The 54917-nt window shown below is 72.0% G+C and carries 54 protein-coding genes and 6 pseudogenes (1 of these 60 running past the window's edge); 23 read left to right on the plus strand and 37 right to left on the minus strand.

Annotated features, from left to right (window positions below):
- The 5 genes and pseudogenes from ACZ7DL_RS25290 to ACZ7DL_RS25310 form a co-directional block, all read left to right on the plus strand.
- Positions 1-136 (plus strand): annotated as a pseudogene (locus ACZ7DL_RS25290) (IS701 family transposase); the annotation flags it as partial.
- Positions 103-711, plus strand: a complete 609-nt coding sequence (locus ACZ7DL_RS25295; RefSeq protein ID WP_470777288.1) for an alpha/beta hydrolase — start codon at positions 103-105, stop codon at positions 709-711. The pseudogene ACZ7DL_RS25290 and the gene ACZ7DL_RS25295, both read left to right, overlap by 34 nt.
- A gap of 534 nt (positions 712-1245) precedes the next feature.
- On the plus strand, positions 1246-1923 hold the full coding sequence (locus tag ACZ7DL_RS25300) for an ArsR/SmtB family transcription factor (protein WP_470777290.1): 678 nt from the start codon (positions 1246-1248) through the stop codon (positions 1921-1923).
- A 236-nt stretch (positions 1924-2159) separates the two neighbouring features.
- A complete protein-coding gene (locus ACZ7DL_RS25305) occupies positions 2160-3281 on the plus strand; it encodes a cysteine desulfurase family protein (RefSeq protein WP_470777602.1) in 1122 nt (373 codons plus the stop codon).
- Positions 3282-3433: 152 nt separating this feature from the next.
- On the plus strand, positions 3434-4699 hold the full coding sequence (locus ACZ7DL_RS25310; protein ID WP_470777292.1) for an MFS transporter: 1266 nt from the start codon (positions 3434-3436) through the stop codon (positions 4697-4699).
- A 167-nt stretch (positions 4700-4866) separates the two neighbouring features.
- Here the strand turns inward: ACZ7DL_RS25310 and ACZ7DL_RS25315 are convergent, their stop codons facing one another.
- The 9 genes from ACZ7DL_RS25315 to ACZ7DL_RS25355 form a co-directional block, all read right to left on the minus strand.
- Positions 4867-5439, minus strand: a complete 573-nt coding sequence (locus ACZ7DL_RS25315) for a hypothetical protein (protein ID WP_470777294.1) — start codon at positions 5437-5439, stop codon at positions 4867-4869.
- Between the two features lie 121 nt (positions 5440-5560).
- Entirely contained in the window at positions 5561-5818 is a 258-nt protein-coding gene (locus tag ACZ7DL_RS25320) for a hypothetical protein (protein ID WP_470777295.1), read from the minus strand.
- Positions 5805-6062, minus strand: a complete 258-nt coding sequence (locus tag ACZ7DL_RS25325; RefSeq protein ID WP_470777297.1) for a DUF6400 family protein — start codon at positions 6060-6062, stop codon at positions 5805-5807. The genes ACZ7DL_RS25320 and ACZ7DL_RS25325 overlap by 14 nt, the downstream gene beginning before the upstream one ends.
- 199 nt (positions 6063-6261) lie before the next feature.
- Positions 6262-7131, minus strand: coding sequence for an MBL fold metallo-hydrolase (locus tag ACZ7DL_RS25330; protein ID WP_470777299.1), 870 nt, complete (start codon positions 7129-7131; stop codon positions 6262-6264).
- 169 nt (positions 7132-7300) lie between these two features.
- Positions 7301-7762: an AAA family ATPase gene (locus tag ACZ7DL_RS25335; protein WP_470777301.1), complete on the minus strand. Its 462-nt coding sequence runs from the start codon at positions 7760-7762 to the stop codon at positions 7301-7303.
- 100 nt (positions 7763-7862) lie between these two features.
- A complete protein-coding gene (locus ACZ7DL_RS25340) occupies positions 7863-9290 on the minus strand; it encodes an MFS transporter (protein WP_470777302.1) in 1428 nt (475 codons plus the stop codon).
- 110 nt (positions 9291-9400) lie between these two features.
- A complete protein-coding gene (locus ACZ7DL_RS25345; protein WP_470777303.1) occupies positions 9401-10123 on the minus strand; it encodes an FAD binding domain-containing protein in 723 nt (240 codons plus the stop codon).
- Positions 10124-10513: 390 nt separating this feature from the next.
- Entirely contained in the window at positions 10514-10681 is a 168-nt protein-coding gene (locus tag ACZ7DL_RS25350) for a hypothetical protein (RefSeq protein ID WP_470777305.1), read from the minus strand.
- Between the two features lie 109 nt (positions 10682-10790).
- Complete coding sequence (locus ACZ7DL_RS25355) at positions 10791-12986, minus strand: MMPL family transporter (protein WP_470777307.1); 2196 nt, start codon at positions 12984-12986, stop codon at positions 10791-10793.
- Positions 12987-13346: 360 nt separating this feature from the next.
- On the opposite strand from ACZ7DL_RS25355, the gene ACZ7DL_RS25360 reads away from it, so the two are divergent.
- On the plus strand, positions 13347-14168 hold the full coding sequence (locus ACZ7DL_RS25360; protein WP_470777309.1) for a DUF1684 domain-containing protein: 822 nt from the start codon (positions 13347-13349) through the stop codon (positions 14166-14168).
- Between the two features lie 150 nt (positions 14169-14318).
- Here ACZ7DL_RS25360 and ACZ7DL_RS25365 read toward each other — a convergent pair.
- A pseudogene (locus tag ACZ7DL_RS25365) lies at positions 14319-14542 on the minus strand (SAM-dependent methyltransferase); the annotation flags it as partial.
- A 151-nt stretch (positions 14543-14693) separates the two neighbouring features.
- Positions 14694-15146, minus strand: a complete 453-nt coding sequence (locus ACZ7DL_RS25370) for a MarR family winged helix-turn-helix transcriptional regulator (RefSeq protein ID WP_470777311.1) — start codon at positions 15144-15146, stop codon at positions 14694-14696.
- A gap of 127 nt (positions 15147-15273) precedes the next feature.
- Between ACZ7DL_RS25370 and ACZ7DL_RS25375 the strand changes: the two genes are divergently transcribed.
- Positions 15274-15726, plus strand: coding sequence for an SgcJ/EcaC family oxidoreductase (locus tag ACZ7DL_RS25375; protein WP_470777313.1), 453 nt, complete (start codon positions 15274-15276; stop codon positions 15724-15726).
- 175 nt (positions 15727-15901) lie between these two features.
- Here ACZ7DL_RS25375 and ACZ7DL_RS25380 read toward each other — a convergent pair whose 3' ends face one another.
- On the minus strand, positions 15902-16564 hold the full coding sequence (locus ACZ7DL_RS25380; protein WP_470777315.1) for a ScbR family autoregulator-binding transcription factor: 663 nt from the start codon (positions 16562-16564) through the stop codon (positions 15902-15904).
- A gap of 287 nt (positions 16565-16851) precedes the next feature.
- Here ACZ7DL_RS25380 and ACZ7DL_RS25385 point away from each other — a divergent pair, with 287 nt between their 5' ends.
- The 3 genes from ACZ7DL_RS25385 (at position 16852) to ACZ7DL_RS25395 (ending at position 19150) form a co-directional block, all read left to right on the plus strand.
- Positions 16852-17121 (plus strand): hypothetical protein, encoded by a 270-nt coding sequence (locus ACZ7DL_RS25385; protein WP_470777316.1) that lies wholly within the window; start codon positions 16852-16854, stop codon positions 17119-17121.
- A 242-nt stretch (positions 17122-17363) separates the two neighbouring features.
- Positions 17364-17879: a GNAT family N-acetyltransferase gene (locus tag ACZ7DL_RS25390; RefSeq protein ID WP_470777318.1), complete on the plus strand. Its 516-nt coding sequence runs from the start codon at positions 17364-17366 to the stop codon at positions 17877-17879.
- Positions 17880-18304: 425 nt separating this feature from the next.
- Positions 18305-19150, plus strand: a complete 846-nt coding sequence (locus ACZ7DL_RS25395; RefSeq protein WP_470777319.1) for a DUF1206 domain-containing protein — start codon at positions 18305-18307, stop codon at positions 19148-19150.
- Positions 19151-19236: 86 nt separating this feature from the next.
- On the opposite strand, the gene ACZ7DL_RS25400 is transcribed toward ACZ7DL_RS25395, so the two are convergent.
- Positions 19237-20958 carry an LCP family protein gene (locus tag ACZ7DL_RS25400; RefSeq protein WP_470777321.1) on the minus strand — a complete coding sequence of 574 codons (1722 nt, stop codon included), beginning with the start codon at positions 20956-20958 and terminating at the stop codon, positions 19237-19239.
- Between the two features lie 174 nt (positions 20959-21132).
- Positions 21133-22065 (minus strand): urea transporter, encoded by a 933-nt coding sequence (locus ACZ7DL_RS25405; protein ID WP_470777322.1) that lies wholly within the window; start codon positions 22063-22065, stop codon positions 21133-21135.
- A gap of 296 nt (positions 22066-22361) precedes the next feature.
- Between ACZ7DL_RS25405 and ACZ7DL_RS25410 the strand changes: the two are divergent.
- Positions 22362-22610 (plus strand): annotated as a pseudogene (locus ACZ7DL_RS25410) (Gfo/Idh/MocA family oxidoreductase); the annotation flags it as partial.
- A 54-nt stretch (positions 22611-22664) separates the two neighbouring features.
- Here the strand turns inward: ACZ7DL_RS25410 and ACZ7DL_RS25415 are convergent.
- The 6 genes from ACZ7DL_RS25415 to ACZ7DL_RS25440 form a co-directional block, all read right to left on the minus strand.
- Positions 22665-23849 (minus strand): cytochrome P450 family protein, encoded by a 1185-nt coding sequence (locus ACZ7DL_RS25415; protein WP_470777324.1) that lies wholly within the window; start codon positions 23847-23849, stop codon positions 22665-22667.
- Between the two features lie 518 nt (positions 23850-24367).
- Complete coding sequence (locus ACZ7DL_RS25420; RefSeq protein WP_470777326.1) at positions 24368-24523, minus strand: hypothetical protein; 156 nt, start codon at positions 24521-24523, stop codon at positions 24368-24370.
- 360 nt (positions 24524-24883) lie between these two features.
- Positions 24884-25501, minus strand: a complete 618-nt coding sequence (locus ACZ7DL_RS25425; protein WP_470777328.1) for a hypothetical protein — start codon at positions 25499-25501, stop codon at positions 24884-24886.
- 300 nt (positions 25502-25801) lie between these two features.
- A complete protein-coding gene (locus ACZ7DL_RS25430) occupies positions 25802-26341 on the minus strand; it encodes a DUF3291 domain-containing protein (RefSeq protein WP_470777330.1) in 540 nt (179 codons plus the stop codon).
- A 31-nt stretch (positions 26342-26372) separates the two neighbouring features.
- Positions 26373-27080, minus strand: a complete 708-nt coding sequence (locus ACZ7DL_RS25435) for a helix-turn-helix transcriptional regulator (protein ID WP_470777332.1) — start codon at positions 27078-27080, stop codon at positions 26373-26375.
- A gap of 194 nt (positions 27081-27274) precedes the next feature.
- The gene (locus tag ACZ7DL_RS25440; RefSeq protein WP_470777334.1) at positions 27275-27727 is read right to left on the minus strand and encodes a hypothetical protein; all 453 of its coding nucleotides are present in this window, start codon (positions 27725-27727) and stop codon (positions 27275-27277) included.
- Positions 27728-28167: 440 nt separating this feature from the next.
- Between ACZ7DL_RS25440 and ACZ7DL_RS25445 the strand changes: the two genes are divergently transcribed.
- Positions 28168-28539, plus strand: coding sequence for an STAS domain-containing protein (locus tag ACZ7DL_RS25445; protein WP_470777336.1), 372 nt, complete (start codon positions 28168-28170; stop codon positions 28537-28539).
- A gap of 44 nt (positions 28540-28583) precedes the next feature.
- Here the strand turns inward: ACZ7DL_RS25445 and ACZ7DL_RS25450 are convergent, their stop codons facing one another.
- The gene (locus ACZ7DL_RS25450) at positions 28584-28661 is read right to left on the minus strand and encodes a hypothetical protein (RefSeq protein ID WP_465270406.1); all 78 of its coding nucleotides are present in this window, start codon (positions 28659-28661) and stop codon (positions 28584-28586) included.
- 182 nt (positions 28662-28843) lie between these two features.
- Between ACZ7DL_RS25450 and ACZ7DL_RS25455 the strand changes: the two genes are divergently transcribed.
- Positions 28844-29317, plus strand: a complete 474-nt coding sequence (locus ACZ7DL_RS25455; protein WP_470777338.1) for a GreA/GreB family elongation factor — start codon at positions 28844-28846, stop codon at positions 29315-29317.
- A gap of 19 nt (positions 29318-29336) precedes the next feature.
- Here the strand turns inward: ACZ7DL_RS25455 and ACZ7DL_RS25460 are convergent, their stop codons facing one another.
- Entirely contained in the window at positions 29337-31865 is a 2529-nt protein-coding gene (locus tag ACZ7DL_RS25460) for an ATP-dependent Clp protease ATP-binding subunit (protein ID WP_470777340.1), read from the minus strand.
- A gap of 299 nt (positions 31866-32164) precedes the next feature.
- On the opposite strand from ACZ7DL_RS25460, the gene ACZ7DL_RS25465 reads away from it, so the two are divergent.
- Entirely contained in the window at positions 32165-32536 is a 372-nt protein-coding gene (locus ACZ7DL_RS25465) for a thioesterase family protein (protein ID WP_470777343.1), read from the plus strand.
- A 117-nt stretch (positions 32537-32653) separates the two neighbouring features.
- Here ACZ7DL_RS25465 and ACZ7DL_RS25470 read toward each other — a convergent pair whose 3' ends face one another.
- The 3 genes from ACZ7DL_RS25470 to ACZ7DL_RS25480 all read right to left on the minus strand — a co-directional run bounded on the left by ACZ7DL_RS25470 (position 32654) and on the right by ACZ7DL_RS25480 (position 35666).
- The gene (locus ACZ7DL_RS25470) at positions 32654-33022 is read right to left on the minus strand and encodes an NUDIX domain-containing protein (RefSeq protein WP_470777344.1); all 369 of its coding nucleotides are present in this window, start codon (positions 33020-33022) and stop codon (positions 32654-32656) included.
- A gap of 132 nt (positions 33023-33154) precedes the next feature.
- Positions 33155-34036 (minus strand): YegS/Rv2252/BmrU family lipid kinase, encoded by an 882-nt coding sequence (locus tag ACZ7DL_RS25475; RefSeq protein WP_470777346.1) that lies wholly within the window; start codon positions 34034-34036, stop codon positions 33155-33157.
- Positions 34037-34073: 37 nt separating this feature from the next.
- Complete coding sequence (locus ACZ7DL_RS25480; protein ID WP_470777348.1) at positions 34074-35666, minus strand: FAD-binding oxidoreductase; 1593 nt, start codon at positions 35664-35666, stop codon at positions 34074-34076.
- Between the two features lie 117 nt (positions 35667-35783).
- On the opposite strand from ACZ7DL_RS25480, the gene ACZ7DL_RS25485 reads away from it, so the two are divergent.
- A complete protein-coding gene (locus tag ACZ7DL_RS25485; protein ID WP_470777350.1) occupies positions 35784-36395 on the plus strand; it encodes a TetR/AcrR family transcriptional regulator in 612 nt (203 codons plus the stop codon).
- Positions 36392-37963, plus strand: a complete 1572-nt coding sequence (locus ACZ7DL_RS25490; protein WP_470777351.1) for a glycerol-3-phosphate dehydrogenase/oxidase — start codon at positions 36392-36394, stop codon at positions 37961-37963. Before ACZ7DL_RS25485 ends, ACZ7DL_RS25490 begins: the two co-directional genes overlap by 4 nt.
- A gap of 211 nt (positions 37964-38174) precedes the next feature.
- Here the strand turns inward: ACZ7DL_RS25490 and ACZ7DL_RS25495 are convergent, their stop codons facing one another.
- Together ACZ7DL_RS25495 and ACZ7DL_RS25500 are read right to left on the minus strand one after the other, a co-directional pair.
- Complete coding sequence (locus ACZ7DL_RS25495) at positions 38175-39626, minus strand: WGR domain-containing protein (RefSeq protein ID WP_470777353.1); 1452 nt, start codon at positions 39624-39626, stop codon at positions 38175-38177.
- Between the two features lie 154 nt (positions 39627-39780).
- Complete coding sequence (locus ACZ7DL_RS25500; RefSeq protein ID WP_470777621.1) at positions 39781-40170, minus strand: hypothetical protein; 390 nt, start codon at positions 40168-40170, stop codon at positions 39781-39783.
- On the opposite strand from ACZ7DL_RS25500, the pseudogene ACZ7DL_RS25505 reads away from it, so the two are divergent.
- Positions 40166-40393: pseudogene (locus ACZ7DL_RS25505) on the plus strand (short-chain dehydrogenase); the annotation flags it as partial. The gene ACZ7DL_RS25500 and the pseudogene ACZ7DL_RS25505 sit on opposite strands and share 5 nt — an antisense overlap.
- A 97-nt stretch (positions 40394-40490) precedes the next feature.
- Here the strand turns inward: ACZ7DL_RS25505 and ACZ7DL_RS25510 are convergent.
- Together ACZ7DL_RS25510 and ACZ7DL_RS25515 are read right to left on the minus strand one after the other, a co-directional pair.
- Complete coding sequence (locus ACZ7DL_RS25510; protein WP_470777355.1) at positions 40491-42095, minus strand: ABC-F family ATP-binding cassette domain-containing protein; 1605 nt, start codon at positions 42093-42095, stop codon at positions 40491-40493.
- A 209-nt stretch (positions 42096-42304) separates the two neighbouring features.
- The gene (locus tag ACZ7DL_RS25515) at positions 42305-43009 is read right to left on the minus strand and encodes an SDR family oxidoreductase (protein WP_470777357.1); all 705 of its coding nucleotides are present in this window, start codon (positions 43007-43009) and stop codon (positions 42305-42307) included.
- A 542-nt stretch (positions 43010-43551) separates the two neighbouring features.
- On the opposite strand from ACZ7DL_RS25515, the gene ACZ7DL_RS25520 reads away from it, so the two are divergent.
- Positions 43552-44361 (plus strand): SAM-dependent methyltransferase, encoded by an 810-nt coding sequence (locus tag ACZ7DL_RS25520; RefSeq protein WP_470777359.1) that lies wholly within the window; start codon positions 43552-43554, stop codon positions 44359-44361.
- A 183-nt stretch (positions 44362-44544) separates the two neighbouring features.
- On the opposite strand, the pseudogene ACZ7DL_RS25525 reads toward ACZ7DL_RS25520, so the two are convergent.
- Positions 44545-44799, minus strand: a pseudogene (locus ACZ7DL_RS25525) (LacI family DNA-binding transcriptional regulator); the annotation flags it as partial.
- Positions 44800-45093: 294 nt separating this feature from the next.
- Here ACZ7DL_RS25525 and ACZ7DL_RS25530 point away from each other — a divergent pair.
- On the plus strand, positions 45094-46572 hold the full coding sequence (locus tag ACZ7DL_RS25530; protein WP_470777361.1) for a glutamate-cysteine ligase family protein: 1479 nt from the start codon (positions 45094-45096) through the stop codon (positions 46570-46572).
- A gap of 6 nt (positions 46573-46578) precedes the next feature.
- On the opposite strand, the gene ACZ7DL_RS25535 is transcribed toward ACZ7DL_RS25530, so the two are convergent.
- Together ACZ7DL_RS25535 and ACZ7DL_RS25540 are read right to left on the minus strand one after the other, a co-directional pair.
- A complete protein-coding gene (locus tag ACZ7DL_RS25535) occupies positions 46579-47952 on the minus strand; it encodes a S41 family peptidase (protein ID WP_470777362.1) in 1374 nt (457 codons plus the stop codon).
- 118 nt (positions 47953-48070) lie between these two features.
- On the minus strand, positions 48071-48460 hold the full coding sequence (locus ACZ7DL_RS25540) for a winged helix-turn-helix transcriptional regulator (protein ID WP_470777364.1): 390 nt from the start codon (positions 48458-48460) through the stop codon (positions 48071-48073).
- 132 nt (positions 48461-48592) lie between these two features.
- On the opposite strand from ACZ7DL_RS25540, the gene ACZ7DL_RS25545 reads away from it, so the two are divergent.
- Positions 48593-49243, plus strand: a complete 651-nt coding sequence (locus tag ACZ7DL_RS25545) for an FMN-dependent NADH-azoreductase (RefSeq protein ID WP_470777366.1) — start codon at positions 48593-48595, stop codon at positions 49241-49243.
- Positions 49244-49386: 143 nt separating this feature from the next.
- Here the strand turns inward: ACZ7DL_RS25545 and ACZ7DL_RS25550 are convergent.
- From ACZ7DL_RS25550 to ACZ7DL_RS25570, 5 genes and pseudogenes are all read right to left on the minus strand, one after another.
- Positions 49387-49493 (minus strand): annotated as a pseudogene (locus tag ACZ7DL_RS25550) (IS982 family transposase); the annotation flags it as partial.
- 51 nt (positions 49494-49544) lie between these two features.
- The gene (locus ACZ7DL_RS25555; protein ID WP_470777367.1) at positions 49545-50054 is read right to left on the minus strand and encodes a DinB family protein; all 510 of its coding nucleotides are present in this window, start codon (positions 50052-50054) and stop codon (positions 49545-49547) included.
- A gap of 48 nt (positions 50055-50102) precedes the next feature.
- Entirely contained in the window at positions 50103-50690 is a 588-nt protein-coding gene (locus ACZ7DL_RS25560) for a GNAT family N-acetyltransferase (RefSeq protein ID WP_470777368.1), read from the minus strand.
- A gap of 53 nt (positions 50691-50743) precedes the next feature.
- A complete protein-coding gene (locus ACZ7DL_RS25565) occupies positions 50744-51505 on the minus strand; it encodes a PDC sensor domain-containing protein (protein WP_470777369.1) in 762 nt (253 codons plus the stop codon).
- Between the two features lie 37 nt (positions 51506-51542).
- Entirely contained in the window at positions 51543-52283 is a 741-nt protein-coding gene (locus tag ACZ7DL_RS25570) for a FadR/GntR family transcriptional regulator (protein WP_470777371.1), read from the minus strand.
- Between the two features lie 110 nt (positions 52284-52393).
- Here ACZ7DL_RS25570 and ACZ7DL_RS25575 point away from each other — a divergent pair, with 110 nt between their 5' ends.
- The 3 genes in view from ACZ7DL_RS25575 to ACZ7DL_RS25585 are tightly spaced (at most 35 nt apart) and all read left to right on the plus strand, a layout consistent with a single transcriptional unit that may run on beyond the window.
- Entirely contained in the window at positions 52394-53425 is a 1032-nt protein-coding gene (locus ACZ7DL_RS25575) for an ABC transporter ATP-binding protein (protein ID WP_470777373.1), read from the plus strand.
- 35 nt (positions 53426-53460) lie between these two features.
- Positions 53461-54657 carry an ABC transporter substrate-binding protein gene (locus ACZ7DL_RS25580; protein ID WP_470777375.1) on the plus strand — a complete coding sequence of 399 codons (1197 nt, stop codon included), beginning with the start codon at positions 53461-53463 and terminating at the stop codon, positions 54655-54657.
- A 3-nt stretch (positions 54658-54660) separates the two neighbouring features.
- A protein-coding gene (locus ACZ7DL_RS25585) for an ABC transporter permease (RefSeq protein ID WP_470777376.1) crosses the window boundary here: on the plus strand, positions 54661-54917 show its 5' end (the start). It continues 637 nt past the right edge of the window; only the first 257 of its 894 coding nucleotides appear in the window; its start codon is at positions 54661-54663; its stop codon lies off the right edge, out of view.

Below are 54917 nucleotides of genomic sequence, written 5' to 3' on the forward strand. Positions count from 1 at the left end.
GATGAAACAGGCCCTGGGCCTGGCCCACTTCGAAGGCCGCACCTGGAGAGGCTGGCACCACCACGTAACCCTCGTCTCCGTCGCCCACGCCTTCTTAGCGGCATGGCGATCACGGCCGCAGCTGCCGACAGCCGCATCAAGGCAGTCGCCACGTCCTCGATGTACGACATGTCGCGCAGCATGTTCCGCGGCTGCAAGGACAGTTACACGCCCGAACAGCGCCAGGAGGTTGTGGACTACCTCAGCCGGCAGCGCTGGATCGACGCCGAGAACGGCACCTTCGCGCCGGGGTCCCACGAAGTGCCCTTCGACGCGGACGGCAACATGGCCGTGGCCGACCGAGTGCTTCCCGAGACCCTCCCCAAGGGCGCGGCCCCGATCACGTCGAGCTTCTTCGACTACTACCGGACCGAGCGCGGATTCCACCCGCGGTCGATCAACTCCACCACCGTGTGGACCGCGACAACGCCCATGGCCTTCTTCGCCTTCCCGATGATGTCGAACATCGACATGCTCGCGCCCCGACCCGCCCTTTTGGTGGCCGGAGCAAACGCGCACTCCCGCTACTACTCCGAGGACGTCCACGCGATGGCACCCGACAACGTCGGCCTCGTGATCGTTCCGGACGCGGACCACGTCGACCTGTACGACCGCAAAGAACTCATTCCGTTCGACGAGCTCGACGCGTTCTTCACCAAGAATCTCGCCTGATCAGGAGCACATTTGCCGGCCTGCGGGCGGCCTGCCCGCCTGCCGGCGGCCCGGCGGTCCCCGCCCTGCCGGCCGCCTCCGACGTGCTGGGCACCGGCCGGTACGTCGCTGTCGCCGCCTAGGCCGGCCCGGCAGGACGGTCGCGGTTGTCGGCGACGGCGCCGTCGGCATGATGGCCGTCCTGGCCGCCGAGCAACTGGGTGGCCCGTCTCATCCACTCAGCAGCTCGATGCGCAGCACCGGCTCGACTGACCTGAACCGGCCGGCCGCGGGGACCGCTTCCTACGACGACAGCAAGCTGTGGGTCACCGCCCTCGCCCTCGGCTGCGCGTCACGCTGGGGAGGGACCACGAGCCATGCGGTCGACCCCGGCTGGCTCCCCACCCGGACGGGAGGCCGCAGCACACGGGACGACCTGGCCGCCGGACACCAGACGCAGGCGCGGTCCTCCGAGATCCGGGAAGGGGGTGAGACGGGGTGTGGCCCGTGCTTCCGGCTTCCTCTACACTATTCCATGGATTTATGGAGGATGTCATGACGGAGACCACCCCGACCGGCTCGAAGGCGCGGCTGTACGACGCCTTCGCGGCCAGCGGAAAGGCGTTGGCCAGCGGGAAGCGTCTGGAACTGCTCGATCTGCTCGCTCAGGGCGAGCGGACCGTCGACGCCCTCGCCAAAGCCGCCGGGCTGAACCTGACGACCGTGTCGGCGCATCTGCAGACGCTCAAGCAGGCCGGATTCGTCGCCACCCGCAGGGAAGGCGTGCGCATCCACTACCGGCTCGCCGGGGACGACGTCGCCCAGCTGTTCGCGCTGCTGCGCAAGGTCGCCGAACGGCACCAGGCAGCCGTACCCGCCGCCCTCGACGCCTTCCTCGGCGAAGACGGCGCCGCCAACGTCACCCGCGAGGAGCTCCAGGCCCGCGTCGCCGCGGGGGACGTGGTGCTGTTGGACGTACGTCCGGTGGAGGAGTACCGGGCCGGGCACATCCCCGGCGCGGTCTCCATCCCAGTGGGCGAGCTGGCCGACCGCATCGACGAGCTGCCGGAAGGAGCGGAGATCGTCGTGTACTGCCGCGGAGAGTACTGCGTCCTCGCCTACGACGCCGTACGGCTGCTGACCCACCGCGGGCGGCGGGCGATCCGGCTCGACGACGGCATGCTCGAATGGCGCCTGGCCGAGCTGCCCGTACACACGGCGGAGCTGACGTGACCGGGCACTCCGGCGCGCGGCCGCCGCATCCGGGGCCGTCTGGCGCGCGGGCGTCGCACCTCGGCTCGTCCAGCACACTTCCGACGCACCCCGGCTCGTCCAGCACACTTCCGACCCACCTCGTCCCTTCTGGCGTTCTTCCGCCGAACAGCGGACCCTCCAGCACGCTTCCACCGCGCCCCGATGCCTCCGCCGCTCTCCCGCCTCACCCCGGCCTGGCCGGCGGGCCCGTCTACCTGGACTACAACGCCACCACTCCCGTCGACCCGCGCGTCGCCGGAGCCATGGCGCCCCACCTGACGCACTTTTTCGGCAACCCCTCCAGCAGCCACCGCTACGGCGCCGAACCCCGGCGGGCGCTCGCCGCGGCGCGCGCTCAGGTGGCCGGCCTGATCGGCGCGCGCCCGTCCGAGGTCGTCTTCACGTCCTCGGGCTCGGAGGCGAACCTGCTTGCCCTGCGCGGCGCGGTGCTGGCATCCGGCCGTACCCGGCCGCATCTGATCACGCAGGCCACCGAGCATCCGGCCGTACTGGAGACGGCGCGGGCCCTGGCGCGCCTGCACGACGCACGCGTGACGGTGCTGCCGGTCGACGGTGACGGACTGGTCGACCCGGGCGCGTTGGACGACGCTCTCACCGAGGAGACCGTATGCGTGTCGGTGATGGCGGCCAACAACGAGACCGGCGCGCTCCAGCCCATCGCCGAACTCGCCGGCCTCGCCCGCGCGCGCGGCGCACTGTTCCACTGCGACGCCGCCCAGGCCACCGGCAAGATCCCCCTGGACGTCCACGAACTGCGGGTGGATCTGCTGACCGTCGTCGGGCACAAGATGTACGCGCCCAAGGGCACCGCCACCCTGTTCGTACGCGACGGCGTGCGCCTGGAGCCGGTCGTCCACGGCGGCGGCCAGGAGCGCGGCCTTCGGGCCGGTACGGAGAACGTCGCGCTCGCGGTCGCCCTCGGCACCGCCGCCCGCCTCGCCGCCGAGGAACTCGCCGCCGGTACCCCGGACCGGATCGCGGCGCTGCGCGACGACCTCCACCGGCGGCTGACCGTCGCGCTACCCGGCCGCCTCCGTCTCAACGGGCCCGACGAGCAGCGCCTGCCGAACACCCTCAACGTCAGTGTCGAGGGAGCCCTCGGCCATGAACTCCTCGCCGCCGCTCACGAGGTGGCCGCCTCAACCGGTTCGGCCTGCCACAGCGGCGCCCTCTCCCCCTCCCCCGTGCTCACCGCGATGGGCCTCGCCCCCGACCGTGCCCTCGGGGCCCTGCGCCTGTCGCTGGGCCGCTGGACCACGGCAGCAGACGTCGAGACCGCGGCGGCGGCCCTCATCCGGGCTGCCGCCGCACATTGACCGGGCCGAACGGCCCCGGTGGCGAGGAACCGACGGCCGGCAACGGCCACCCGGCACGCGCCCGCACCGCACACCGCCTACACCGCACACACCGCACACCGCGCCGCTCACCCGCACCACTCACCACTCACTGCTCACTCCTCCGGAGAGACATGACCCGCACCGCGCCCGTCGGCACGCCGACCGCCATATCCGACGCGGACCAGGCACAGCGCCGCATCCTGCGCGTCCTGGTCGCCTCCCAGGTCCTCAGCGGCGCGGGGCTCGCCGCGGGCGTCACCGTCGGTGCCCTCCTCGCCCAGGAGATGCTCGGCTCGACCAGACTCGCCGGGCTGCCCAGCGCCCTGTTCACCGCCGGATCGGCGCTGGCTGCCGTCATCGTGGGCCGTGTTTCCCACTCCCATGGCCGCCGCCCGGGCTTGGCCGCCGGATACCTCACCGGGGCCATCGGCTCCGCGGGCGTCCTCACCGCCGCCGTCCTCGACAACCCTGTCCTGCTGTTCATCGCTCTCTTCGTGTACGGCGCCGGTACCGCCACCAACCTCCAGGCCCGCTACGCCGGAGCCGACCTCGCGCAGCCCGGCCACCGCGCTCGGGCCGTCTCGACCGTCCTGGTCGCCACCACGCTCGGAGGCGTCGCCGGTCCCAACCTCGCCGCCCCCACCGGCACTCTCGCCGAATCCCTCTCCATCCCCCGGCTGGCCGGGCCCTTCATGCTCTCCGGTCTGGCCTACACACTGGCCGCCCTGGTCCTCGGCCTCCTGCTGCGGCCCGACCCCCTGCTCCTGGCCCGCTCCCTGGCCCAGGCCGCGTCAGCCGAGGCCACCACCGGCCCGACCGGTGCGGAGGTTCCCGACACAGGAGCCGGCCGCGGAGGGATCGTCCTCGGCGCGCTCGTCATGATCCTCACCCAGCTCGTGATGGTCGCGATCATGACGATGACACCGGTCCACATACACGACCACGGCCACGGCACGGCCGCGTCCGGGCTCGTCATCGCCATTCATATCGCCGCCATGTACCTTCCCTCGCCGCTGACGGGCTGGCTGGTCGACCGCTACGGCCGCCTGAAGGTCGCCGCCGCTTCCGGGTGCACCCTGCTGGCCGCCGGGATCCTCGCCGCCGGCGCCCCGGGTGACTCCGTCGCCCTGCTCGCGCTCGCGCTGGCCCTGCTCGGCCTCGGCTGGAACCTCGGCCTGGTCTCCGGTACGGCGATCATCACCGACGCGGTGCCGCTCGCGACCCGCGCCAAGACCCAGGGGATGGTCGACGTCTCCATCGCCATCGCCGGCACCACCGGCGGTCTGTCCTCCGGTGTCATGGTCGCCGCCACCAGCTACTCCGCCCTCGCTCTCACCGGCGGCTTCCTCTCCCTCGCACTCCTTCCCGTCATCGCCGCGACCGCGTACCGACGGTGACGTCCATGGGTCCCCGACTCCTCGCGCCGGACATCACCGTCGACGGCCAGGACAGCGGCTTCACCACGGCCGCTCTGCCACCGCGCTCCGGGCGGTCGGCAAGCTCAAGGCGGAGCGCGAGGTTCCCGGCCCTGCTCGAAGCCAAGGAGATCCCGGCCTGTGGATCTTCAAGGGTCACCCGCCGCGTGGCCCGCATCCGTCACGCGGCGGGCCGCCGCCTCCGCCCGAGCGGCCCGGGCCAGCAGGCGGGCTCGTCGGCGTGGCCACCACAGAAGCTCGACCAGGAAGAGCACGACCAGCAGCCACGAGGCGATCATCTCGCCGGTGGTGCCCGTGACGGTGTCGTACACGGCGAGAGCGACGCAGAGCGCGGTGACGAGCGGGACCACCCAGCGGCGCATCCGGTCGTCTTCGGCGGACCGGCGCAGGGCGTCCGCGTAGCCGAGGACCGAGGGCGCCAGGCGGGGATCACCGATGGCCTCGCCTTGCCGGGTGGCGCGGACCACGGCCGCGCGGTCTGCGGTGTTCATGTGCCTGGCCGCCGGCCAGATCCTGTTCATCCGGCGCGGCACCCGGGTCCCGTAGATCAGGCACAGCACCACGAAGACCACCAGGGCGCCCGCCCATGACCCCGCCTCGATGAGGACGAAACCCCCGAAGAAGACGCCGGCGGCGAGACCGGCGCCCGCAGCCCGGGTCACCGATCCCCGCTGCCACATCCAGCCCGGAACGAGAAGCATCCGTCCACAGTGGCCAGCACCGATCACGGAAGCAACGACCGCACCGGCACGTCGGCGTGACCACACGCACACGGCGCTCCGCAGCGGGCAGACTCGGCAGACCGGCGACCTACCTGCCCGTTCACTCCCCTCGCAGGCCGCTGGCGGTGCGTGTCCAGCGGGTGCGGGTGGCGCCGAAGCCCGTCTCGTGGTCCCAGATGTGGGTGCACGAGGGGCACTGGAGGTGGAGGAGGCTGCCGGTGTTGGCGAGCAGGTACCGCCAGTGCGCCAAGCACCTGCGGCCCTGCCCGCACGTGGCGCATCCCCGGTGGTCCTCGCAGTTCGGGCAGGTCACCCAGGCGCGGCGCCCGATGTCCGCCTGGGGATCAAGCGGAAGCATGGCCGCCACCGCGCCGCGGGAGGATGCCGGCCGCGACGAGGGTGTCGTACAGCCGCTGCTGTTCCTCGTCCAGGCCGGAGTACAGCAGGTCGTACGCCTCTTCCTCGCCGCGCATCATCGCGACGGGGTCCCAGTCGGCGCCGAGTGCGTCCATGACATGGGCTCGCCGGGTCATCTCATGGCTGGTGAGGTCGACGGCGAACTCGACGGGCTCGGCGGGAAGAGGGGCGTTCTGGGCGGACATGTCACCGAACTTAGGTATCCCTTCCGGCCAGGACAAGGGCACGTGGGACACATCACAGCAGGTCGGCGGCTGCGCACTGCCGCGACCGCCTCGGCCGGCCGAGCACACGCACATCCCGGCTACGACCCCCACGGCCTGCCGGAGCCACGCGCCGCCACCGCCGACGGCCACACCCGGGGCGGTCGTTCCGGCTGCTCCGTCACCAGCGGACGCCCGTGAAGTCGATCGGGCGAGGGCGCAGCAGGCGGGTGCGTTCCATCAGCCCGTGCAGTCGCCGGGACATCTCGTCGGCCGGCAGGCGGCGCCGGTCTCCGTGGCCCGGCAGGACCCACTCGAAGCGCAGCCGTCCTGCCGTCCTGGCCAGGGAGTCGGCCAACTCCTCGATGGAGTACCAGGTCACGCTCTCGGCGACTTCCAGATCACCGGTCGTCCGCGACCAGTAGAAGCTGTCGCCGCTGAAGCAGTACCGGTCGTCGGCGAGATAGAGGACGCTGCCGCGGGTGTGACCGGGAAGGGGGTGGACGGTGACACCTTCGGCGATCTCCAGCGGTTCGAGTCCGCGGATCACCTGGTCCGCGTCCGGTGCGGCGTCCAGGTCGCCCTCGTGGATCCACAGCCGGGCGCCGAAGTGGTCGGCGTAGCGGCGGCCGTGTGCGGCATGGTCGCGATGGGTGAGCAGGACGTCGGTGACGGGCCCCGATGCCGTGTAGCGCTCGGCCAGCGCACGGCTCCAGCGGGGCGTGTCGATCATCATGCGGGTGCCGGAGGGCCGCAGGAGCAGGTAGGAGTTGGCACCCGCGGTGTGCGTCGAGTTGTGCCCGCAGATCAGTACGCCGTCGTCCAGGGCCAGCGGGAACGGGTCCAGTTGCTGGTCCGCCCGGCCGGTCCGGGGCCGGATCGAGCGGGTGGGGCAGGCGAAGACCGCGGCGTGTAAACGCCGGTTCTCCGCCTCGTCGGCGGGCGGGCGCAGGATCTGCGACTTCCCGTCGGCCTCGCCGATCAGCTCGGGCGCGAACTGCCGGGCCACATCGCAGTTGACGCAGCGGTCGTCCACGTACCATCCGTCCACGGCTGGGCTCCTTTCCCGGGGAAGCGGCCGCGGTGCGGGCCGCCCTTCCAGGGGTATCCCGTCGGCCCGCGAATCGGTAGGCCGTCCCGGCCTTGTGTTTCCCGTTCCGGGGCGCTCTCGGCACGGGCTTCCCCGCGGGGAACGAGGGGGAATCCGGCCGTTCCGTGGCTCAGGCGCGTACCTCGAACCCACCCCGCCCGTCGAACCGCACCTCGTGGACCGCGTCGAACCCGTCCGCGGCCGACGGCCTGCGCAGCCGTTTCAGCGTGGCCAGCACGCCGACGTCGGGAACCCGGCCATGGTCCTCGCGCGCGGCGTTGCGCCGCAGGGAGCCCGCCACGTCCGGCGGGAACCAGTAGGCCGTCACGGTCGCCCCGTGGGCATGGGCCGCTTCCACGAGTGGGCCCCATTCCTCCGGCGACGGGTTGGTGTTGTCCACCGCCACGGCACGCCCGGCCGCGAGGTGCTCGGCCACCAGCCGCATCTGCCGGCGCTGCTTGTTCCTGGCAGCGCGCGGGAACAGGTCCTTGCCGACCAGCTCGTACCGGTCGGACAGACGCTGTGCGTAGAAGGTGGACTTCCCGGAAGCCTGTATCCCGACCAGTACGGCGAGGTCCGCTTCTGTCGCCATACCGCCACGATGACATGTCACCGGCGGCCCGGCGAGCACTCCCCGGAGGGCTTTGATCGCCGGGCGTTCCCGCTTGCCCGTCACGCGCCTGCCGCGGGGCTCAACGTGCCCGGGCCAGGGAAGCCGCGTTCTCGACGGGAGCCTTGGAGCGCGAGGCGTGGGCCACGAGGAGTAGCACCAGTCCGCAGGCTGCGACCAGGAACCAGCCCGGCCTGGAGGCGTGGCCGAGTTCCGCGGGAGTGCTTCCCGCGAGCAGTCCCCCGGCCAGCGCGATGCCGAGGGCGGCGCCGACCTGTCGTGCGGTGGACGTGATCGCACCCGCCACACCGGCCCGAGTGGTCGGCAGGCCGCCGACCGCGGTGTTGGTGATCGGCGCGTTGGCGAACCCGAAGCCGATGCCGATGAGCAGGTAGGCGAACAGGAGCAGGAGGACGCTCGTGTCCTGGTCGAGCCCGACCAGGCACAGTCCGCCGGCGGTGAGGAAGCCGCCCGCCAGGTACAGCGGCGGCCGTGGGCCGATACGGCCGACCAGGCGGCCGGACCACGGTGCGCAGACGGTCGCTCCGACCGCCATGGGAAGGGTGGCCGTCCCGGCGGCGAGCGGGGTGAATCCCCGGGCGTGCTGGAGGTAGAGGGTGTTGAGGAGCAGCGCCGCGTTCAGGGCGACGAAGACCGCCACTGCGCCCAGGACCGCACCGCTGAAGACCGGGCCGCGGAAGAGCCTGGGATCCATCAGCGGCTCTTCGCGGCGGAACTCCACGCCGACGAATCCCGCCGTCGCCGCGGCGGCGAGGGCGTAGCCGGCCAGTGCCGTCGGCGACGTCCAGCCGATGCGGGGCCCTTCGATGAGGATGCCGACCCACGCCCCGATCGTCACGGTCAGCAGGATCTGCCCGGGCAGGTCGAGTCGCCGTGCCTTCGGCGCCCGGGACTCGGGCACGAACACCGCGCTGAGCACGAGGGCGGCCACGATGACCGGCGCGTTGATCCAGAACAGCGAGCGCCAGCCGAGTCCGGCGACGAGGGCACCACCGGTGACAGGGCCAGCGGCCATGCTGAGCCCGAACACCGCCGCCCAGACACCGATGGCCTGCGCCCGCTCCCGCGGGTCGGGCATCGCGTTGACCACGATGGCGAGGGCCACGGGACTGAGCATGGAGGCGCCGATTCCCTGCACCGCGCGGGCCGCGACCAGTGCGCCCACCGAGGGAGCCAGCGCGCAGACCAGCGAGGCCAGGCCGAAGACGGTCAGCCCCCACTGGAACACCCGCCGGCGCCCGAACCGGTCCGCCAGCGCCCCGGACGAGATCAGCAGGGCGGCCAGGACGATGGTGTACGCGTCCACGGTCCACTCCAGACCGCGGGTCCCCACGTTCAGGCCGTCCCCGATGGCGGGCAGTCCGACGTTGACGATGGTCGTGTCCAGGCCGACCAGGAACATGCTCAGGCAGCAGACGGCCAGCACCGTCCAGCGTCTGCGTCTGCTCAGCACAGGGGGTTGGGCAGGGGAAATCGTCGTCACGGTCATCGTCCGCCTCTCCGGTACGCAGGTCGTACCGGGCCAGGCTCGGGCAGGACGACGCCTACCGGCCAACGTCTTTGCCAAGACCGCAAACGACCGGAGGCTCAGCCGCCGCCTCAGTCCGAACCGCGGCCCTCCATCAGGCCGATGACCTGCGGGCGGATGACCTCCCATGCGGCGGCCGGCAGCTCGCCGAGAGCCGTGCCGCGCAGTGCGTCGAGGGCCTCGTCGGTGCCGGTGTCGGCGTCGACGTCGCCGCTGAGCACGTCGTAGCCGTCCCGTACGGCGAGGCGCAGCCGGTTGGCCTCTCCGTCCCCGCCGTGCAGTGCCGAGGCCACGACCAGGGGTGGCTCTCCGCCCGCCGCGCCGGGCAGCTTGCGGTAGGCGGAGGCCATCGGGGTGCGCCAGTACAGGCTGAGCAGCACGGGACGCTTGGCGACCACCTCGGCCAGGTCCGCCTCGCGGACGCCGTCGGTTTCCAGCACCGTCGCCCGGGCGTCCAGCACGAGCGCGGCGGGCAGCAGGCAACGCAGCGTGCTGCCGACGAGGTTGCCGCCGACGGTCGCCGTCCGCCGTACCGCGCCGGTGCCGACCGTGGCCGCGGCGAGCCGGAGGACGCCCGGCACCTGTGCGTCGATCCGGTGCAGGACGACGGCACCACCCAGCGTCTCGCGCCCCATGGCGTTGGCTTCCGGCAGCTCACGCAGGGACATGGCGAGTTCGGGGAATCCGTCCCGCTGCCACGTCGCCCACACGAGCGTCGCCCCGCCGATCGGCACGGCCCCCTCGGCCAGACACTCCTGGGCTTCCGACACGGACGTGGGCAGACGCAAGAGCACAGCGGTCGACCTGCCTTCCTGGGGCTTAGGGCGATGGGCGAGCGACACCGGGCGGCCATCTGCCCGGCGACAGCGCAGTCTTGTCCCACCGGCGGGGGCGCGTACAGGGCTCACACGAGCACGCGGTGCGCGCTCCGCGCAACGTGCGCTTCTCGCCTTTTTCCGCCGCCTGCTCGCCGTTGCACCGCGGGGTGAGGAGGTGCGGGTCCTTCTGAGTGGAGTAGGCGGCCCCGGGCACCAGGGGCCCGACTGCCGCGGACGGCTGTGACCGGGCGCGGTGTGTGTCACGGCCGCGGGGCGGTGAGAGGGGGGCATCATGGCCGAGGGGCGGTGAGAGCGGCGACGACTCGGTTGGTCATGTCCTTCCTGGCGTTCAAGGATGTCGGATCGTCACCGGGCCGTCTCCCTGCCGACCCGGACGCGGACAGCCGGGTCGGCGGGTTCCGGCGCGAAGAAGTCGTCGTGGCGGACATCAGGGCCGGCCGAACGACCACTCGCCGTGGGCATGTGCTCCAGGTACGGCCTGGTGTCGACTTCGTACGGGTCGACTACCTCCACGGCTCCGCCGCCGGCTGACCGACAGCTCCCGTTCCGTGGTCGCGCAATCGAAAAGAGTCCTGCCGGGCCGTGCGGCCCGGCAGGACTCGGTCGTTCACACCGGCCGCCGTCAGCGGCGGCGACCGGCGGGGTCGTGGACACCGGCGTCCCGGCCCTCGTCGCCCGGGACCGGCCCGAGGCCCTCGGTTCCGACGCCCGTGCCGGCCGTCGGCGGCTCCGCCCGGTCCCCGTGGCCCGGCCACCAGGCCGCGTGACCGATCAGGGCCGTGAGGCTCGGGGTGAAGAACATCGCCATGACGAACGCGGCCACCGCGATTCCGAAGGAGACCGCGAAGCCCATCTCCGAAAGCAGCGAGTTGCCCGCCAGCATCATCGTGGCGAAGGTCGCCGCCAGGATGAAGCCCGCCGCGGCCACGGTCGGCCCGGCGTGCCGGAGCGCCATGCCGGCCGCCTCGCGCGGCTCGCGGCCCTCGCGGGCCTCCTCGCGCAGCCGGGCGATCATGAGGATGTTGTAGTCGGTGCCGATCGCGACCACGAAGAGATACATGATCACCGGCAGCATGAACATCAGGCCCGAGTGTCCCTGTCCTTCCTGGAAGATCCACACGGTGGCGCCGAGGGTGGCGCCGAAGCCGAGGCCCACGGAGGCGATCAGGTACCAAGGGGCGACCACACTGCGCAGCAGCAGCCCCAGGATCAGCATGATCAGGACGGCGGCCACCGGGAAGACGGTGCGGTAGTCGTGGTTGACGGCCGCGTTGATGTCCTTGTAGATCGAGGACATACCGCCGACGACCGCTTCGGTGCCGTCGGGCGCCGTGGAGTGGGCGACGTCGCGGACCCGGCCCACGGCGTCGATGGCCTTGTCCGTCGACGCCTCGTACTTGAGGGTGACGGTGAAGTCCGCGGTGGTGCCCTGCTTGTTCACCTGGGTCAGGCGGGCACTCGCGACGCCGTCCACGGCACCGAGCTTCTGCGCGTACGCGTCGAAGCCGGACTTGTCCAGCGGCTTGCCGTCGGTGGTGGACAGATAGACGTCGGTGGGTGCCGCGGCGCCCGCAGAGTACGCCTTCTGCATCTCGTCCTGGACGACCATGGACTCCTTGGTCTTGGGCATGGAGCCCGACGCCAGGTCGAAGGTGGCCTTGTAGCCGAAGGTGCCGACGGACAGGGCGAGCAGGACGAGACCGGACAGGACGGCGGTCAGCGCCGGGCGGCGCTGGACGCCCCGGCCGAGGGCGGCGAAGCGGGCGTTCTGCGGCTCCTTCTGCCAGGACTTCGAGGGCCAGAACACCTTCGGCCCGATGAGCGAGACCACGGCGGGGATCAGCGTCAGGCCCGCGATCAGAGTGGCGCCGACCGCGATGGCGAGCGCCGGGCCCATCTGCTTCAGGAAGCCCAGCGTGGACAGCACCAGGGCGAGGAACGCGATGATGACCGCGCCCGCCGCCGAGGCGATGGCCTCACCGACCCGGCCAACCGCGTTGATCATGGCCTGCTTTGGCTCGTCACCGGCACGCAGACTCTCGCGATATCGGAATATCAGGAACAGGAAGTAGTCCGTGCCCACACCGAAGAGCACGACGATCAAAATGGACGAGATCGAGCTGTTGGCCTCGAGGTTGAACAGCTTGGTGGCGTAGGCGATCAGCCCGTTGGCGACGGCGGACACCAGGCCGATCAGCACCAGGGGCAGTACGGCGAGGATCGGCGCCCGGAAGATGATCAGCAGCGTCACCAGGATGATGACGAAGGTGCCGATACCGATCAACGCCTCGCCACGCTTGGACGAGTCCTGTTGGTCGAGTGCCTGCGCCGCGGCACCGCCGAGCTTGACGTCGAGATCCGTGCCCTTGGCCAGTTTCTTGGCCTCTTCACGCAACACCTTGGCAGCGTCGGCCTGTTTGGGCTGACCGGCGTTCTTGCTGTCCATCTGCACCAGGGTCAGGGTGTACCTGCCGTCCTTGGACGGCTGGCCGGGGACGACCTTCTGTACCTGGTCGATGTGTTTCTTGCCCAGTTCGGAGGTGATCCGGGCGACATCCTTCTGGTCGGCGGCGGTGAGTTTGCCGCCGTCGGTGCGCTGGTACAGCGCGATCGCGGACGGGGTGAAGGCGCTGGGGAACGCCTTCTGCTGGAGGTCCGCCGCTTTGATGGACTCGTAACTCTTCGGTAGGAAGCTGCTCTCGTCACTGTTCGAGGGCAGACTCGGAGCGGTGGCGACAATCGCCACCGCGGCAATCAGCCACGCCACAATCGTCCAAACGGGATGACGGACGACGGCGTTGCCTATTCGTCGGAACATGCGGAGGGTCCTCCTGGTAAGGAAGATCACCGCAGCCCGGGGAGCGGTCCCTGGCATCGGCGACCCCGACCGGCGCACAGGGAACGGGCCGGTCGCATGGTTGTCTTGCCTCACATCCTAGTGACCGCGCACAGACATCCGCTCATCAATACCCGCGGCCCCGGACGGCTCGTCATACTCGGCCGCCATTACGGCAGATGCCGAGGTCAGCCGGTGAACGGCCGGCAAACGGCAGCCACAGGACGGGAGATCGGCCGCGCAGACACACCGGCGAATTCCGGTGGACGGGATGAACGGCGGGGGTGCGGCCGTTGGAAGACGAGCGGGACCCGACCGGCAACGCCAGACGAGGGAGCGGACATGACCGTCCAGGACATCGACCGAGTGGACTTCGCCGAGGAATGGGAGGAATGGCATAGGACCCAGGAGGAGACACTGGCCGCACCGCACGGCTTCCTCGCGATCACCAGCCTGCACTGGCTGAGCCCCGAACCGGCCAGGTTCGAGGACGCTCCCGGCGCCTGGTCGGCCACCGCCGACGGCGTGGTGGTCGAACTGGCCGACGGCGAGGAGGTGACCGTCGACGGGCAAGTGGTCTGCGGCCGCCACGACTTCGGTGTCATCGCGGAACGCGACAGCCTGTACGTCGGCTGGGGTGACGCCGTGCTGGAAGTCGCCCGGCGCGGTGGCAACGACATTCTGCGCCCCCGCCACCCCGGCAACGCACTGCGCACCGACTTCCGGTACACGCCCGCCTACGCCCCGGACCCGCGCTGGGTCGTCACCGGCCGTTTCCTGCCCTTCGAGAAGCCGCGCCCGGTCACGGTCGGCGCCACCGTGGAGGGCCTGGAACACGTCTACGACTCCCCCGGCCGCGTCGAGTTCGAGCTGGACGGCGTGCGGTACCACCTCACCACGTTCAACGGCAGCACCCCCGGCGCCCTCATGGCCCTCTTCACCGACAGCACCTCGGGTGTGACGACGTACGCCGCGAATCGCTCCCTCCAGATCGCCGCGCCCGCCCCCGACGGCACGGTCAGCCTGGACTTCAACCGTGCCACGAACCTGCCGTGCGCCTACACCGACCTGGCGACCTGCCCCTTGCCTCCCGCCGAGAACCGCCTGCCGGTCGCGATCGAGGCGGGGGAACGGATCCCCTTGGAACGCGGCGGCCGGCCGTAGGGCCCCGCGCCACACCGCCCCGCCCGCCCCCTCATGTCCAGCGTCACAGGCGGGCGTCGTGCCTCGTGAGGAGGGCGCCTGTATGACTCACCACCGCAGCGGTCATCCCGTCGGCCACGGGCGGCGCCGGACGAACGCCTCGGTGCTGGGGATGCCAGTGTCCGGGTCGACGCCGACAGCCTCGCGGAACAGGGGGCCAGGGGCAGGGTGACCGTGCCGGGTCCGCAGCCCACGTCGAGGAGACGTCCGGTGCCGTCGGCCGCCGGCACCTCGGCGAGCCGCGCCACCAGTCCGGGCGCGTAGGGCAGCCGCCCCTGCCGGTAGTAGGCGGCCGTGCCCGCGAAGAGCGTCTCGTCCCGCTCCCAGTCGGTCATCCTGGTCTGCGTCCCTCCGGTGGGACATGGTCGTACGGACGCCGGTGGTTGGTCGTACGGACGGCGGTGATTCGTCGTACGGACGACGGTGATGATGTCACGGCCGCGGAACGGCCGGTGCGGGCGCGTTCGGTCGTCGGCTCCGCTCGCCTCAGCCCGTCTTCCTGGTCCGCTTGCGCGGGGCCGCCGCCCGGATCTCCTCGGTCGCGGCGCGGAACGCGGGAGCCGCGCGCGCGAAGTAGTCGAAGAGCACGGCGCGTTGCTCGGGCGTGTAGTGGGCCAGTACCTCGGCGACATGGCGGCGCGCCGGGCCTACGACGCCCTCCACGCGGGCGAGCGCGTCCGGGACGGGCTCGACGTGCACGCGCCGGCGGTCGGCGGGGTCGGCGGTCCTGCGTGCGTATCCGGCGCGTTCGAGGCGGTCGATCAGGCGGGTGGTGGCACCGGTGGTCAGGCCGGTGCGGGTGGCGAGTTCACCCGAGGTGAGGCTGCCCTCCTGGGTGATCAGGCTGAGCGCGTACCACTCAGAGCTGTGCAGGCCGGCCGCTTCGGCGCTGGCCAAGCCTTGGAGGCCCACGGCGTCGAGGTACTGACGGAAGATCACGTGTTCTTCTTCCCTGCCGCTGCGGGGATTCGGCATCGGTGGGCCCCTTCCCAAATCTCTGCACACATGCAGATACTGCTCTCAGTAAGACTCTTCTCAAGTCTAACCACGAGGGGGAAGCTCCGTCATGCACACAGCTCAGGACATCGCCGCGGTCACCGCCGTACTGGACGCACTGGTCGCCGCATGGAACCGGCACGACGCCGACGCCTACGGCGGGCTGTTCACCGAAGACGCCAGCTATGCCACCTACGTCGGCACCCTCTACCAGGGGCGCCGGGACATCATCGAAAGCCATCGGGTGCTGTTCACGACCTTCCTCAAGGGCACCCGGCTCGCGGACGAGACCGTCGGCATCCGCTTCCTCGGGCCGGACACCGTCGTCGTCAGCGGGCGCGGTGACACCTACAAGGGCAGGCGGCCCCGCCGGCTGGGAAAGGTTCAGACGTACACGTTGGTCCGGGAGGCGGACGGCGCTTGGCGGATCGCCGCCTTCCACAACACCAAGCGCAAGCCGCTGATGGAGGCGGTGTCGTTCCGCTTCGCGCCCGGTCTCGTGCCCGGGGCCACCCGGGCGTGACTCCTGGGGCTCGGTCGCGGCCTCGGATCCTGCGGGCTCGGTCGCGGCCTCGGATCCCGCCTGCCCTCAAACCGTCTCAGCGGTTTGATTCGTGGCCACATCTGTGTCTGTCGCGCCGCGTGGGGAGCAACTGCGCGCGGGAGCCGGACTCGGGGGTCGAACTCGGGGGTCGGTGTCAGGCAGGGGCGCCGGCGAAGGCTGCCGACTTCTGGTGGACCTCGGCGATCACCCGGGCGCCCCGGTCCGGCGCGGTGTCCAGCCGGACGAGGACGGCAGGGGCCGCGATCGAGGGAAGGAGGTGGCCGTACAGCGCCGACATGCGTTCGTCCAGGTCGGCCCAGCCGGCCACGGCCTGCGAGACGAACTGCACGCCTATCCAGGCGCCGAGGAAGACCTGGGCGGTCTCCTCGGGGACCACGTGCGGGAGCACCTCACCGCGTTCCTTGGCCTCCGTCAGAACACAGGAGGTCAGTCTCGCCCAGGCCGGCCAGGCGCTGCCGAGGACGTCGTGGCCCTGCAGGTCGGCCGAGAGCCGGACACCGGCGAGCAGCATGGGCTCCCGGGGCAGACGCTTGGCCAGGGTCATGCCCGCGTCCACCCATTCCTGGAGCTTCAGTTCGCGGGGCAGGTGGTACTCGGTCCTCATCTGCTCCTGGAGCACGCCCCGGGCGAGGGCGGCCTTGGAGTCGAAGTGGAAGTACAGAGCGCCCTTGGTCACGCCGGCCCGGTTGAGGATCTCGGCGATGGTGGCGGCCGCGTAACCACGCTCGGCGAAGACGGCCGCAGCGGCTTCCAGAACAGCGCGTCGGGTCCGGACAGCTCGCTCCTGCTGAGCCATGGACCCTCCCCAAGCTGAAAATTAAACCAAACATCTCGTACCATACCGCACGGCTGGTCAACGAGAGGGCGCGCTGGGGCGGTTGAACGCGACTTGGCACATGCGGCTGACACAGGCCGGCGCTGCCCCGCCCTGGCACGCAGTGCGCCGAGCGCGACGCACCCGCGGACGCATGCGGCGACCTTCCACTTCGCCATCCCGGTACGCCTCCCAGCTCGGTGGCCCGCACCCCTGAGTCCACCCAAATGCGGTTGCACCGGGGCCGGTGAGCCGGGTGAGGTACGTGTATGGGCGGTGCCGCGACCGGCCGCATGGCGCGGGCCGGCGGTGCTCGGGGCCCTGATGCCGGCACCAGGCCCGATGCCCGCCGGTTCAAGGCCGTGGTGGTGGCGGGGTTCCTCTCCGCCACCAGGGCGTTCGCGGGGTACACCTACATCGCGACGTTCCTGGGTGACGTGAGCGGGTTCCCCTCGAACACGGTCAGCGCCCTGTTCGCGGTCTTCGGTGTCGCGCGGCGGGCTCCTGACCGGCGGGGCCTGCGCGGTGCTGCTCGGTGAGCGGCTGTCCCGGGCCCCGGTCAGCGGATCTCAGGGGCCGTCCGGAACGCCGTAGCAGGGATACTCAAATGCTTTGCCCAGGCCGGAACACGCTTGCTACGGTCGCGTCGGCGCGAGAGACGCGTGATCACGGGATGGGGAGGTTGATGAATATGGCCGCCGTCGGCCCTCATCGGCATACCCTCATCCGGCCCGCGCGCTAGACGGCGCGGTCCGGTCGTTCCCACGACCAGGAGTGATACGTGTCCACCCCTTCTTCACCAGCCCATCCGCAGCTGACCACCGACCGCCTCGTCCTTCGGCCCTGGACCACCGCCGAGGCCGCCGCGGTCCTCGGCGACAGCAGGTCCGTCCACTGGGCGGACGACTTCCCCGCCGAAGGTGACCGCGTCATAGCCGGTCTCTTCGAGCAGCACCCCGCCTGGCTCGGCGAACACGGCCATCGTCTGGTCATCGAGCGTGCCAGTGACGTGGTGGTGGGTTCCGTCGGTCTGTTCTGGCCACCCAGCGAGGGGAGCGTCGAGATCGGCTACGGCATCGTGGCGTCCCGCCGCGGCCGGGGCTACGCCACCGAGGCCACCCGGGCGCTGGCGGAGTTCGCCCTGGCGGCGCCTGGCGTCCAGAGCGTGGTGGCGGGCGCGGAGCTGTCGAACCCGGCCTCCCTGCGCGTGCTGGAGAAGGCGGGCTTCCGCCTGTCGGCCACCGAGGGCGACGTGGCCCGCTATGTGATCACGAGCGCGGATCACCACCGGCAGTGATCCCTAGGGGCCGGCGGCAAACCGCCGGCCCCTCCCCCACGAGGCCACCATTTCGGGACCGGGTCGGGCTGCTGCCCGCATGCTTGAAGTTCACAGTAGGCACGTATCGCGCGGAGCCGACGGCCGGTGCACGTTCGAAGCATGCGTCGCCCGCGCCCCTCGGGAGAACGCCATGCGCGTCGCCGTCACCGGGTCCACCGAGCTCTCGGCTCCGCTCTCCCGCTCGCTGCTCGCCGAAGACCACCCCGGAGAGCTCCGGGCGTCCTTCGAAGCCCAGCTGGAGGTCCTCGCGCTTGGCGTTCCGGCGCCGTCCGCGTGTCCTGGTCCGCCGCCTGTCCGGGCACCGCACCGGCACGGCCTGACCGCTCCCTGTCTCCCTCGCGGCAAGCAGGTGTCGGACCGGGACGCGGGGGAATCGGCGGTATATGAACGCATCGTCATGGGCACTACGGGGACGCGGCCGGGCGCGCCGAGCGGCGGACAGCACGGCGATGGCCGTGGCCGCCCGGGCGGGTTTCGCGGCGCGCGGGCTCATCTACTTCCTCGTGGGTGTCATCGCGGTACAGATCGCCTTCGGCGGTAACGGCGACGGGCACCAGGCGGACCGCGGCGGCGCCCTCGGCCAGCTGGCAGGCCGGCCGTTCGGGTCGGCGATGCTGTGGATCGTGGGCGTGGCACTCGCCGGAATGGCCCTGTGGCGGCTGTCGGAGGCGGTGTTCGGCGGGTCGGGCCCGAAGGGGACGAAGATCTCCCGGCGGGCGGCGGCACTGTTCCGTTTCGTCTTCTACGGCTTCGTGTCCTACACGGTGCTCTCCTACGCAGCCGGGGACCGGGGCAGCGGCAGCGGATCCTCCGACCGGAACACCGACGACGTCACCGCCCGGGTGCTGGAGTGGCCCGCCGGCCAGTGGCTCGTCGGGATCGCGGGGACCGGCGTGGTGATCGCCGGGCTGTGGATCTCCGTACGGGCCGTGCAGAAGAAGTTCCTGGAGGACCTGCGGACCGGTGCCATGTCGGCCCGGACCCGGCAGGTCGTCGAATTCTTCGGGATGACGGGCGGGGCGGCGCGTGGTGTCGTCTTCGCCGCGGCCGGTGTGTTCGCCGTCGTCGCGGCCGTCCAGCATCAGCCGGGGAAGGCCAAGGGCATGGACGACACCCTGCGTGCGTTCCGGGATCTGCCGGCCGGCCCCTGGCTGCTCGCGCTCGTCGCGCTCGGCCTGGCCGCGTTCGGCGTCTTCTCCTGGTGCAACGCACGCTGGCGGGACGTCTGACCCGGCCCCCGCAGCCGACGGAGCCGGGCAGCGCCCGAGCCCGGTGAGGCGGTCGAGGTGTGCCGTGGGCGTGGGGATCCGCAGGGTCAGGCGTCGGAGTCGGGCTTGTTCCGTGCCGCCGCGTACGCCTGGGCCGGTGTCATGGAGACGCCGTTCAGCGTGACCGTCTTGTAGGGGCTCACCTTGGCGCAGGTCTTGGCCTCGTCGGCGGTGGAGGCGTGGGCACCTCCGACGGCGGCCTTGGTGTCGGCGGGCGCGGGCGACGCGGTGGACCTGCCCGCATAGCCGCTGCCGCTGGGCCAGTCGCTGCCGACCACCAGGGTCAGTCCGCTGCCGGTGCCCTGCTTCAGATGGGAGGAGGGCAGACCGAGCGCCTTGGCGACCGTCCGGGCCCTGGCCTTCTGGCCGGAGCCGTAGGTGAGGGTGGTGGTCGTCGCGGGGCTCGGGGCGTTCCCCGTGGTCGTGGCCGAGCTGAAGCCCTGGTCGATGAGGGCGGTCGCGACGGCGGAGGCGCGGCCGGTGACACCGGTGCCGTTCTCCACCGTCACGGCGATCTCGGACGCGGGCACCGCCGAGGCGGTGGCCGTGGCCGTGGCCTTGGCGGCCGCGGAGGCCGCCGCGGACCTCTTGCCGGACCCGGTGGTCAGGGACTGGTCGCCCGCGATGGTGGCGAACAGGGACTTCGCGCCGGCGCCCACCACCACGCGGTCGTTGTCGGCCGGGTCGGGGGCCGTCTGCATCGTCGTGAAGGTGATCCGCTTGGTGGGGACTTTGTTCACATCGGCCGCGAGCGCGCTCAGCTTCTTCACACTGCCGAGGCCGTCGTCCACGGTCAGCGCCTTGGTCGCGGCGTCGGCGAGCTTGTACACCGCGGTGGGGTCGGTGAGCGTGCCCGCGCTCTTGAACTTGCGGATCATCGCACTGAGGAAAATGTGCTGCGAGATCGTACGGCCGAGGTCGCTGCCGTCGCCGAAGCCGTGCCGGGAGCGCACGAACTCGAGCGCCGCCTCGCCCTCGAGCGTGTGGGCGCCCTTGGACAGCTTCAGATGCGAGTAGGTGTCGTACACGTCGTCACTGACGCACACGGAGACGCCGCCGACCGCGTCGGACATCTTCACCACACCGGAGAAGTCGAGCTTGACGAAGTGGTCGATGGGGATGCCGGTGAGCTGGTGGACGGTGCCCACCTGGCAGGCGGGGCCGTACTGGAGCGCGCTGTTCACCTGGCCGTAGTACCCGGCCGTGGACTGGCCGGTCTGGCTGTCCTTGCAGGCCGGGACCTTGGTCATGGTGTCGCGGGGGATGCTCATCACGGTGGCGTTGGAGCGGTCCGCGGATATGTGCAGCACCATCTGCACGTCCGCGTTGCTGCCGGTCTGCACCCCGGTCGCCGAGCAGCCGCCGCCGAGTTTGCAGTCCGTCTTGCTGGTACGGCCGTCCGAGCCCATGACCAGGATGTTGATCGGGGTGCGGCCGAAGGCGTCGGCCTTCTCCGTGCCCCCCTTGCCGTCCAGCGAGACGCTGTGGATGTTGCCGTTCAGGTGCTGGTAGAACCACCAGCCCGTGCCGGCGGTGACCACGATGAGGACGGACAGGCAGATTCCGGCGATCTTCAGCAGCCGTCTGCCGCGGGGCACCGGGCGGGACCGGCGGGGCCGCCCGCCGCCGCCCGCACGCGAGGCGGCCCGGGCCGCGGCGCGGCCGCCCGGCGGACGGGTCCTGTCCGGCTCGGCCGTGCGCTGTCCGGGCACCTGCTCGCCGCGGCTGCGCGTGGCCTGGCCGACCTGCCCCTCCCACGGGTCGCTCATCTCCCACTCCCCTGAACGGTCGGGCCTGTCAGGCCGGCCGTCGGAGCGGCCGGGCATGCGCGGCGGTGTACGGGCAGGCGAAACGCTGCGCCAGATCGGTTGCGTGGTTGCGCAATCTAACAAACGCGTCCCGCAAACAGCACAGATGCACACGCGATTCACAGGTGAGGCATCTCATGACAGTGCCGCATCGCCCGGAGCGGCAAGGCAGCCGGAGTCTACGTGCTCTCCCTGAGGATCCGGGGCCGGTGCGGGCGGGCCGGGGTGCGAGGGCCGGGCGAGGCGGCCGGGGCGGGAGCCGGGCGAGGCGAGCCCGTGAAGGGCCCGGAACACCCCGCACAGGGCGAGGGCGACGAGCACCGCGTTGTAGCCCGTCGTGCCGTCGGCGATCCGGGCCGCGGGCGCGCCGAGTGCCCAGGCGGTCAGGATGCCGGTCGCGCTGCCGGCGCAGACCACCAGCCCCGCCACCTGGCTGACCAGAAAGACACCCGCGAGGAGCCGCGCCCCGACGTACCACTCGTCCAGGAAGAAGACCTGGGACACGTTGCGGAAGAACGCCCGCCACAGCTCGCCCAGGCGCGGCGTGGTCGGCCCGGCGGCGGCGCGGGGCAGCTCGGCGAGGCTGCCGCCGTGCGGCCAGATCCGTCGGAAGGCGGGCGCGGCGATCGTGGCCGCGCTCGCCATCAGGCAGTACGGCAGGGTCAGCGGCGGGAGCCGCCATACGCGCAGCAGCCCTACGGCCGCCGCGGTGGCGACCGCCGCAACCACGCATCCCGCGGCGGCGAGCAGCACGGTGGAGAGCCGGCCCGCGTCCAGGAACACCGCGCAGCACAGGGCGAGGAGGCAGGCGTTGAACCCCTCCAGCCCCGCCTCCACCCGATCGCGGGTCACCTGGAGCAACCGTGCGGCGCCGGTGCCCAGGGCGGCGCCTCCCAGGGCGTAGGCGCCGTACCGCCAGTCGGCCGTGGCCACGGCCAGGCAGAAGACGGCGCCCGTCGACGCGTGGGGCAGGAACATCACCTGGGCCGGGCCGCGCAGCACCTGCGAACCGAAGCCCCATCGGCGCCCCCGCCACCACCACGACCGGGCAGCCTCCGACCGTCGCATGTCCCGCCCCCTCACCCACGACCCCCTTGCATTTTCCGCATTACGGCACACATCTTCCGGCATACGGTACTGGCTGGCGAGTCGGGTGCTGCTGCGCGGAGGCGCGGTGCTCGTGTGACGGTGGGCGGGAGGCCGGCGCTAAGAGAGCGAACATGCGTGGCCCGCTATCACGCACCGACTCGTTAGGCCGGATACGGCGACGCCGACCCGGTTGAACGGCTTCAGGACCTCCGGTCACGGCTTGCCCGCGGGCGGCGGCCCGCTCGGCTCGGTGGAGACGAGCGGCGTACGGTCGTCCAGGCGCACCACCACCGTGTCGCGCTTCCCGGTCAGTTCCATGCGGAGGTCGTTACCCCGCGCGGTTCGGGCCTGCCTACGAGGAGGAGCTGAACGCCTTCGTGGAGGTGGTGCGCGGCGAGTGGCCCAACCGCTGTGACGGCCGGGAGGCTTTGCAGGCACTGCGGATCGCCGAGGCATGCGAGCGCTCCCGCCGGGAGCGGCGCCTGGTGCCGCTCCCGGATGACCGACAGGCGTCGCCCGGCTGAGGGCCGTGCTCCGTCGCGGTCGCGCACGACCGACTGGCGTAGGGCGTCGCGCCGCTACCAGCGCACCGGCAGGCTTCTCACGCCGCGCATGAGCAGGCCCGGCAGCCACTCCTCCGGCTCGCCGTCCAGGGCCAGGCCGGGAGCGCGTTCCAGGAGGGTGCCGATCGCGATCCTGCCCTCCAGGCGGGCCAGGGGTGCGCCCAGGCAGTAGTGGATGCCGTGGCCGAAGGCGAGGTGACCGCGGGTGTCGCGGCGGATGTCGAATCGGTCCGGCTCGGCGTACCGGGCGGTGTCGCGGTGGGCGGCGGCGAGGCCGACGAGAAGGCCCTCGCCCTGGCCGATCCAGGTGCCCGCGATCTCCAAGGGTTCGGCGGCGTACCGGTAGGTGGCGTTGTGCACCGGGCCTTCCCAGCGCAGCGTCTCCTCCACCGCCGCGTCGAGGAGGGTGGTGTCGCAGCGCAGGGCCACCAGCTGGGCGGGGTGGGTGAGCAGGGCGAGGACGGCGTTGCCGATGAGGTTGACCGTGGTTTCGTGGCCGGCGATGAGCAGCAGGTAGGCCATGCCCCGCAGTTCCTCCACGGAGAGCCGGTCGCCGTCCTCGGCGGTGGTGCGGATCAGATCGCTCAGCAGATCACCCGTCGGCCCGGCGCGGCGCTTGTCCTCGATCAGCTCGGTGAGGTACTCGGCGAGGCGGACGATTGCCGCGCGCTCTCTGTCCTCGCCGGTAGGGGCGACCACCTCGGTGGAGATCTTGCGGAACTCGGTGCGGTCCATCTCGGGGACGCCGAGCAGCTCGCAGATGACCGTGATCGGCAGCGGGTAGGCGAGGGAGTCGATGACGTCGGCGCAGCCACGGGGCAGCATGTCATCGAGCAGCTCGTCGGTGATCCGCTGGATCCGCGGGCGCAGTTGCTCGACCCGGCGCATGGTGAACGCGCGCGCGACGAGACTGCGCAGGCGTGTGTGCTGCGGCGGGTCGGCCGTCAGCAGATACTTGCCGATCAACTGCTCGTCCAGCGGCACCTCGCCGATCTTGGCGGTGTCCTTGGCCAGCCGGGGGTCGGCGAGGGCGGCCCGCGCCTCCTCGTACCCCACGACCAGCCAGGTCTCCCAGGCCCCTGCCGGGCTGGCGAGCCGGACCCGGTGGACGGGGCCCTGCGCGCGCAGCCGTGCATAGACCGGGTGCGGGTCCCGACGCAGTGCGTCGCCGTACTCCGTCAGGTCGATCACTGATTTCATGTCCCTCCCCCTTTGCCGACCTCCCCCGAGGTAGCGGACGACGCCAGTACCCGTGCAACGTGCACGGCGCCCGGCTGGTTCCCGTCGTCGCCGTACTCACACGCATACGGCACGGAAGCGCACGTCGCGCCGGTCGGCCACGGCTTACCAGGCGTCGGTGCCGCGGGGGCGAACGCAGCACCGGGCCGGCCCCGCGTCACGAGGCGCTGTCCGGCGAAGTCAGGCGGCATCGGACGGCCCGTTTTGAGCTGCGCGCCTGCTGGGAGCCTGGCCGGGCACACAAGTCTTCTGTCCGGCTCTTGGGGCCCGGTCACCGGCTGCGGCCGCGGCGCTCGGTCTGCGAGGGCTGTTGAGGTGCTGCGTCAGTTCCGGAGCCGGGCGTCTGCTGGCCACCCTGGGCGGGGCGGGTTGGCGGCGGCCCGCGTTCACGACGGCTTCCCGACGAGCGCGGCCAGGCGCTCCATCTCGTCTAGGCCGTCGTTGCAGCACTGCCCGCACACCAGCCGCCGCGTCTTGGGTCACTCCGGCAGGCGGACGTCGAACGGCACTCGTGACTCGTCCGTGAACTCGCGCAGGTCGTAGTCGCATTCCGCGCAGACCGGTCCGGCGGCACGGTCCTGCTTCTTTGACCAGGCGGGCCACTGCGCCGACAGCGACAGCTTGGTGATGGCCAAGCTGGTCTGCTCCGTAAAATTCAAAGCCGGTGTCATCGCGGATCTCGTAGACGTAGCAGATCCGGCGTGGACCGGTTCACTTTGGTTTGCGAGGGTGGCGCACGAGAGCTTGCGAGTCCGAGTGGCAGATCGGCCGCCCGGCCGCGCCGTCCTCTCGCCGCAGGCATCTTCTACAAGCTCTCGTTCTGTCCGTGCGTAACCGGGATTCCTTCGAGCGGCAGGTGACCGCGGGCGCAGTAGTACTCGGACTCCAGCCACTTCTTCAAGGGCCCTCGACGACAACTCCGATGCCCAGGATCGGAACAGGTTGCGGAGGACCAAGAGGTTGAGCACGGGCCGGGTTCGACGAAGCTCGAACGGTTACGGCGCCATGGGGGCGCGGACCTCCTTGCGGATGGTCGCCGTCTTGGCCGCGAAGGCCTCAAGGTCGAATTCGCCAGGAGGCTTGGCGAAGTCCACGGTCTGCGTCACGTCGACAACGGCCGATCCGTCCGCCCAGGAACAGTCCGGTTGCCAGGTCGTTCCGTACTGATCGGCGCCCCGAACAATCCGGCAGGAGACGGGCTTCGAGGAGCCCTGGGGGGTGATCGTACGGGGGCCGATGATCACGGTGGAGCGCCTGTCCGGGATCCGGCTGTCGAGGATCTTCAGGAACTCGTCGCGGGCCGTGACCGGGCTGAGCACGGTTCCGTACACCCCGGTCACCGCCAGCACGGGCACCGAAGTCTCCGACTTTCGGCCGGCGGGCTGATAGGCGGCGAACGCGGAGACGCCGTTTTCGATCCGGCCGGAGAGCATCGACGCGATGTTCGGATCGGGCTCGGCATGGTCGGACTCCGTGAAGGTGCCTTTGAGTACCGACTTGGGCATCTCCAACCGGTAGGGCCCTGATGGGACGTCCTTCTGTCCCGGGCCGTTCATCGATGGGTTTCCGCTCTCTCCACTGCCGCCACAGCCGGCCAGCGCCACCGTGGCCATAGCCGCAACCATCGCCGACCCAAGAAGTCGCTTCACGCATTTCCCCCCAACCACAGGCAGTCCAACTTGATCACTTTGCCATGGGTGGCCACCGGCAGGACAGGCCCGCCGAGGCAGCGTCAGTCAGTGGGCGGCCTCCGCGACAGGACGGCTCGACGGCAGGGCCGTCCCCGCCCCGGCCGGCCGAGCGGCCGCCCCGCACCCCCGCGATCAGCACAACGACGCGGGGACCGGCAACTGCACGCCTGATCACCGTCCTGAGGCCGGTGCCCCCGCCCTGCTGGATCGAGCGTCCCTGCCCTACACCGCCGCCGCGTCCCCGGCCGGCGTCGGCCGCGCGGTCCGGGCGGCCTGCGGCACGGCCTGAAGGTGCTGGGCGGCCTCGGCGGAAGTGTAGGAGGAGCCGAAGGTGAACGCGCGCGGGGACGGCCCGTGCGCCCGCAGGTCCGCCAGCCGCTCCAGGGCCTCGCCGACGGTCGGGAGGTGACCGGCGGGAAGCCACCAGAGCACCAGGTGCGCCTCGACGTGCCGTTCGAACCATTCACGGCGCCGACGCATCACCTCCAGGTGACCGCTGCGGTAGGTGAAGTCCCACAGGGCCTCCTGGGTCTCCCACACGGTCAGGTTGACGATGACGTCCTCGCCCGCCGGGCGCAGGCCGGTGGCGTCGGCTGCCCCTTCCTCCACGAGCCGCCATACGAAGCCGGGCGCGCCGTCGGCAGCGGCGTTGACAGGGTCGAGCATCTCGACGAACGGTGCGATGCGCGGGTCGTCGAGGGGGTGGCGGAGCGTGGCGACGTTGAGCTGGGCGAGGTGGGCGGCATGCGCGGATGCGGTCATGGCCTCATCCCAGCACGGCCCGTTTTCTATGTCAATGGCCATTGTTTTTAGAAGTCTCGACCACCACGCAGCACTCCCCCGGCCGGGCGTCCATGCGAGCACGGAGGGGCCCGTCCGTCCCGAGCAGCCCCTCCAGCAGGGCGAGGTTCATGCCGCAGACGAGCGGCGGGAAGCGCTCGGCGACGGCATGAAAGGGGCAGTTGCGCATACGGACGACGTGTACCGCTGCCCTGGTCGTCCCTTCGGCGCCTTCGGCGTCCTGCAGACCCTCGACACCTTCCAGGTGCGGTTCGTAGCCGCGGGCGGCCAGCATCTCCATGGCCTCTTCCAGGCCGCCGCACGGTGCCTTCGAGCCGCGCAGGGCCTCACCCCGGCGGCGGGCGGCCGCGCAGAGCCCGGCGTCCAGCCCGGCCTGCTCGGCGGCCTCGGCCAGCAGCTCGGCGGCGGTGCGGTAGTCGCGGGCAGGCAGCGACACCGACCGCTCGGCCCGCGCCCGCGTGTACACCTTGGCGGGACGGCCCGCACCCGGCCCCGAACGACCCGTCAGGCGACGGCTACCGCTCTCCAGCAGCCCGGCCTCGGTCAGCCTGTCCAGATGATGCGCAGCGAGCGTGCGCGCCACCCCGGCCGCCTCGGCGGCCTCGTTGCGACCGACCTCACGGCCCTGCGCCGCCACGTACTCGTACAGGCGCCGCCGCACCGGATCCTGCAGCACCGCGATCGCGTCAATGTCTTCCACCCGTCCATTCTAGAAACAACACAGGTTGGGGATAGAAAGGTGAGTCGCCCGCCTAGCGTGACTGTGCGGCACCGTTGGCATCCTGAGCGGCGGCAGCCACGGGAGCCCGGCGGCGACGAGCCGATCCGGTCGCTCTGCTCGGCGGAGACGCCAACGATCTGCGACGGAAGGCTTCCGTGTCCCGCGGTGCCCGGTTACTTCGCGGTGCCCCGGCGGCGTACCACCACCAGCACCAGGCCGCCGAGGGCCGTCGCGCCCGCAGCGACCGTGGCCAGGAACGGCACGCCGTCGCTGCCGGTGCTCGCGAGGGTGCCGCCGGTCGCGGTACCCGAAGCGGACGTCGTGGCCGCCGAGGTCCCGGAGGTGCCCGTCGCGCCGGTCGTACCGGAGGTGGTCGTCGTGCCGGAGGTGCCCGTGGTCCCGGAGCCGCCGGTCGACTGGCCGTGCGGGTCGTTGCCCTGGCCCCCCGTGCCGGAGCCGCTGCTGCCCGTGTCCCCGCCGGTCGTGGTGCCGCCGGTCGTGGTGCCGCCGGAGGTGCTCGTGCCCGGGTCGTCGTCGCCGGACACGTCGACGGCGAGGTAGGCGGTGTCGTTCGCCGGGTTCTTGTCGAACGCGGGGTGGATGCCGTACACCGAGCCGGCCGTCACCTCGCCCTTGGTGTCCCGGGCCGTCTTCCCGATCTCTTGGCGACGGTTCCTGCCGGGATCCGCACCACCAGGGCCGGCTGGTCGTCGCTCTCCTGGTTCCGGATCCATCCGGGGCCGTCGTTGCGCAGGGTCGCCGTGACGGTCACCCGGCTGCCGGGCGCACCCTCCGCCAGGTCGCCCTGCGCTTCGGTACATGGGGTCGGTCCACACCGTCGGTGCGTGACGTCGGTGCATGACGTCGGTGCGTGGAAACGGCGGCGACCTGGCCCTTGCCGACCCGGACGTCATGTACTGGACATAGGAGGAGCAGAAGAGGTTGTAGGGAGTCCAGGGGTGGGTATCGCGTCGAGGCACGGCCGACCGGCATCTTTCGCGCGATCCGGGGCAACTGCCCGGTGAGGAATGCACGGGGCGTAATCGGCGAGCTGGACGAGGGACGCGTGACGGACACGGGAGACTTGAGCGAACAGGCGGAACCGGCAGGGTTGTCGGTGACCTGCTCCACCGTCGACGGGGTCACCGTCGTCTCGGTGACCGGGGAGGTCGACCATCACACGTCCGGCGCCCTGCGCCAGGCCCTGACCCCGGTGGACCCCGACACGGCGCCGCGCACCGTCGCGGATCTCAGCGGCGTGCCGTTCATGGACTCCAGCGGCATCAACGTCCTCATCGCCGCTCATCAGGCCCACGCTCAGACAGGCTGGCTACGGCTGGCCGGAGTCCGGAGGCCCGTGCTGCGGACCCTGGAGATCGTCGGCCTCACTTCCCTCCTCGTTTGCTACCCCAGCGTCCGTGACGCCCTGGAGGGTTGAGGGGCGGGGCGTTCACGTCCCCCCTCCCCCCCTCGCCGCCCGAGTCAGGACTGCGGGCGGCGTCCGTGATTGGCCGCGTGATTACGGCGCGACTTCTTCTTCCGACGTCGCTTCGAGGACATGGGAGCCTCCACACTGCCGCGAACGGAGCACAACCGGCTCCGGGGATATGGACATAAGCACGATATATCGACACTTCACTCTGCTCCACCGCAACCGAGGGGGAGTGAATGAATCCCTCTATGATGCGACATGCCGGACTCTTGCCTCCCGTCCGGCTGCCGTCCACAGCAGAGGAGCAGACATGACCGGTGATCCGGCGCCGATCAGCGCCCAGGCTCGTCGCGCGCTGGAGCAGGAGCTGGCCAACCTGGAGGCCGAGCGCGGGTTGGTCGCGGGGACGCTCAAGGACACCACCTCGGTGGGCGACCAGGCCGACCAAGCCGACGAGTTGCAGCGCGCCGAGCAGCTGAAGCGCCTGGACCGTCGGATGGGGGACATCACCGAACGGCTCCGCGAGGCGGACCTGGCCGGTCCCGCCCCCACCGACGTGGTCGGCGTGGGCAGCACGGTCACCGTCCGCTTCCCGGACGGCGCGACCGAGACCCTCCAGATCGGCGAGGTCGCCGAAGCGCTGGACCAGATGCTGGTCACCGCCGACAGCCCGCTCGGCCGCGCCCTGTTGGGGCGCCGGCCCGGCGACAGCGTTGACTACGACACTCCGGACGGACCGGCGACGGCGGTCGTGGTGTCGATCGGGACGGGTCGGTCTTCGTAACGGGTCGACGTGTGTTCCGCTACCCCGCCGGTGCCGTGGCGCCCGGCGCGGCCGGTGCTCCGGATTCGTTCCTCCGCACCGAGCAGTGCAGCGAGTCGTGTTGTACGTCGGCGACGATGGTGTCACCGGGCTCGGCCTCGCCGCTGAGCAGCAGGCCGGCGATGCGGTTGTCGAGTTCCGCCTGGATCGTGCGGCGCAGCGGGCGGGCGCCGAACTCCGGCTGGTGACCGTGGGCGATGAGCAGCTTCTTGGCCGATTCCGTGACTTCCAGGCCAATGCCCTGTGCGCGCACCTTGCGCTTGCTCTGGTCCAGCAGGTGGTCCACGATCCGGCTCAGGTCGTCCTCGGTCAGGGCGTGGAAGATGATGATGTCGTCGATCCGGTTGAGGAACTCGGGCAGGAACCTGCCGCGCAGGTCGTCCATCAGCGCGTCCTTGAGGTCGGACACATCGCCCTTGTGGTCCAGGATGCGGTGCGCGCCGATGTTGGAGGTCATGATGACGACACAGTGCCGGAAGTCGACGGTGCGGCCCTGGGCGTCCGTCAGCCGTCCGTCGTCCAGGATCTGAAGCAGCGTGTTGAAGATGTCGGGGTGGGCCTTCTCCACCTCGTCGAAGAGCACCACGCTGTAGGGCTGGCGGCGGACCTTCTCGGTGAGCTGGCCCGCCTCCTCGTAGCCGACGTATCCGGGAGGCGCGCCGACCAGCCGGGCGACGGTGTGCTTCTCCTGGAACTCGCTCATGTCGAACCGGATCATGCGGTCCTCCTCGCCGAAAAGGAGGGCGGAGAGGGTCTTGGCGAGTTCGGTCTTGCCGACACCGGTCGGGCCGAGGAAGAGGAAGGACCCGACGGGGCGGTTCGGGTCGCCCATGCCGGCGCGGTTGCGGCGCACGGCCTGCGAGACCGCGGTGACCGCCTCGTCCTGGCCGACGACCCTCGCGTGCATCTCCTCTTCGAGCCGCAGGAGCTTCTCCTTCTCGCTGGCGGTGAGTTGGGAGACCGGGATGCCGGTGCGGCGGGAGACGACGTCGGCGATGTCGGCGGCGGTGACGGAGACGATGCCCTCGCGGCGCTCCTCGATGCCGGCGAGTTCGCCCTCCACTTCGGCGATCTCCCGCTTCAGTTCCGAGGCTTTCTCGAAGTCCTCGGCGGACACGGCCTGGTCGAGTTCCCGGCGCAGCTTGGCGATACGGTCCTCGCGGCTGACGATCTCGGTGGAGCGGCTCGCGCTGCGCAGCCGTACCCGGGCGCCGGCCTGGTCCATCACGTCGATCGCCTTGTCGGGCAGGAAACGGTCGCTGACGTACCGGTCGGACAGTTCGGCGGCGGCCGCCAACGCAGCGTCGTCGAAGCGGACTTGGTGGTGGGCCTCGTAGGAGTCGCGCAGCCCCTCGAGGATCTGCACGGTCTCCTCGACGGTGGGCTCCGGGACCATCACGGGCTGGAACCGGCGCTCCAGGGCGGCGTCCTTCTCGACGTACTTGCGGTATTCGTCGATGGTCGTGGCGCCCACGACATGGAGTTCCCCGCGCGCGAGGGCGGGCTTGAGCATGTTGCCCGCGTCCATGGAGCCCTCGCCGGTCGCGCCGGCGCCGACGACCGTGTGCAGTTCGTCGATGAAGAGGACGATGTCGCCGCCGGCCGCCTGGACGTCCTCGATGACCTTCTTCAGCCGCTCCTCGAACTGCCCCCGGTACTGGGCGCCCGCCACCATCCCCGACAGGTCCAGCGCGACGACCCGCTTGTTCTTCAGGGTGTCGGGGACTTCGCCCGCCACGATGCGCTGGGCCAGTCCCTCGACGATGGCGGTCTTGCCGACGCCGGGTTCGCCGATGAGCACGGGGTTGTTCTTGGAGCGCCGGGAGAGGATCTCGACGGTCTGCTCGATCTCCCCGGCCCGCCCGACCACCGGGTCGAGCTTGCCGGCCTTAGCCTCCTCCGTGAGGTCGCGGCCGAACTCGTCGAGGGTGGTGGCCGGCTTCTTCCGCTCGGCGGGGGCTCCTTCGGTGCGGGCCGCCGCCTGTTCGGTGAGGCCCGCGAGCCGCTTGGCGTCCAGGCCCTCGGCCCGCAGCATCCGGGCGGCGCCCGTCTCACTGTCGCCGATCAGGGCGCTCAGGATGTGCTCGGGGCCGATGTAGGACACACCGGCCGCCTGGGACTCGGCGTAGGCGGCGCGGAGCGTGCGCTTGGCCGCCGGGGTGAGGCCGGGCTGGGCGGAGGGCTCGGCGGATTCCCGCGGCAGAATCTTGGCCAGCTCGACCGCGAGCGTGTCGGGGTTCATGCCCAGCTGGGAGAGCAGCCTGCGTGAGGGGTCGACCTGGGTGGCCGCCCAGAGCAGGTGTTCGGTGTCGAGGTCGGAGGTGCCGTCCTCGACGGCCCGCTGGACGGCCAGGCTCAGCAGTCCCTGCGAGGATTCGGTCAGCAGCCGTCCGATGGGCACCCGCTGTACCGCGGGGGGCGATGACGCCGGTGACATGCCGAAGAAACGATTCAGTAGCTCGCTGAACGGATCCGACGAACCGAACTGTGCACCGAACGACATCGACATGACAGCTCCTGGCGCGCGAGGGGGCGGTATCCGGTGGGGGCCGTGGGGTCAGTACTCACTGAACCCCGGTGCCGGGGGTGCCGCAAGCGGAAGGCCCAGGCCGCCGATCCGACGCCCACGACGCAGCTCAGCTCCCGTGCGGGCTCACGGAGAGCGACCGAGATCAGCAGTCCGACCCTTCTGAGTCGGCGAGTTGCGGACCTCTGGTCCTCGCCGGCCCCGTGGCGGCGACGCCGCGCCGGAGAGCTCGCCTCTCCGCTCCTGAAGCGGCTCCGGGGTTCCGGCGCTAGCGTGGTGTGATGCGGCACCTGGTGACCGATGCCGACACCGCTGTGCGGGTGGGCAGCGGTGATGTACCCGTGCTCGCGACACCGCGGCTGATCGCGTGGATGGAGGCGGCGACCGTGCGAGCCGCGGCGCCGTACCTCGGGGCGGGCGAGACCAGCGTGGGTACCGCGGTCCGCGTCGAGCATCTGCGGACCACGCGGGTGGGCGGCGAGGTCGAGGTGACCGCGGAGCCTCCGTCCTCCCCGGCGGGCCGGCGGCTCACCTTCGCGGTGCGGGCCGTCGACGGCTCGGGCCGGGTGGTCGCATCGGGCGAGATCGAGCGTGCCGTCGTGGACCGGGAGCGGTTCCTCGGTCCGCCGCCCGCCCCTGCGGCGGACCGCTGAGCCGCCGGCCGCGCGGCCCGCGACGAACCGCGGCGGCCGTCCTGGCCGGCCCACGCGAACGCCGGCGGCCCTACCGGCTGTTCGTCCGTCTCCGCACACGGCCGGCCACATGTCGGTTCAGGCGGGTGTGTGTCCCCGCAGGTAGTCCCGTACGACGCCGGGCAAGGGGGTGCCGGCGATCTCCCCGATCGGTGCCCAGCGCACTTGCTCCGGCGTGAGGCGGCCCCCGTCCGACGGTGACTCGCTGAGCAGTTGGCACACCACCGCCGTCTCCCCCGCGGTGTCCCGCGGCTCCAGCGGCTCGGTGCCGTCGACCAGGTAACCGGTGACCTCGTAGACGATCCGCGCCGCGGTGGCCTGGGCCGGCTCGGCCGCTTGCGGGGTGCCCGAGGGCAGCCCCCAGCCGTCTCCGTCCGGCACCAGCAACAGCCGCCCGTCGTACACGACCACCGCCCGCACCACGCCCTCGGCCGACTCCAGCGTCATGGTCCCACCGCCCCTTCCCCAGGCGCTGGTTGCCTACCCACGGGTGGGCGGGTGATGCGCCGGAACCGACGGGTGGCCGCTCCTTCGGGAGCCCCGGGCGGGGATTCCCGCGGTGTGCCGGAAGGTCTCCGGTCAGTACAGCACCGGCAGGTCCCCGGGCCGCACCCGCAGCGTCACCGGCAAGGTGGCCTCCACCTCGCCGTCGGCGCCGTAGGGGACGGGACGGTCGGCCTCGATGCGCAGTTCCCGGCCGCGCAGGACGCGCACTTCGGGGCGGCGGACGTGGGCACCGGTCTTCAACTCGCTCATCATGGTGAAGAACAGCCGGCGCGGGGCCTCGCGGATCAGCACGATGTCCAGCAACCCGTCGTCGACGCGCGCGTCGGGGGCGATGAGCCGGCCGGAGCCGTAGTAGGGGGAGTTGGCGGCGACGACCGTGTAGCCGCGGTGGGTGTGTTCCTCGCCGTCGACGGTGACGCGGTAGTCGGCCGCCCGCCAGGTGGTGACGGCGCGCAGGCCGCCCGCGTAGTAGGAGGCGGCGCCGCGCAGCAGCCGGACGTTGTTGGCGTGCCGGTTGGCCTCGGCGTCGACGCCGGCGTACACGCTGCCCAGCACCACGGTGCGCGGGTGGACGGCCGACTCGACCTCGATCGTGTCGACGGGCCGGGGCTCGGCGTGCAGCAGGATGTCGGCGAGTGCGGCCGGCTCGGCGGGCAGGTGGAGCGCGCGGGCGAAGTCGTTGCCGCGCCCGGCGGGTACGAGGCCGAGCACGGTCCCGGTGCCGCTGAGCGCGCCGCCGATGCCGCCGGCGATGCCGTCGCCGCCCACGGCCAGGACGATCCGGCCGCGCTCGCCTGCCGCGCGGGCGATGTCCTGGGCGTGGGCGAGGCTGCGGCTGTACTCCGTCTCCAGCTCGGCCCCGCCCTCTCGCAGGAGACGGGCCAGGTGGAGCAGGGTCGCCGCCCCGGTGGAGCCGCCCGCGGTGGGGTTGACGACGGCGGTGAACTGGCGCATCGGTGTGCCTCCGAGGCAGGCGGTCGGATCGGGTGGGTCAGTCGGTGGGCAGCAGGACGCCCGGGTTGAGCAGGCCGTCCGGGTCCAGGCGGCGCTTGACGGCGCGCAGGGCGGAGACGCCGAGCGGGCCGGCTTCGCGGACGTACCAGTCGCGGTGGTCGGTGCCGACCCCGTGGTGGTGGGAGATGGTGCCGCCGGCGGCGAGCACGGCTTCGTTGGCCGCGTGCTTGGCGGGCGTCCAGTGGGCCACCGGGTCCTCGCCCTGGGCGCTGACGACGGTGAAGTACAGCGAGGCGCCGTTCTCGTACACGTGCGAGATGTGGCACATGACCAGGGGCGGGGTGCCGGCCTGGGTGAGCGTGTCGGTCAGGGCGGTGCGGACGGCCGTGTACAGCTCGGGGATGCGCGACCAGAAGGCCGCGGTCTCCAGCGTCTCGGCGAAGGCGCCGACGTCGAGCAGGGCGTCGCGCAGGTAGGGCGCGGAGTAGCGGCCGTGGGCCCAGCGTTCGCCGGGTTCGGCGCCGACCAGGGTGCCACCGCAGTCGGTCAGGACGGCCGCCGCGCGCTCGCGGCGGTAGGCGGTGTCCTCGGCGGTGCCCTCGTACCCGGTGATCGCCAGGCAGCCGGCGCCGCCCTGCGCCAGGCCGGCGCCGATCGCGTCGGGCTGGGCAAGGCCGATGAGCGTCTCGGTCTCGTCGGACAGGCGCAGCACGGTCGGCCGGGGCCCGTCCTGGGCGAGCCGGCGCAGTGCGGCGGCGCCCTCCTCGAAGGAGCCGAACCGCCAGCCCTCGTACACGCGCACCTCGGGCAGGGGGCGGATCCGTACGGTGACGGAGGTGATGACGCCGAAGGCGCCCTCGGAGCCGAGGATCAGCTGGCGCAGGTCCGGTCCGGCCGCGGAGCGGGGGGCGCGGCCGGTCTCGATGGTGCCCTCGGGGGTGGCGAGGGCCAGGCCGAGCACCATCTCGTCGAAGCGGCCGTATCCGGCGGACGCCTGTCCGCTGGACCGGGCGGCGGCGAAGCCGCCGATGGTGGCCCATTCGAAGGACTGCGGGAAGTGGCCGAGGGTGAAGCCGTGTTCGCCGAGCAGGGCTTCGGCCTCGGGGGCGCGCAGGCCCGGCTGGAGGACGGCGGTGCGGGAGACGGGGTCCAGGTCGAGCAGGCCGTTCATGCGGCGCAGGTCGAGGGCGATGAACGCGCTGCGCTGCGGGGCGAGTCCGCCCACGACGGAGGTGCCGCCGCCGAAGGGGACGACGGCCAGGCCGTGCGCGGCGCAGGCGCGCAGCACGGCGAGGACCTCGTCGTGGGTGGCGGGCAGGACGACGGCCTGGGGGACGTCGGCGAGGTCGCCGGTGCGGATGCGCAGCAGGTCGGGGGTGGACTTGCCGCGGGTGTGCCGGATGCGGCTCTCCGCGTCCGTGCGGACGTGCTGGTCGCCGCCCACGGCGTCGGCGAGTGCCTTGAGGGCGGCGGGCTCGGCCGTGGGGGCGGGCGGGCGGATGTCCTCCAGGGCGAGCGCGGGTGTGGTGCGCGGCTTGACGCCGAACAGGTCGCGCAGCAGCCCGGTCACCGTCTCGGGCAGCGGTGCCGCCTTGGCCGGGTCGCCCCAGCCGTTCCACAGCATGTCCATTGAACGGTCGTCCTCACAGGTCGGTGTGCTGGTCGGTGCGCTGGGTTCCGCGCGGTTCGGCTGCCGCCTTCGGGCCGGCCGCTTCCGTCCGGGCCCCGGGGCGTTACACTGTGACACATGACGCCTATTCGTCACAACGGTTCGGGCAACGGTTCGGACAGCGATCCCGTCCTCGACGCGGTACGCGACTGTGTACTGGCCGTCGGAGTACGGCGCACCACCCTCGCCGACGTGGCCCGCCGCGCCGGCGTCTCCCGGATGACGCTCTACCGCCGCTGGCCGGACCTGCGGACTCTGGTGGGCGATCTGATGACCCGGGAGTGGGTCGACGTGGCCACCCGCGCCATACCGCAGCCCGCCGAGGGCACCAGCACACGTGCCCGGATCGTGGACGGACTGGTGGCCGGGGTCGAGGCGTTCCGGGCGCACCCCCTCTTCCGCAAGATCGTCGATGTCGACCCGGAACTGCTCCTGCCGTACGTGCTCGACCGGCGCGGCGCCAGCCAGGAGGCGCTTCTGGCGCTGCTGGGCGACGCGCTGCGCGAGGGCCACGCGGACGGATCCGTACGGCCCGGCCACGTCGAACGGCAGGCCCGCGCCCTCCTGCTGACCGTGCAGTCCTTCACCCTGTCCCTGCGCACGATGACCGACGAGGACGATCCGGAGCTGGACTCCGCCGCCTTCCTCGGGGAACTGCGCACCCTCCTGGAGAGGACCCTGACGCCATGAGCCACACCGAGGCCGCGCCCGGCTCGTCCCTCAGCGCACACCGGCGCGGCCGGGAACTGGCCGAGGCCGCGGACGGCCGGGTGGCCGACGTCCTGGTCGTCGGGCTCGGCGCCACGGGCGCCGGGGCCGCGCTGGACGCGGCGACCCGCGGACTGGACGTCGTCGCGGTGGACGCCCACGACCTGGCCTTCGGCACCTCCCGCTGGAGCTCGAAGCTCATCCACGGCGGGCTGCGCTATCTGGCCTCCGGGCAGTTCGACGTCGCCCACGAGAGCGCGGTCGAGCGCGGGGTGCTGATGACCCGTACGGCCCCGCACCTGGTGGCCGCGCAGCCGTTCGTACTGCCGCTGACCCCGCTGGTGTCCCGGGCGCAGGCCTCGCTGGCGTGGACCGGGTTCCGGGCCGGTGACATGCTGCGGCTGGCCGCCCGGACCCCGCGGCAGGTCCTGCCCGCGCCGCGCCGGCTGTCGGCGACGGAGGCCCGGCATCTGGCGCCCTCGGTCCGTGCGGCCGGGCTGCGCGGGGGGCTGCTGTCCTGGGACGGCAAGGTGACCGACGACGCCCGCCTGGTGACCGCCCTGGCCCGGACCGCCGCCGCGCACGGCGCCCGGGTGCTGACCCGGGTGCGGGCACTGGAGCTGACCGGGACGGGCGCCCGGATCCGGGACGAACTCACCGGCGAGGAGGGCGAGATCAAGGCCCGCGCGGTGATCAACGCCACCGGGGTGTGGGCGGGGGCCCTTGCCGACGGCATCCGGATACGGCCCTCGCGCGGCACCCACCTGGTGCTGCGCTCGGAGCGGCTCGGCTCCCTGCCGGCCGGTCTGCACGTCCCGATCCCCGGGGAGAGCAACCGCTTCGTCCTGGTCCTGCCCCAGGGCGACGGCCGGGTCTACGTCGGCCTCACCGACGAGCCGGTCGACGGCGACATACCCGATGTCCCGGACGTCCCCGAGACCGACATCGGCTTCCTGCTCGACGTGCTCGGATCCGTCCTGGACGCGCCGGTGCGCCGGGACGAGGTCGTCGGCGCCTTCGCCGGGCTGCGCCCCCTGCTGGACACCTCCGACGGCGACGGCCAGGCCCGCACCTCCGACATCTCGCGCCGGCACGCGGTACTGACCTCCCCCGACGGGGTCACCACCGTGGTCGGCGGCAAGCTCACCACCTACCGGCGGATGGCCGAGGACGCGGTGGACGCCGCGGCCGAGGCCCGCGGCCTGCGCACGGGCCCCTCCCGCACCGCCGCACTGCCACTGGTCGGCGCCGCTGCCCCCGAACGGCTGCGCGCGCTGCCCGCACCCCGCCACCTGGTCCGCCGCCACGGCACCGAAGCCGCGGCCGTGCACGCCCTCGCCGCCCAGGACCCCACCCTGGCCGAACCGGTTCTGCCCGGCCACCCCGTCACCCGCGCCGAACTCCTCTGGGCGGTCCGGCACGAGGGCGCCCTGGACGAGTCCGACCTCCTGGACCGCCGCACCCGCATCGGCCTGATCCCGACAGACCACGCCGAGGCGCTCCCCGTCGCACGGGACATCCTGGACAGGGCGGCGGCCGTACGCCCATGACTCCGGGCGCGGGCACATCATCGCCTCGCCGATTGCTCGCTTCGCTGGGGCCTCTCCCCGGCGGCCGGACGCCCGGTTGCTCGCACCGGGCCGAGCCAGGCAGCCCGGGCACCGCCGACGAGCGGGAATTGCCCTGCCGGCTGCTCGGCGGCGCACCGGCGTGATGCGCCGTGAGAGTCGGCGTCGGGTGTGGTGAGCGCGTGGTGTTCCGTCAGAGCAGCCGTCGGATGTCGCCCCGCACCCGGTAGAAGCCGCCCGCCGCCGGGTGCAGGGCGTCGACGACGTAGCGGGCGCCGGGTTCGCGTATCGCTCGGGGGAACTGGACGTTCCAGGAGGGGTCGTAGCCGTCGGAGAGGACGTGGACCCGGAGCCGGCCGCTCTCCTGGACGCACTCGACCACGATCGATCCGGTGGGTGCCTGGGTGACCGTGGCCACGGCGGCCACGGCTGTGGCCGGGGCGTACGTCGGGAGGGCGGCGGCGAGCTTGATGTCGCGCGCCACGGGCACCGTGCCCTGCTGGGCCGCGGCGATGGCCGCCTCGCTCGCGTCGACGCACACCAGCGAACCGTCGGTGGTGACCAGGTACAGTCGCCCGTCGCGATACTGCATCGACAGGGCCGAGCCGCTGCCCGTACCGAGCTTCCACAGCCGTGTGCCGTCCCGGTCGAAGCAGTAGACGGACGAGGCCGCGTCCCCGGCGAAGACGAACCGGCCGCCCGGTGAGGTGGCGCACGAGTACACCGGGCTGTCGCACGCGTACGTCGCCTCGAGCGCGCCGCTGTCCTTGGCCAGTCGCTGGACCACACGGTGCGCGGTGCCCGCGTACACGGCGTCCTGCTCCTGCCAGCCGAACAGCACGGCGCCCCGGGTGGGCGTGTGCCACAGCTCGCCGCCGCCGTCCGGGGCGTAGGCGGTGACCCCCCGGTGGTGACCGTGGTAGACGGCCCGGTCGTCGGCCCGGACCATCCAGGCGTGTTCGCCCTGGCTCCGCCGGGACCACTGGTGTTCGTCCTCGTGGTCGATGACGGTGAGCCGGCCCTCGCGGTCCGAGACGTCCAGGACGCCCTCGTGGATGTCCAGCCAGAAGATGTCGACGTCGGCGGCGATGTCGTAGGCGGCGAAGGGAAGCTTGGAGGACAGGTCGTAGACCTTGCCGTCGTCGCAGCCGGCGTAGATCCAGAAGTCGTCGGCGACCAGGCACTTCACCCCGTCCGGCAGGCTGAAGCGGGCCAGGACCGCGCCCTCGTGGTCCAGGGTGTAGACGTCACCGGCCTGATTGCCCACCCAGCAACGGTCGTCGTCGACATGGATGCCGAACGCGGCGGAGCCGGTGCGGAACCGCCACAGCACGGGCGCCACGGCCCGCGCGGTGGACGGGGCCGAGCTGACCTGGCGCCGGGTCACCGCGCGGGGCGCACGCTGCCCCTGGGCCGCCGGGGCGTATCCCTTGCGGACCTTCTCCCCCACCTTCTTCGCGGCGGCGGCCCGCGCCTTTTCCGCGGTGGGGAACGTCGTCGTCTGGGTCTGCCCGGCGGCGCCGATCCTGCCGTACCGCACCGTCACCACCTGGCCGGCGACGGTCACTTCGTAGAACTTGTGGGCGCCGCCGCCCTCCTGCGACAGCTCCAGATACGTCGTCGACACCGCGGACGCCGTGGACATGGCAGACCCCTCCCCCAGACGGACCCGCGGCCGTTCCAGCAGGTCCTCAACTGCTCCTCACGGTAAGGGGACCCACTGACAATGCCCCCGGGCACCGTCGAGGCAGAGCACCGCCGTCGTACCCTCCTCACCGGGCGGCGGCGGATCAGCCGCGTCACGGGCCGGCCCGTAGAGGCTCCCCGTTGTCACCGGTCGGACCCAACCCATCAATGCCGATGCCGCCCAGGAGTTGACGCAGACAGCGCAGTGCGAGCGCGGCCGGGGAGCTCTCGCCCGCGACACCCGCCTCCGTGCCGGCCCAGGTCTCCAGCGCGATGCGGATCGCGTCCGTGGCCGCCGCCGCGACCAGGCGTACGTGCAGTGCTTCCAGACGTCCGTCGGCAAGGCGGGCGACGACCGGTACGAGCCGTTCCTCGGACTCCTGGTTCACCCGGTACCACACCGCGCGCAGCACGGGATCGCCCGCGGCCGCCCGCAGCAGCCCCCGGGTCCGCGGCAGCGCAGCGGCCGCCTCCTCGTCCGGCGCGGCCGGCGACTGTTCCATCTCCAGCGGTATGACCGACGGCAGTGGGGTCAGCGGGCAGAGCCGCGGGCCGCGGCTGCCCGCCGACGCCGACGTGAACCTGTTCGCCAAGCTCGCCCCCGCGCTCGGCCAGGGGTTCGCCGGCCCGGAGACCGTGGCGTCCGTGGTCGCGATGTTCGGCTCCTCGGACGGCAGGTTCATCACCGGCACCGAGATCCGCGTCGACGGCGGCACGCATTTCTGACCACCGCGCCCCCTGTTGATCACGGGCTCGCGCGCGGCCCGTCCGGCCGCCCGGACCGGCCCCCGGCACGGAGGCCCGGCCCGGGCGGAACCCGGCGTCAGGCGAGGGCGACCAGAGCGCGGTAGTCCTCGTTCCACAGGTCCTCGTCCGCGTCCGGCAGGAGCAGAACCCGGTCCGGGCGCAGGGCGTCGATGGCACCCTCGTCGTGCGTGACCATCACGATCGCGCCGGGGTACGAGCCGACCGCGGCCAGCACCTCGTCGCGGGAGGCAGGATCGAGGTTGTTGGTCGGCTCGTCCAGCAGCAGCACGTTCGCCCCGGAGTGGACCAGGCCGGCCAGCGCCAGCCGGGTCTTCTCCCCACCGGACAGCACGCCGGCGGGCTTGTCGGCGTCGTCGCCGCCGAACAGGAAGGCGCCGAGGACGCGCCGAGCCTCCCCCGCGCTCAGCTGGGGTGCGGCCAGGGAGAGGTTCTCCAGCACCGTGCGCGCGAGGTCGAGCGTGTCGTGCTCCTGCGCGAAGTAGCCCAGGCGCAGCCCGTGTCCGCGCACCACCCGCCCGCTGTCGGGCCGCTCGGCGCCGGCGAGGACGCGCAGCAGCGTGGTCTTGCCGGTGCCGTTGAGGCCCAGCACGACCAGCCGGCTGCCCCGGTCCACCGCCAGGTCCACGCCGTCGAGGACCCGGTGGCCGCCGTAGGACTTGGCGAGGCTGATCGCGCCGAGCGGAGTCCGTCCGCACGGCGCCGGCTCGGGCAGCCGGATCCGCGCGGTCTTCTCGGTGCGCCGGGCCGGATCCAGCTCGGCCAGCATCCGGTCGGCGCGCCGGGCCATGCTCCGCGCCATGGTCGCGGTGGCGGAGCGGGCCTTCATCCGGTCGGCCTGGGCGTGCAGGGCGGCGGCCTTGCGTTCGGCGCTCGCCCGCTCCCGGGTGCGGCGCCGCTCGTCCGCGTCCCGCCGGCTCAGATACATCTGCCAGCCCGTGTTGTGGATGTCGATCGTCGCCCGGGTGGCATCCAGGTGGAAGACGCGGTTGACGACGTCGGCGAGCAGAGCCGTGTCGTGGCTGATCACCACCAGACCGCCCTGGTGGGCCTGGAGGAACGTGCGCAGCCAGGCGAGGGAGTCGGCGTCGAGGTGGTTGGTCGGCTCGTCCAGCAGCAGGGTGCGGTCGGTTCCGGCGAACAGGATGCGGGCGAGTTCCACGCGCCGCTTCTGCCCTCCGGACAGCGCTCCGACCGGCTCACCCATCACCCGTTCGGGCAGGCCGAGTCCGGCCGCGACCCGGGCCGCCTCGGCCTCGGCGGCGTATCCGCCACCGGCCTGGAAGGCGGCCTCGGCACGGGCATAGGCGTGCATGGCCCGCTCCAGCGCCGCCGCGCCGACGGCACCGGCCATCGCCGTCTCGGCCTTCCGCAGAGCGCGCAGCGCGCTGTCGAGCCCGCGGGCGGAAAGGATCCGGTCGGTGACGGTAAGGGACGGGTCGGCGGTGCGGGAGTCCTGGGCCAGGAAGCCGACCGGGCCGGTGTGCGTGACGACGCCGGCTGCGGGCCGCACTCGCCCCGCGAGAGCGGTCATGAGGGTGGTCTTGCCGGCGCCGTTGCGGCCGACGAGTCCGATCCGGTCGCCGGGCGAGACGGTGAAGGAGATGCCGGACAGCAGGAGACGGGCGCCGGCGCGCAGCTCGGCGTCACGAACGGTGATCACTGGAAAACGCTCCGAAAAAGCAAGAGGACACACTTCTGACGCGGAAGCGGGTCCTCAGCTAGGAGATTCGGGGCGTAGACATGCGGTCAGGGTAATGGGGGCGGCCGCCGCGGCGCATGCGGTTTTCCGGTGGCCAGGCTCCACGAACAGCCGGCGGCCCGGGTGGCCCAAGCGGCCCAGGCGGCCAAGGCGGCCCGGGCAATCCGGGGTCAGGCCGCCAGTTGCTGATACAGCGCGGCCAAGTCTCCGGAGAGCCCCGCCTTGACCTGTCGGCTGATGTCGTCGGCCAGCACCTCGAACGCCCCGGTCTCGACGCCGTCGAGCGCGAGCGCGGCGACGCCCCGCGGCGTGGACTTGGGGACGTCCACATGCGCGGCCATGTCGGTGTCGATGTAGCCGACGTGCAGTCCGGTGACCCCGATACCCCGGGGACTCAGCTCCAGCCGCAGCGAGTTGGTCTGGGACCACAGGGCGGCCTTGGTGGCGCTGTAGGAACCGGCGACACCGATCCAGGAGAGCACGGAGTGGACGTTGAGGAGGTGTCCGCCGCCGTTGCGCTCGATGACCGGCGCGAAGGCCCGGGTGACCAGCAGCGGCCCATAGAAGTTGGTCTCGAACTCCCGGCGCACGTCGTCGAGCGGCGCGGTGAGCAGGGAGTGCGCGCCGAGCGAGATGCCGGCGTTGTTGATCAGGACGGTGACGTCCTGGGCCTGCGCCGCCGCGGCATCGACGGACCGGGGGTCGGTGACCTCCAGCGCGAGCGGTACGGCGTCGGGATGCGTGACGCTGCGCGGATCGCGGGCCGTGGCGTACACCTTGGCGGCACCGCGCGTGTACAGCTCCTCCACCAGCGCTTTGCCGAGGCCACGGCTGCCGCCGGTGACCAGCGCGACGGAGTTCTTGATCGACGTCATGTCCATCTCCCAAAGAGGAAACCGATCGGTTTCCCACCACCGTAAACCGATCGGTTTCCAACGGCAAGCGTGAGGGCACGGCCGTCCGCCCGCGACCGCGGGAGAGGGAGGCGACGAGCGCCGGTGCGTTCACCCGGCCGTACCGCGCGGCCGGCCGGTGGCCGACGGGGCGGGGAACGGCCCGAGCGCATGGATTCACCGTTCCCCGTCCCTGCCGGTCGGCCCTCCGCCGCGCGTCTGCCGAGGCGGTGGGCCGGTCTAGGGGGGCACCGCCGCGACGGACGTGCCCGAACCACCGATCCTCTTCAGACCCTCCGACGCCGGGCGCGGCCGGGCCACACGGAGAGGTCCGGCCGGGTGAGACGGCAGCGGGGTCCCGCCCGCGGCCCCGCCGGCCCGGCATGCGTCCACCTGCCCGCGTGATCGTGCCGCGAGGCCGGCCGCCTGCGGGAACTCCCCACACAGGGCCGGAAGTTGATATGGGAAGCTGTGCCCGGCCGGGTACGGACCGAGGCCGTAGCGGCCATGGAGAGGAGCTCAGCGTGACAAAGGACGGCTTCGAGGCCGTGACCATCGACACCAGCAGGCCGCATCCCGCGCGGATCTACGACTACCTCCTGGGCGGCAAGGACCACTACGAGGTGGACCAGCGGGCGGGTGACGAACTCGTCGCCGCGGCACCCGAGGCGCGGATCGGCGTACGGGCGAACCGGGCCTTCCTGCAACGCGCCGTCCGGTACGTCGTAGGCAGCGGGGTCCGCCAGATCCTGGACATCGGCACCGGCCTGCCCACCTCGCCGAACGTGCACGAGATCGCCCAGGCGGTGGCGCCGGACGTGCGCGTGGCCTACGTCGACAACGACCCGATCGTCGCCGCGCACGGCAACGCCCTGCTCAGCCGGTCCGGTACGACCCGCATCATCCTCGGCGATCTGCGGGACCCGCGGTCCGTGCTGGAGCACCCCGACGTCCGCCACCTCATCGACTTCGACCAGCCGGTCGCCGTGCTCCTGGTCGCCATCCTGCACTTCCTCACCGAGGCGGACCGGCCCGCCGACATCGTCGCCACCCTGCGCGACGCGCTCCCGGCCGGCAGCTTCCTGGTGCTCTCGCACGCCACCGGCGACTTCGCCGACCGCACCGCCGCCCAGGCCGTCTACACCAACGCGACCGCTTCCCTGAACCTGCGCACTCGCGCCGAGGTGGAGCGGTTCTTCGACGGCTTCGACCTGGACGAACCGGGCCTGGCCCAGGCCCCGTTCTGGCGTCCGGACACCCCGCCCCCGCCCCGGTCCGAACAGATCGGCTTCTACGGCGGCGTGGCCCGCAAGAACGCCGACCGCACCGCCTGACCGCGCCACCCACCCGCACCGCCCCACCTCACGACGCATCCACCCCCACCTCACCACCCCATCCACCCGCACCCCCCACCGCCGCGACTCACCACCCCACCTGACCGCTGCGACTCAGCGCACCGCCTCTCTCCGCCGCGGCCGACCCCTCAACCGACCGCGCCGGACCCGCCCCGCGGTCGGCCGGCTCGGTCGTGCCACCGCCAAGGGCATCGAGGAGGCCGGCGCGATGGCCCTGGCCTCGCCGCGGCGCAGCCGCTGGGCGCACAGGTTGGGCCGGTAACCCAGTTCGGCGTTGATCTTCTTGATGCGCTCGCGGGTGCGCGGATCCACCTTGCCCATGCCGTTGAGGGCGTGGGACACCGTCGTCCGGGACACCGACGCGGCCTCGGCGACATCGGCGATGGTGGGCCGGCGGGCGCCGCGGGACATGGTCATGGGGCCCGTCTTGCCCCACGGGCCGGCGGGCGGAGCCCGAGCGCCGGCGGGCCCCCGGCGCGCGGGAGCCCGGCGCACAGGCCCCCGGTCTACGGGTCCCGGTGTAAGTCCCCGGTGTACGAGTCCCCGGCGCGCGGGCCCCCGGTGTACGGGTCCTCGGCGCGCGAGCCCCCCGGTGTACGGGCCCTCGGCGCGCGAGCCCCGGCGGGCGGGGCGGCGGCCGGCTTGGTGCGGGTCGCGCGCTGGTGCGACGCTGGAGGGAAAGGTGTCCGACGAGGGGACCCTGGAGGGCCGATGGGGCGCGATGTCCCGGCGCTCGTCTTCACCCGCGAGGACCGCCGCCGGTACCGGATCAAGATGCAGCAGTGCCTGGACACGTTCGCGCAGATGCTGCGCGAGGCGCGGTTCGAGGCGGAGCGGCCGCAGGTCGGCCTGGAGATAGAACTGAACCTGGTGGACGACACCGCCGAGCCGGCGATGCGCAACACCGATGTGCTGGAGGCGATCTCCGACCCCGCCTGGTCCACCGAACTGGGCCGGTTCAACCTGGAGATCAACGTTCCGCCCCGGCGGCTGATCGCGGGCGGTCCGGACGCCTGGGAGTCGGAGATCAGGGCGGCGCTGAACCACGCCGACGAGCGGGCCCGGTCGGTCGGCACCCGGCTGATCGTGGTCGGGATCCTGCCCACGCTGCGGCAGGAGCACATCGACGGGGGCGCCCTGTCGGAAAACCCGCGCTACCACCTTCTCAACGATCAGATCTTCGCGGCCCGCGGCGAGGATCTGCGCATCGAGATCGACGGAGCCGACCGGCTGCGGACCTACGCGGACACCATCACCCCGGAGGCCGCGTGCACCAGCACGCAGTTCCATCTCCAGGTGTCGCCGGAGGAGTTCGCCGGCTACTGGAACGCGGCGCAGGCGATCGCCGGGGTGCAGGTCGCGCTCGCGGCCAACTCCCCGTTCCTGTTCGGCAAGGAGCTGTGGCACGAGACCCGGATCCCGCTGTTCGAGCAGGCCACTGACACCCGGCCGGAGGAGATCAAGGTGCAGGGGGTGCGGCCCCGGGTGTGGTTCGGGGAACGGTGGATCACCAGCGTCTTCGACCTCTTCGAGGAGAACCTGCGCTACTTCCCGGCCCTCCTCCCGCTCTGCGACGAGCAGGACCCGGCCGAGACGCTGGACCGCGGCGACATCCCCGAGCTGTCCGAACTCACCCTGCACAACGGCACGATCTACCGCTGGAACCGGCCGGTGTACGCCGTCGCCCAGGACCGGCCGCACATCCGGGTGGAGAACCGGGTACTGCCGGCCGGCCCGACGGTCGCCGACACCCTGGCCAACGGCGCCTTCTACTACGGGCTCACCCGGGCCCTGGTGGAGGAGGACCGGCCGGTGTGGTCGCGGATGTCGTTCTCGGCCGCCGAGGACAACCTGCACGCCGCCGCCCGGCACGGCATCGATGCGCTGCTGTACTGGCCCGGGATGGGCGAGGTGCCGGTGCCGGAGCTGGTCCTGCGGCGGCTGCTGCCGCTCGCGCACCGCGGCCTGGAGCGCTCCGGCATGGACGAGGCGTGGCGGGAGCCGCTGCTCGGCATCATCGAGCAGCGCTGTGTGACGGCACGCAACGGAGCCGTGTGGCAGAAGGAGATGGTCCATCACATCGCCGCCACCACGCGCGCCGGCCGGCACGAGGCGCTGCGCCGGATGACCCAGGTGTACATCGACTACATGCACCTCAACGCGCCGGTGCACACCTGGCCGGTCGACTGACCGGGATCAGCCGCGCGGCCGCAGGAGGGTCACCGCGCGGTCGAACGCCGAGTCGCGGTTCTTCGCGAACTCCTCGTCGGTGAAGACCGGCTCGGTCACCTGCGGCGGGATGCCGGTGCCGTCGAAGGTGCGGCCGGTGCGGGTCAGGAACTCCTCGTTCGGCAGGGCGAAGAGCATGCCGTCGGGGAGGTTGCGCACCATCACGTCCGAGAAGACGCCCTGGGTGGGCTGCCCGATCCGTACGGTCCGGCCGGGCCGGTCGAGCAGGGCCTGGGTGAAGGTCTCGCCGGCGCTGACCGTCGATCCGCCGGTGAGGACGGCGACCGGGCCGGTGTACCGCGGCGCGGCGGCGGGGACGACGGGCACGGGTTCGGGCCGGGTGTGGCGGGCGGGGTCGGCCGGGTTGTTGCGCGCGCGTTTGGCGTACGCCGTGTACGGGGTGTCGGTCAGCCGTGCGGCGATCCGGATGCCGAGGGCGTCGGATCCGCCGCCGTTCACCCGCAGGTCGATGATCAGCCCCCGCAGGCTCCGGGTGCGGCCCGGGGTCAGCACGGTGTCGAGCGCCCGGTCGAGTTCCGCCTGCTCCGCGGTGTGCGGCGCGTCGTCGCCGGCGTAGCCGCCGAAGCCGGAGATCCGCAGGTAGCCGAGGTCGCCGCGCAGGTCGGCGTAGGTGATCCGCCCCGCCCCGAAGTCCTGGCGGTGGACGGCGCCCTTGAGGTCGCGGGCCACGACGAATCGCTTGACCTTGGCGTCGAGTTCCTCGCTGGGCTGCTCGGTGCCGGGCCGTACCTCGGCGAAGACACGGTCGCCGTCCCTGACCGCCACATGGGCGTCGTACAGGGGCCGCAGCATGCGGCTGAAGATGTCGAAGAGTTCGGCCCGGGTGGTGTCGCGGTGCACCTGGGGCCGGTAGCGGTCGCGGACGGCGTGCCAGTCGACGCCCTTCTGGGCGAAGAAGGGATAGTTCTCCTCGAAGGTGTGCCAGAGCACGTCGAAACCGGCGCGCGGATCGGTGGACGGCGTCCGTGTGCAGTCGGCGGGCAGGGCCGGGACGCGGGTCAGTTTCCGGTGGCCGACGGAGCTGTCGGCGGAGAGCCGGGCGTGCTTCCGGTCGTGCGCGGTCCGTACGGTGAGGAGGGTGCCGTCCGGCGTGCGGTACCGGCCGGCGCCGGTCTGGCGTGCGGAGTCGCCCTCGATGCAGCTGACGGACGTGGTCTGGTACTCGCGCAGGGTTCCGCCGCCGAGGACGAGCAGGGTGCCGTAGCCGTCGGTCCGCCACACCCCGTCGGTGGCCGGCGGACCCGGTGGCGCGGCGGATGCGGCGGGTACGGCTGTGGCGGCGATGGTCAAGGCGGCGACGGTGGCCGTGACGATGCGCACGATGGAGTCCTCCCGGTACGGGTCGCGGACCACCACCGTGTCCGACGGCCGGACCCGCCCACCATCCGGCGAGCCGGTGCACCGGCAGGGGGGACAGCCCCCGGGCGTCCGCCGCCCGTCAGGCCGGCTCGCGGGCGGGCCGCTCCAGGGAGGTCTCGGGGAACGCCGATGCCTCCGGGAGGTGGGCCTTCGCCCACTCGGCGAGTTCGCGGAGCGCGGGCTCCAGGGCCGCGCCGGCCTCGGTCAGGCGGTAGGAGACGCGCAGTGGGGGGCCTTCGTCGACCTCGCGCAGGACCAGGCCGGCCGCGCCGAGTTCGGCGAGCCGGTCGGACAGCATGCGTTCGCTGATGCCGGGGACGGCCCGCCGGAGATCGGCGAAGTACGCGGGCTGCTCCACGAGGACGGCCACGATCTGGCCGCTCCAGCGCTTGCCGAGCAGCTGGAAGACACGGGTGATGCCGTCGTCCACCCTCTTGCACGCCGCGCTGTCGTGGTTCTGCTCCGCCATGACCTCAGGGTACTACTTCCCCGTAGGGGGCTGAAAAAAAGTAAGTCCATGTGTTAAAAATAGTCCAGTACGGAACGTCAGCCTGAGCGCTGCGGCGTGCGGCTGCTCAGCCCCTTTTTCTGGAGAGAACCCATGGCCACCCTGCTGCACATCGATTCGTCCGTGTTCCCGACCGAGGCGTCGGCCTCCCGTGCCGTCACGGAGGCGTTCCGCAAGCACTGGGAGGAGCAGCACCCGCAGGGCACGGTCATCTACCGCGACCTGGCGGCGCAGCCCGTTCCGCACATCACCGCGGACGCGCACCTCGCGGGCTTCGTCCCCGCGGAGGTCCACACGCCGGAGCAGGCCGCCGTCTTCGCCGAGCGGGTCAAGCTCATCGAGGAGCTGGAGCAGGCCGACGCGATCCTGATCGGCGCCCCGATGTACAACTACACGATCCCGTCGACCCTCAAGGCCTGGCTCGACAACGTGATCCTCATGGGCCGCACCGCGGGCGAGACCCCGTCCGCCAAGGGCACCCCGGTGACCGTCATCGCCAGCCGGGGCGGCTCCTACGCGCCGGGCACCCCGCGCGAGCCCTACGAGTACGTGCAGAACTACCTCAAGGCCGTCCTCGCCGACGCCATGGGCCTGGACCTGGAGTTCATCGTCCCGGAGCTGACCATGGCGTCGAAGAACCCGGCGATGGCCGAGCTGGTCCCGCTGTACGAGGCCTCCCGCGACCGCGCCTTCGAGGCCGCGGCCGCCAGGGCCCGCCAGCTCGCGGAGCGCCTCGCGGCCTGACACCCCCGGAGGGCCGGGCATCCCGCCCCCCGTGCGACACCCGGACACCGAGCCCCGGGCCACCTCACAGGTGGCCCGGGGTCGCGCTTGTGCGCGGGGACGGCAGCCGGAAGGAGCGGGAGAGCAGGCCACGGAGTCCGCCCCACGTCGTCGGTCCCAGGCGTGGTGTCGCGGGACAGCGCGCGAGTGAGGCGCCGGATCAGCTCGGCCGCCTTGCGCAACCGCTTGTGTGGCCGGGCTGCCGGGGCAGGGCGATTCTGCGGAACGGTTCGGCATGTGGAGGTCGATGGCCGCTGCGGACTCAGGCGCCCACGGTCCCGTCGACACCTTCACGCAGAAAGTCGGCGTGCCCGTTGTGGCGGCCGTACTCCAGAAGCACGTGCAGCATCACCATCCGCAGCGACACCTCCTCGCCCCATCGTGGCTGATACCCGGCCTGGTCCAGGGACTCAGCCTCCTGCTCGATACGGCGCGAGCTCGCCACCTCGGCATCCCAGGCCGCGAACGCCTCGTCCCTGGTCGACGCGCTCGCGTCGTACGCCGCCTGGAAGTCGATCTCGTCGGACCAGACCATGGGTGCGTCGTTGTCCTCGAACACTCGACGGAACCACGCACGCTCCACCTCCGCCATGTGCCGCACCAGACCGAGCAGCGAAAGCGTGGACGGCGGCATCGACCGCTGTCGCAGCTCCTCGTCGGTGAGCCCTTCGCACTTCATGGCGAGGGTTGCGCGGTGGTAGTCGAGAAAAGCCCGCAGCATGTCGCGTTCGCTGCCAAAGCTGGGCGGCCCTATGCGATTGTCGCTGGTCACTGGTGGTGCTCCTCATCAGTATCTGCTCATCGGACCCCGCAGCCGCACCTATGCCTCGGCATCGATCATCTGGGCGGTCTTCAGTGCCTCGGCCTGCTCGCGCGTGAGGCGCCATGTCTGGCGCTCGCCGGCCTCGGCGGGGGCCAGGCGTGGGGCCGGGCCGCGGCGGTGCGGGGTGAAGCCGAGCCGGGCGGGGACGACCGCGCTGGCCCGGTTGGCGGTGTCGTGGGCGATCTCGACGTACTCGGTGCCGGGCAGCCGGAAGGCTTCCAGCGCCAGGGCGTGGGCGGTGCGGGTGGCCAGGCCGTGGCCGGTGGCGGCGGGGTGCAGCCAGTAGCCGATCTCACGGACGCCGTCGGGTGTGCCCGGGTGCCGGAACAGCCCGGACGCACCGACGATCGCGCCGTTCCACACGATCGCGTACGACAACTGGTCCCCGGACTCCCAGTGTTCGTCCCGGCCGGCCAGGAAGTCGACGGTCCTGTCCAGGCTGTGCAGCGGGACCCAGGACAGCCACGGGCGCAGATGGTCCAGCGACTCCTCGATGACCCGGAAGAACTCCGGGAGGTCGGACTCGCCGGCGAAGCGCCGCAGGGTCAGGTCGTCCAGCTCGATCACGTGGTGCGGAATGCTCATGCGAGGAGGATCAAGGCCGAAGGCACCTGCCGCAACGGGATTTCGCGGTGGTCTCAGGACAGGACGAGCACCAGGGGGACGCCCCGGCACGGCACCAGCCGCAGGCCGTCGTACGCGCCGGGCCGCCCCTCGCTGAGCAGTTCACCGAAGTCGGGGCCCTTGGTGAGGGAGCCGGCCAGGTGGGCGGGGTCGGCGGAGGCGGCGACCCGGCCGCGGGCGTTGACCAGGTGCGCGCGCCGGGACAGCCGCCGCAGCAGCGGGAGGACGGCTGCCTCGAAGTGCCGCAGGTACACATCGGCGGCGGCCACTCCGGCGAACCGCCCCTGGATGCGAACCGGTTCGGACAGGGTGAGGCTGTACTCGTCGGAGCAGAGGTAGTCCACGTACGGTCCGGCCACCGCCCGGCGGCCGGTGTCGCGGGGCAGCGTGTACCAGTCCCAGTGCGTGTAGTCGGAGTAGGCCGAGTGTCCGGGGTCGAGATCGAGGAGCAGCGGGCGGATCACGCCGTCGGCGCCCGACTGCCACCACTCCAGCCAGGCCGGCACGTCGACCAGCAGACTGGGAGCGGCGACGAAGCCGGCGCCGGAGACCAGTTCCTCGTGGGTGAGCCGCAGATGCAGTCCGGGGCGCAGGGCGGCGAGGTCCGCGCTGGCGGGCCGGCGGTCCTCGGCGGCCACCCGGTGCAGCAGGGCCGCGGTGTCGGCACGGGTGGCGGCCACCGTCTCGAAGACCGCCTCCAGCGCGCCGCCCACCTGCGCGGCCACCCACGTCTCCGGGTCCATGGTGACGGTGGCGAGCCCGGCGCTGACGCCCATGTGTCCTCCAGCGGACGGGAACCGGACGCGGTGCGGGTCAGAGGGTGAGGCGTACGGCGACGAGCCGCGCCGTCGACTCCCTGACGCACCGCTCGGCCAGCGTGCCGGCCGTTTCGTGCGCCCCATCTTGCACGGCGGAGATGACGGAGCGGTGACGGTCCGCAACTTCTTCACGATATGCGTCCTCGGCGAGGACGAGGCACAGCAGCGCGCCCACCTCACTCTGGAGGGCGACCTGTTCACGGGTGAGCCGGGCGGACTGGGCGGCGGCGGCGAGTTCGACGTGGAAGCGGCCGTACAGCCGGCTGCGCGCCGCTGCGTCCTCGGCGGACGCCAGTTCCCCGGCGGTCCGGCGGAGCGGGTGCAGGTCCTGCGGTTCGGTGCGCTGGGCGGCGAGCCGGGCGGCGGCGCCGGACAGGGCGGCCCAGTGGTCGCCGAGGTCGCGCAGCTCCTCGGTACTCCAGCCGCGCAGCCGTGCCTTGAGCCGGTCGTCGGCGGGGACCTCGGGCAGTGAGACGAAGCTGCCGCCGCCGCGGCCGCGGCGCGTGGTGACCAGCCCCTGCTGCCGCAGGGCCATGAGCGCCTCGCGCAGGGTGACGGTGGAGACGCCGAGCCGTCCGGCCAGTTCGCTCTCGCCGGGCAGTTGCTCGCCGTCGGCGAGGAGGCCCAGCTCGATGGCGTCGCCGAGGCGGCGGACGACCGCGTCGACGCGCGCCCGGTTGTCCACCGGGCTGAAGACGGCTCGGCGGGCGCCGCCGTCGATCTCGTGCTGCCTCACGGTCACCACCTCGTGCGTTGACTCAAGCTTTACCCTAAGGGGCCCTTGAGCTTTGAACTATGACTTCATATGTTTACGGTCAACGAACAGTGCGCCAGAAAGGTTCCCGTATGGAGGGAATTGCGGTCCGGCTGCACGGCCTGCGGAAGTCGTTCGGCGAGACGACCGCGGTGGCCGGAGTCGACCTGGAGATCCGGGACGGCGAGTTCTTCTCGATGCTGGGCCCGTCCGGCTCCGGCAAGACCACGGTCCTGCGGCTCGTCGCCGGTTTCGAGGCCCCCGACCAGGGCCGGATCGAACTCGCCGGACAGGAGGTCACCGGCCTCGCCCCGTTCGAGCGGGACGTGCACACCGTCTTCCAGGACTACGCCCTCTTCCCGCACATGACGGTCGAGCAGAACGTCGCCTACGGGCTGCGGATCCGCAAGGTGCCGAAGGCGGAACGCCTGGTCCGCGCCCGCAAGGCGCTCGCCGAGGTCCGCCTCGACGGCTACGGCCAGCGGCGGCCCGCCCAGCTCTCCGGCGGGCAGCGCCAGCGCGTCGCGCTCGCCCGCGCGCTCGTCGGCCGGCCCCGCGTCCTGCTGCTGGACGAACCGCTCGGCGCCCTCGACCTGAAACTCCGCGAGCAGATGCAGGTCGAACTCAAGGCGCTCCAGCGGGAGGTGGGCATCACCTTCGTCTTCGTCACGCACGACCAGGAGGAGGCCCTGACGATGAGCGACCGGATCGCCGTCTTCGACCAGGGCCGCATCGCCCAGGTCGGCACCCCCGCGGAGATCTACGAGCGCCCGGCGACCTCCTTCGTCGCGTCCTTCGTCGGTACCTCGAACCTGCTCGAAGGGGAGGCGGCCCACCGGATCACCGGCGCCCCGGGCACGTACAACATCCGCCCGGAGAAGATCCGCGTCCTGAAGGAGTCCGCCGAGGCGGACGAGCCGGAGCACGCCACCGCCACCGGCACCGTCAACGAGGTCGTCTACCTCGGCGACGCCACCCGCTTCCTGGTCGATCTCGACGGCGGCGGCCGGCTCACCGCCCTCCAGCAGAACCTGGAGACCTCCTCCGAGGACGTCGCCGCCTACCGCGGCACCCGGGTCCGCCTCCGGTGGCACCGCCGGCACGCCGTCCGGCTGCCCTCCTGACCTCTCCCCACCGCCACGTCCCCCTGGAGAACGCCGTGCGCCTCAACCGCATCCCCCGGGCCGCCGCCGCGGCCGCCGCGCTGCTGCTCGCCGCCGCCTGCGGCTCCTCCGGCTCCGGCGACTCGTCCGCCACCGGCCTCAACCCGCCCGACCTCAAGGCCCCGGCCAAGCTCGGCACGACGGAGGGCGAGGTCAATCTGATCGCCTGGGCCGGTTATGTCGAGGACGGCTCGAACGACCCGGAGGCCGACTGGGTCTCCGGCTTCGAGAAGCAGACGGGCTGTCAGGTCCACTCGAAGGTCGCCGCCAGCTCGGACGAGATGGTCAAGCTGATGAAGACGGGCGAGTACGACGCCGTGTCCGCCTCCGGCGACGCCTCCCTGCGCCTGATCGCCTCCGGTGACGCGGCCCCGGTCAACACCGCCCTGGTACCCCACTACAAGGACGTCTTCAGCGGGCTGAAGAACGGCGCCTGGAACTCGGTGAAGGGACAGATGTACGGCATCCCGCACGGCCGCGGCGCCAACCTGCTGATGTACAACACCGCGAAGGTGAAGCCCGCGCCGACCTCCTGGTCCGCCGTCTTCGACGACGCCTCGCGCTACAAGGGGCACGTCACCGCGTACGACTCGCCGATCTACATCGCCGACGCGGCCCTGTATCTCAAGGCCGTCAGACCGGAGTTGAAGATCAAGGACCCCTACGCGCTCGACCAGAAGCAGTTCGACGCGGCCGTGTCGCTGCTGAAGCGGCAGAGCGGATACGTCGGCGAGTACTGGAGCGACTACCTGAAGGAGGTCTCCGCCTTCAAGAGCGGCGACTCGGTCGTCGGGACCACCTGGCAGGTCATCGCCAACCTCGCCTCGTCCGAGGGCGCCAAGGTGAAGGCACTGGTCCCCGAGGAGGGTTCGACCGGCTGGTCCGACACCTGGATGGTCTCCGCCAGGGCCAAGCACCCCGACTGCGCCTACAAATGGCTCGACTGGATCGTCTCGCCCAAGGTCAACGCCCAGGTCGCCGAGTACTTCGGCGAAGCCCCGGCCAACTCCGAGGCGTGCGCCGAGACCAGTGACAAGAACTTCTGCACGGTCTACCACGCGGCCGACGAGAACTACTGGAAGCGGATCGCCTTCTGGAACACGCCCATCGAGCAGTGCCTGGACGGCCGCAAGGACGTGACATGCGTGCCCTACGCCACATGGGTGCAGGCCTGGACCGAGATCAAGGGCTGAACCGTGACGACCGACGTGCCGACCGCCGCCGGACGGGGCGCCGTCCGGCGGCTCGCCGGAACCCTGCACCGCAGACCCCGGCTGCGCCTGACCCTGCTGCTCACCGCTCCCCTGCTGTGGCTCGCCGTCCTCTATCTCGGCTCGCTGGCGGTCCTGTTCGTCTCCGCCTTCTGGACGACGAACTCCTTCACATCCCAGGTGGTGAAGGTCTGGTCGACGGACAACTTCCACGAGCTGTTCACGACACCCGTCTTCCGCCA

It is taken from the genome of Streptomyces sp. NPDC036984, assembly GCF_055607665.1.

Bases quoted from the DNA above. Each gene is read 5' to 3' on its own strand.
- ACZ7DL_RS25295 (WP_470777288.1), top strand. From the start codon at position 103: ATGGCGATCACGGCCGCAGCTGCCGACAGCCGCATCAAGGCAGTCGCC.
- ACZ7DL_RS25300 (WP_470777290.1), top strand. From the start codon at position 1,246: ATGACGGAGACCACCCCGACCGGCTCGAAGGCGCGGCTGTACGACGCC.
- ACZ7DL_RS25310 (WP_470777292.1), top strand. From the start codon at position 3,434: ATGACCCGCACCGCGCCCGTCGGCACGCCGACCGCCATATCCGACGCG.
- ACZ7DL_RS25315 (WP_470777294.1), bottom strand. From the start codon at position 5,439: ATGCTTCTCGTTCCGGGCTGGATGTGGCAGCGGGGATCGGTGACCCGG.
- ACZ7DL_RS25320 (WP_470777295.1), bottom strand. From the start codon at position 5,818: ATGCTTCCGCTTGATCCCCAGGCGGACATCGGGCGCCGCGCCTGGGTG.
- ACZ7DL_RS25325 (WP_470777297.1), bottom strand. From the start codon at position 6,062: ATGTCCGCCCAGAACGCCCCTCTTCCCGCCGAGCCCGTCGAGTTCGCC.
- ACZ7DL_RS25335 (WP_470777301.1), bottom strand. From the start codon at position 7,762: ATGGCGACAGAAGCGGACCTCGCCGTACTGGTCGGGATACAGGCTTCC.
- ACZ7DL_RS25340 (WP_470777302.1), bottom strand. From the start codon at position 9,290: ATGACCGTGACGACGATTTCCCCTGCCCAACCCCCTGTGCTGAGCAGA.
- ACZ7DL_RS25355 (WP_470777307.1), bottom strand. From the start codon at position 12,986: ATGTTCCGACGAATAGGCAACGCCGTCGTCCGTCATCCCGTTTGGACG.
- ACZ7DL_RS25360 (WP_470777309.1), top strand. From the start codon at position 13,347: ATGACCGTCCAGGACATCGACCGAGTGGACTTCGCCGAGGAATGGGAG.
- ACZ7DL_RS25375 (WP_470777313.1), top strand. From the start codon at position 15,274: ATGCACACAGCTCAGGACATCGCCGCGGTCACCGCCGTACTGGACGCA.
- ACZ7DL_RS25380 (WP_470777315.1), bottom strand. From the start codon at position 16,564: ATGGCTCAGCAGGAGCGAGCTGTCCGGACCCGACGCGCTGTTCTGGAA.
- ACZ7DL_RS25385 (WP_470777316.1), top strand. From the start codon at position 16,852: ATGGGCGGTGCCGCGACCGGCCGCATGGCGCGGGCCGGCGGTGCTCGG.
- ACZ7DL_RS25395 (WP_470777319.1), top strand. From the start codon at position 18,305: ATGAACGCATCGTCATGGGCACTACGGGGACGCGGCCGGGCGCGCCGA.
- ACZ7DL_RS25400 (WP_470777321.1), bottom strand. From the start codon at position 20,958: ATGAGCGACCCGTGGGAGGGGCAGGTCGGCCAGGCCACGCGCAGCCGC.
- ACZ7DL_RS25405 (WP_470777322.1), bottom strand. From the start codon at position 22,065: ATGCGACGGTCGGAGGCTGCCCGGTCGTGGTGGTGGCGGGGGCGCCGA.
- ACZ7DL_RS25415 (WP_470777324.1), bottom strand. From the start codon at position 23,849: ATGAAATCAGTGATCGACCTGACGGAGTACGGCGACGCACTGCGTCGG.
- ACZ7DL_RS25425 (WP_470777328.1), bottom strand. From the start codon at position 25,501: ATGGCCACGGTGGCGCTGGCCGGCTGTGGCGGCAGTGGAGAGAGCGGA.
- ACZ7DL_RS25430 (WP_470777330.1), bottom strand. From the start codon at position 26,341: ATGACCGCATCCGCGCATGCCGCCCACCTCGCCCAGCTCAACGTCGCC.
- ACZ7DL_RS25450 (WP_465270406.1), bottom strand. From the start codon at position 28,661: ATGTCCTCGAAGCGACGTCGGAAGAAGAAGTCGCGCCGTAATCACGCG.
- ACZ7DL_RS25455 (WP_470777338.1), top strand. From the start codon at position 28,844: ATGACCGGTGATCCGGCGCCGATCAGCGCCCAGGCTCGTCGCGCGCTG.
- ACZ7DL_RS25460 (WP_470777340.1), bottom strand. From the start codon at position 31,865: ATGTCGATGTCGTTCGGTGCACAGTTCGGTTCGTCGGATCCGTTCAGC.
- ACZ7DL_RS25465 (WP_470777343.1), top strand. From the start codon at position 32,165: ATGCGGCACCTGGTGACCGATGCCGACACCGCTGTGCGGGTGGGCAGC.
- ACZ7DL_RS25470 (WP_470777344.1), bottom strand. From the start codon at position 33,022: ATGACGCTGGAGTCGGCCGAGGGCGTGGTGCGGGCGGTGGTCGTGTAC.
- ACZ7DL_RS25475 (WP_470777346.1), bottom strand. From the start codon at position 34,036: ATGCGCCAGTTCACCGCCGTCGTCAACCCCACCGCGGGCGGCTCCACC.
- ACZ7DL_RS25480 (WP_470777348.1), bottom strand. From the start codon at position 35,666: ATGGACATGCTGTGGAACGGCTGGGGCGACCCGGCCAAGGCGGCACCG.
- ACZ7DL_RS25485 (WP_470777350.1), top strand. From the start codon at position 35,784: ATGACGCCTATTCGTCACAACGGTTCGGGCAACGGTTCGGACAGCGAT.
- ACZ7DL_RS25490 (WP_470777351.1), top strand. From the start codon at position 36,392: ATGAGCCACACCGAGGCCGCGCCCGGCTCGTCCCTCAGCGCACACCGG.
- ACZ7DL_RS25495 (WP_470777353.1), bottom strand. From the start codon at position 39,626: ATGTCCACGGCGTCCGCGGTGTCGACGACGTATCTGGAGCTGTCGCAG.
- ACZ7DL_RS25500 (WP_470777621.1), bottom strand. From the start codon at position 40,170: ATGGAACAGTCGCCGGCCGCGCCGGACGAGGAGGCGGCCGCTGCGCTG.
- ACZ7DL_RS25515 (WP_470777357.1), bottom strand. From the start codon at position 43,009: ATGACGTCGATCAAGAACTCCGTCGCGCTGGTCACCGGCGGCAGCCGT.
- ACZ7DL_RS25530 (WP_470777361.1), top strand. From the start codon at position 45,094: ATGGGGCGCGATGTCCCGGCGCTCGTCTTCACCCGCGAGGACCGCCGC.
- ACZ7DL_RS25540 (WP_470777364.1), bottom strand. From the start codon at position 48,460: ATGGCGGAGCAGAACCACGACAGCGCGGCGTGCAAGAGGGTGGACGAC.
- ACZ7DL_RS25545 (WP_470777366.1), top strand. From the start codon at position 48,593: ATGGCCACCCTGCTGCACATCGATTCGTCCGTGTTCCCGACCGAGGCG.
- ACZ7DL_RS25560 (WP_470777368.1), bottom strand. From the start codon at position 50,690: ATGAGCATTCCGCACCACGTGATCGAGCTGGACGACCTGACCCTGCGG.
- ACZ7DL_RS25565 (WP_470777369.1), bottom strand. From the start codon at position 51,505: ATGGGCGTCAGCGCCGGGCTCGCCACCGTCACCATGGACCCGGAGACG.
- ACZ7DL_RS25575 (WP_470777373.1), top strand. From the start codon at position 52,394: ATGGAGGGAATTGCGGTCCGGCTGCACGGCCTGCGGAAGTCGTTCGGC.